This window comes from Agrobacterium sp. LMR679 (genome assembly GCF_027157905.1).
Lineage (GTDB): Bacteria > Pseudomonadota > Alphaproteobacteria > Rhizobiales > Rhizobiaceae > Agrobacterium > Agrobacterium leguminum.
The window spans coordinates 220,422-276,037 of the sequence record NZ_JAPVOJ010000002.1; the positions used below are offsets into that span (position 1 = coordinate 220,422).

Annotated in this window: 54 protein-coding genes, 1 other RNA gene and 1 pseudogene (2 of these 56 cut by a window edge); 25 read left to right on the top strand and 31 right to left on the bottom strand. The window is 60.6% G+C overall.

The annotated features are described in order from the left end of the window. Together O3W47_RS11930 and O3W47_RS11935 are read right to left on the bottom strand one after the other, a co-directional pair. Positions 1–412: the beginning of an ABC transporter substrate-binding protein gene (locus tag O3W47_RS11930; RefSeq protein WP_269313825.1), read on the bottom strand. Its footprint begins 572 nt before the window's first position; the window shows 412 of its 984 coding nt (coding positions 1–412); it begins with the start codon at positions 410–412; its stop codon lies beyond the left edge, outside the window. Positions 413–738: 326 nt separating this feature from the next. Next, positions 739–1,983, bottom strand: coding sequence for an aminotransferase-like domain-containing protein (locus tag O3W47_RS11935; protein WP_080816583.1), 1,245 nt, complete (start codon positions 1,981–1,983; stop codon positions 739–741). A gap of 273 nt (positions 1,984–2,256) precedes the next feature. Here O3W47_RS11935 and O3W47_RS11940 point away from each other — a divergent pair, with 273 nt between their 5' ends. Together O3W47_RS11940 and O3W47_RS11945 are read left to right on the top strand one after the other, a co-directional pair. Then, the gene (locus O3W47_RS11940; protein ID WP_137453007.1) at positions 2,257–2,709 is read left to right on the top strand and encodes an RbsD/FucU family protein; all 453 of its coding nucleotides are present in this window, start codon (positions 2,257–2,259) and stop codon (positions 2,707–2,709) included. Positions 2,710–2,817: 108 nt separating this feature from the next. Further along, positions 2,818–3,849, top strand: a complete 1,032-nt coding sequence (locus O3W47_RS11945) for an endonuclease/exonuclease/phosphatase family protein (protein ID WP_127757226.1) — start codon at positions 2,818–2,820, stop codon at positions 3,847–3,849. A gap of 69 nt (positions 3,850–3,918) precedes the next feature. On the opposite strand, the gene ilvC is transcribed toward O3W47_RS11945, so the two are convergent. The 3 genes from ilvC to O3W47_RS11960 all read right to left on the bottom strand — a co-directional run bounded on the left by ilvC (position 3,919) and on the right by O3W47_RS11960 (position 6,203). Continuing rightward, positions 3,919–4,938, bottom strand: coding sequence for a ketol-acid reductoisomerase (gene ilvC, locus O3W47_RS11950; protein ID WP_137453006.1), 1,020 nt, complete (start codon positions 4,936–4,938; stop codon positions 3,919–3,921). A gap of 49 nt (positions 4,939–4,987) precedes the next feature. Continuing rightward, positions 4,988–5,641, bottom strand: coding sequence for a TetR/AcrR family transcriptional regulator (locus tag O3W47_RS11955; protein WP_003507581.1), 654 nt, complete (start codon positions 5,639–5,641; stop codon positions 4,988–4,990). Positions 5,642–5,789: 148 nt separating this feature from the next. Beyond that, entirely contained in the window at positions 5,790–6,203 is a 414-nt protein-coding gene (locus O3W47_RS11960) for a winged helix-turn-helix transcriptional regulator (RefSeq protein WP_080816571.1), read from the bottom strand. A gap of 111 nt (positions 6,204–6,314) precedes the next feature. Here O3W47_RS11960 and O3W47_RS11965 point away from each other — a divergent pair, with 111 nt between their 5' ends. Further along, entirely contained in the window at positions 6,315–7,199 is an 885-nt protein-coding gene (locus tag O3W47_RS11965) for an SDR family oxidoreductase (protein WP_269314829.1), read from the top strand. 59 nt (positions 7,200–7,258) lie between these two features. Here the strand turns inward: O3W47_RS11965 and O3W47_RS11970 are convergent, their stop codons facing one another. Continuing rightward, positions 7,259–8,197 carry an AraC family transcriptional regulator gene (locus O3W47_RS11970; protein WP_137453004.1) on the bottom strand — a complete coding sequence of 313 codons (939 nt, stop codon included), beginning with the start codon at positions 8,195–8,197 and terminating at the stop codon, positions 7,259–7,261. A 189-nt stretch (positions 8,198–8,386) separates the two neighbouring features. On the opposite strand from O3W47_RS11970, the gene O3W47_RS11975 reads away from it, so the two are divergent. Continuing rightward, positions 8,387–9,433 (top strand): NAD(P)-dependent alcohol dehydrogenase, encoded by a 1,047-nt coding sequence (locus O3W47_RS11975; RefSeq protein WP_269313826.1) that lies wholly within the window; start codon positions 8,387–8,389, stop codon positions 9,431–9,433. A gap of 226 nt (positions 9,434–9,659) precedes the next feature. Here the strand turns inward: O3W47_RS11975 and O3W47_RS11980 are convergent, their stop codons facing one another. Beyond that, positions 9,660–10,925, bottom strand: a complete 1,266-nt coding sequence (locus O3W47_RS11980; protein WP_269313827.1) for an NAD(P)/FAD-dependent oxidoreductase — start codon at positions 10,923–10,925, stop codon at positions 9,660–9,662. Between the two features lie 72 nt (positions 10,926–10,997). Continuing rightward, positions 10,998–11,753 carry a pyridoxine 5'-phosphate synthase gene (locus tag O3W47_RS11985; protein ID WP_269313828.1) on the bottom strand — a complete coding sequence of 252 codons (756 nt, stop codon included), beginning with the start codon at positions 11,751–11,753 and terminating at the stop codon, positions 10,998–11,000. A 236-nt stretch (positions 11,754–11,989) separates the two neighbouring features. On the opposite strand from O3W47_RS11985, the gene O3W47_RS11990 reads away from it, so the two are divergent. Then, positions 11,990–12,688, top strand: coding sequence for a MerR family transcriptional regulator (locus O3W47_RS11990; protein ID WP_137453001.1), 699 nt, complete (start codon positions 11,990–11,992; stop codon positions 12,686–12,688). A gap of 6 nt (positions 12,689–12,694) precedes the next feature. Here the strand turns inward: O3W47_RS11990 and O3W47_RS11995 are convergent, their stop codons facing one another. From O3W47_RS11995 to O3W47_RS12005, 3 genes are all read right to left on the bottom strand, one after another. Beyond that, positions 12,695–13,822, bottom strand: coding sequence for an ATP-dependent DNA helicase (locus O3W47_RS11995; protein WP_127757230.1), 1,128 nt, complete (start codon positions 13,820–13,822; stop codon positions 12,695–12,697). A 78-nt stretch (positions 13,823–13,900) separates the two neighbouring features. Then, complete coding sequence (locus O3W47_RS12000) at positions 13,901–14,383, bottom strand: SRPBCC family protein (RefSeq protein ID WP_080856544.1); 483 nt, start codon at positions 14,381–14,383, stop codon at positions 13,901–13,903. Next, positions 14,380–14,739: an ArsR/SmtB family transcription factor gene (locus O3W47_RS12005; RefSeq protein ID WP_162936619.1), complete on the bottom strand. Its 360-nt coding sequence runs from the start codon at positions 14,737–14,739 to the stop codon at positions 14,380–14,382. Before O3W47_RS12005 ends, O3W47_RS12000 begins: the two co-directional genes overlap by 4 nt. 141 nt (positions 14,740–14,880) lie before the next feature. On the opposite strand from O3W47_RS12005, the gene O3W47_RS12010 reads away from it, so the two are divergent. The 3 genes from O3W47_RS12010 to O3W47_RS12020 are packed head-to-tail and all read left to right on the top strand — an operon-like array spanning position 14,881 to position 16,587. After that, positions 14,881–15,261: a COG4315 family predicted lipoprotein gene (locus tag O3W47_RS12010; RefSeq protein ID WP_080818673.1), complete on the top strand. Its 381-nt coding sequence runs from the start codon at positions 14,881–14,883 to the stop codon at positions 15,259–15,261. Continuing rightward, the gene (locus tag O3W47_RS12015) at positions 15,245–15,802 is read left to right on the top strand and encodes an RNA polymerase sigma factor (protein WP_269313830.1); all 558 of its coding nucleotides are present in this window, start codon (positions 15,245–15,247) and stop codon (positions 15,800–15,802) included. The genes O3W47_RS12010 and O3W47_RS12015 overlap by 17 nt, the downstream gene beginning before the upstream one ends. Beyond that, a complete protein-coding gene (locus O3W47_RS12020) occupies positions 15,799–16,587 on the top strand; it encodes an anti-sigma factor family protein (RefSeq protein ID WP_269313831.1) in 789 nt (262 codons plus the stop codon). Before O3W47_RS12015 ends, O3W47_RS12020 begins: the two co-directional genes overlap by 4 nt. Before the next feature lie 6 nt (positions 16,588–16,593). Here the strand turns inward: O3W47_RS12020 and O3W47_RS12025 are convergent, their stop codons facing one another. After that, positions 16,594–17,187 (bottom strand): LysE family translocator, encoded by a 594-nt coding sequence (locus O3W47_RS12025; RefSeq protein WP_080856548.1) that lies wholly within the window; start codon positions 17,185–17,187, stop codon positions 16,594–16,596. A 164-nt stretch (positions 17,188–17,351) separates the two neighbouring features. On the opposite strand from O3W47_RS12025, the gene O3W47_RS12030 reads away from it, so the two are divergent. Next, on the top strand, positions 17,352–18,197 hold the full coding sequence (locus tag O3W47_RS12030) for an aldo/keto reductase (protein WP_269313832.1): 846 nt from the start codon (positions 17,352–17,354) through the stop codon (positions 18,195–18,197). A gap of 173 nt (positions 18,198–18,370) precedes the next feature. Here O3W47_RS12030 and O3W47_RS12035 read toward each other — a convergent pair whose 3' ends face one another. The 4 genes from O3W47_RS12035 to O3W47_RS12050 all read right to left on the bottom strand — a co-directional run bounded on the left by O3W47_RS12035 (position 18,371) and on the right by O3W47_RS12050 (position 21,779). Continuing rightward, complete coding sequence (locus O3W47_RS12035) at positions 18,371–18,901, bottom strand: SRPBCC family protein (RefSeq protein WP_080851498.1); 531 nt, start codon at positions 18,899–18,901, stop codon at positions 18,371–18,373. Further along, the gene (locus tag O3W47_RS12040; RefSeq protein WP_137004357.1) at positions 18,894–19,262 is read right to left on the bottom strand and encodes an ArsR/SmtB family transcription factor; all 369 of its coding nucleotides are present in this window, start codon (positions 19,260–19,262) and stop codon (positions 18,894–18,896) included. The genes O3W47_RS12035 and O3W47_RS12040 overlap by 8 nt, the downstream gene beginning before the upstream one ends. A gap of 131 nt (positions 19,263–19,393) precedes the next feature. Beyond that, positions 19,394–19,966 carry an acetolactate synthase small subunit gene (gene ilvN, locus O3W47_RS12045; protein WP_003522378.1) on the bottom strand — a complete coding sequence of 191 codons (573 nt, stop codon included), beginning with the start codon at positions 19,964–19,966 and terminating at the stop codon, positions 19,394–19,396. A 19-nt stretch (positions 19,967–19,985) separates the two neighbouring features. Next, entirely contained in the window at positions 19,986–21,779 is a 1,794-nt protein-coding gene (locus tag O3W47_RS12050) for an acetolactate synthase 3 large subunit (RefSeq protein WP_035239227.1), read from the bottom strand. Between the two features lie 382 nt (positions 21,780–22,161). On the opposite strand from O3W47_RS12050, the gene O3W47_RS12055 reads away from it, so the two are divergent. Then, entirely contained in the window at positions 22,162–24,171 is a 2,010-nt protein-coding gene (locus O3W47_RS12055) for an ATP-binding protein (protein WP_269313833.1), read from the top strand. A gap of 9 nt (positions 24,172–24,180) precedes the next feature. Here the strand turns inward: O3W47_RS12055 and miaA are convergent, their stop codons facing one another. Beyond that, positions 24,181–25,077, bottom strand: a complete 897-nt coding sequence (miaA, locus tag O3W47_RS12060; protein WP_262533185.1) for a tRNA (adenosine(37)-N6)-dimethylallyltransferase MiaA — start codon at positions 25,075–25,077, stop codon at positions 24,181–24,183. On the opposite strand from miaA, the gene serB reads away from it, so the two are divergent. Together serB and O3W47_RS12070 are read left to right on the top strand one after the other, a co-directional pair. After that, positions 25,076–25,966, top strand: a complete 891-nt coding sequence (gene serB, locus O3W47_RS12065) for a phosphoserine phosphatase SerB (protein ID WP_174023723.1) — start codon at positions 25,076–25,078, stop codon at positions 25,964–25,966. The two genes, miaA and serB, sit on opposite strands and share 2 nt — an antisense overlap. After that, positions 25,963–26,527 (top strand): annotated as a pseudogene (locus O3W47_RS12070) (GNAT family N-acetyltransferase). Before serB ends, O3W47_RS12070 begins: the two are co-directional and overlap by 4 nt. Before the next feature lie 25 nt (positions 26,528–26,552). Here the strand turns inward: O3W47_RS12070 and O3W47_RS12075 are convergent. The 7 genes from O3W47_RS12075 to O3W47_RS12105 form a co-directional block, all read right to left on the bottom strand. Further along, positions 26,553–27,302 carry an SDR family oxidoreductase gene (locus O3W47_RS12075; RefSeq protein WP_174023725.1) on the bottom strand — a complete coding sequence of 250 codons (750 nt, stop codon included), beginning with the start codon at positions 27,300–27,302 and terminating at the stop codon, positions 26,553–26,555. Between the two features lie 90 nt (positions 27,303–27,392). Further along, positions 27,393–28,937, bottom strand: a complete 1,545-nt coding sequence (locus O3W47_RS12080; protein WP_269313834.1) for a Do family serine endopeptidase — start codon at positions 28,935–28,937, stop codon at positions 27,393–27,395. A 191-nt stretch (positions 28,938–29,128) separates the two neighbouring features. Beyond that, positions 29,129–30,052: a protease modulator HflC gene (hflC, locus tag O3W47_RS12085; RefSeq protein WP_020812048.1), complete on the bottom strand. Its 924-nt coding sequence runs from the start codon at positions 30,050–30,052 to the stop codon at positions 29,129–29,131. Between the two features lies 1 nt (position 30,053). Beyond that, a complete protein-coding gene (gene hflK / locus O3W47_RS12090; RefSeq protein ID WP_269313835.1) occupies positions 30,054–31,172 on the bottom strand; it encodes an FtsH protease activity modulator HflK in 1,119 nt (372 codons plus the stop codon). Between the two features lie 143 nt (positions 31,173–31,315). Further along, on the bottom strand, positions 31,316–31,843 hold the full coding sequence (locus O3W47_RS12095; RefSeq protein WP_127757240.1) for a dihydrofolate reductase: 528 nt from the start codon (positions 31,841–31,843) through the stop codon (positions 31,316–31,318). Then, positions 31,840–32,634: a thymidylate synthase gene (locus tag O3W47_RS12100; protein WP_059756713.1), complete on the bottom strand. Its 795-nt coding sequence runs from the start codon at positions 32,632–32,634 to the stop codon at positions 31,840–31,842. Before O3W47_RS12100 ends, O3W47_RS12095 begins: the two co-directional genes overlap by 4 nt. A gap of 99 nt (positions 32,635–32,733) precedes the next feature. Continuing rightward, entirely contained in the window at positions 32,734–33,042 is a 309-nt protein-coding gene (locus O3W47_RS12105) for a DUF2853 family protein (RefSeq protein WP_003522365.1), read from the bottom strand. A gap of 142 nt (positions 33,043–33,184) precedes the next feature. Here O3W47_RS12105 and ssrA point away from each other — a divergent pair. The 5 genes from ssrA (at position 33,185) to O3W47_RS12130 (ending at position 35,433) form a co-directional block, all read left to right on the top strand. After that, positions 33,185–33,559, top strand: a transfer-messenger RNA (tmRNA) gene (gene ssrA / locus O3W47_RS12110). A 229-nt stretch (positions 33,560–33,788) separates the two neighbouring features. Continuing rightward, on the top strand, positions 33,789–34,301 hold the full coding sequence (locus O3W47_RS12115) for an SspB family protein (protein ID WP_127757242.1): 513 nt from the start codon (positions 33,789–33,791) through the stop codon (positions 34,299–34,301). Between the two features lie 44 nt (positions 34,302–34,345). Continuing rightward, positions 34,346–34,549: a DUF4169 family protein gene (locus O3W47_RS12120; RefSeq protein WP_127757243.1), complete on the top strand. Its 204-nt coding sequence runs from the start codon at positions 34,346–34,348 to the stop codon at positions 34,547–34,549. 113 nt (positions 34,550–34,662) lie between these two features. Beyond that, entirely contained in the window at positions 34,663–34,872 is a 210-nt protein-coding gene (locus O3W47_RS12125) for a ribbon-helix-helix domain-containing protein (RefSeq protein ID WP_003522362.1), read from the top strand. A gap of 234 nt (positions 34,873–35,106) precedes the next feature. After that, positions 35,107–35,433 carry a hypothetical protein gene (locus O3W47_RS12130; protein WP_269313836.1) on the top strand — a complete coding sequence of 109 codons (327 nt, stop codon included), beginning with the start codon at positions 35,107–35,109 and terminating at the stop codon, positions 35,431–35,433. A gap of 284 nt (positions 35,434–35,717) precedes the next feature. Here O3W47_RS12130 and O3W47_RS12135 read toward each other — a convergent pair whose 3' ends face one another. The 4 genes from O3W47_RS12135 to O3W47_RS12150 all read right to left on the bottom strand — a co-directional run bounded on the left by O3W47_RS12135 (position 35,718) and on the right by O3W47_RS12150 (position 45,396). Then, complete coding sequence (locus O3W47_RS12135; RefSeq protein WP_269313837.1) at positions 35,718–39,446, bottom strand: AsmA family protein; 3,729 nt, start codon at positions 39,444–39,446, stop codon at positions 35,718–35,720. 91 nt (positions 39,447–39,537) lie between these two features. Then, the gene (locus O3W47_RS12140) at positions 39,538–40,950 is read right to left on the bottom strand and encodes an FAD-binding oxidoreductase (protein ID WP_269313838.1); all 1,413 of its coding nucleotides are present in this window, start codon (positions 40,948–40,950) and stop codon (positions 39,538–39,540) included. A gap of 133 nt (positions 40,951–41,083) precedes the next feature. Then, the gene (locus O3W47_RS12145) at positions 41,084–44,233 is read right to left on the bottom strand and encodes an efflux RND transporter permease subunit (protein WP_269313839.1); all 3,150 of its coding nucleotides are present in this window, start codon (positions 44,231–44,233) and stop codon (positions 41,084–41,086) included. Then, the gene (locus tag O3W47_RS12150; protein ID WP_269313840.1) at positions 44,230–45,396 is read right to left on the bottom strand and encodes an efflux RND transporter periplasmic adaptor subunit; all 1,167 of its coding nucleotides are present in this window, start codon (positions 45,394–45,396) and stop codon (positions 44,230–44,232) included. Before O3W47_RS12150 ends, O3W47_RS12145 begins: the two co-directional genes overlap by 4 nt. 239 nt (positions 45,397–45,635) lie before the next feature. Here O3W47_RS12150 and O3W47_RS12155 point away from each other — a divergent pair, with 239 nt between their 5' ends. The 5 genes from O3W47_RS12155 to O3W47_RS12175 all read left to right on the top strand — a co-directional run bounded on the left by O3W47_RS12155 (position 45,636) and on the right by O3W47_RS12175 (position 50,713). Continuing rightward, positions 45,636–46,046: a carboxymuconolactone decarboxylase family protein gene (locus tag O3W47_RS12155; protein ID WP_065655832.1), complete on the top strand. Its 411-nt coding sequence runs from the start codon at positions 45,636–45,638 to the stop codon at positions 46,044–46,046. Between the two features lie 101 nt (positions 46,047–46,147). Continuing rightward, a complete protein-coding gene (locus O3W47_RS12160; RefSeq protein WP_269313841.1) occupies positions 46,148–48,622 on the top strand; it encodes an ATP-dependent helicase in 2,475 nt (824 codons plus the stop codon). A 102-nt stretch (positions 48,623–48,724) separates the two neighbouring features. Continuing rightward, positions 48,725–49,537 carry a glycosyltransferase family 25 protein gene (locus tag O3W47_RS12165; protein ID WP_269313842.1) on the top strand — a complete coding sequence of 271 codons (813 nt, stop codon included), beginning with the start codon at positions 48,725–48,727 and terminating at the stop codon, positions 49,535–49,537. A 271-nt stretch (positions 49,538–49,808) separates the two neighbouring features. Continuing rightward, positions 49,809–50,291, top strand: coding sequence for a DMT family transporter (locus O3W47_RS12170; RefSeq protein WP_269313843.1), 483 nt, complete (start codon positions 49,809–49,811; stop codon positions 50,289–50,291). After that, positions 50,288–50,713 (top strand): DMT family transporter, encoded by a 426-nt coding sequence (locus tag O3W47_RS12175; RefSeq protein ID WP_020812062.1) that lies wholly within the window; start codon positions 50,288–50,290, stop codon positions 50,711–50,713. The genes O3W47_RS12170 and O3W47_RS12175 overlap by 4 nt, the downstream gene beginning before the upstream one ends. A gap of 30 nt (positions 50,714–50,743) precedes the next feature. Here O3W47_RS12175 and O3W47_RS12180 read toward each other — a convergent pair whose 3' ends face one another. After that, positions 50,744–52,030 (bottom strand): DUF2778 domain-containing protein, encoded by a 1,287-nt coding sequence (locus O3W47_RS12180; RefSeq protein WP_269313844.1) that lies wholly within the window; start codon positions 52,028–52,030, stop codon positions 50,744–50,746. Between the two features lie 457 nt (positions 52,031–52,487). Between O3W47_RS12180 and pncA the strand changes: the two genes are divergently transcribed. Next, positions 52,488–53,114 (top strand): bifunctional nicotinamidase/pyrazinamidase, encoded by a 627-nt coding sequence (gene pncA / locus O3W47_RS12185; protein WP_137452980.1) that lies wholly within the window; start codon positions 52,488–52,490, stop codon positions 53,112–53,114. A gap of 1 nt (position 53,115) precedes the next feature. Here pncA and O3W47_RS12190 read toward each other — a convergent pair whose 3' ends face one another. After that, positions 53,116–53,352, bottom strand: coding sequence for a DUF2164 domain-containing protein (locus tag O3W47_RS12190; protein WP_127757252.1), 237 nt, complete (start codon positions 53,350–53,352; stop codon positions 53,116–53,118). Positions 53,353–53,535: 183 nt separating this feature from the next. Between O3W47_RS12190 and O3W47_RS12195 the strand changes: the two genes are divergently transcribed. Then, the gene (locus tag O3W47_RS12195) at positions 53,536–54,243 is read left to right on the top strand and encodes an AzlC family ABC transporter permease (protein ID WP_269313845.1); all 708 of its coding nucleotides are present in this window, start codon (positions 53,536–53,538) and stop codon (positions 54,241–54,243) included. Beyond that, positions 54,240–54,554, top strand: coding sequence for an AzlD family protein (locus O3W47_RS12200; RefSeq protein WP_080816506.1), 315 nt, complete (start codon positions 54,240–54,242; stop codon positions 54,552–54,554). Before O3W47_RS12195 ends, O3W47_RS12200 begins: the two co-directional genes overlap by 4 nt. Here the strand turns inward: O3W47_RS12200 and O3W47_RS12205 are convergent. Further along, positions 54,551–55,616, bottom strand: the 3' portion of a protein-coding gene (locus O3W47_RS12205) for an aminopeptidase P family protein (protein WP_269313846.1). It continues 776 nt past the right edge of the window; 1,066 of the gene's 1,842 nt are visible here — the last part of the coding sequence; the start codon falls outside the window, past its right edge; the stop codon is at positions 54,551–54,553. The genes O3W47_RS12200 and O3W47_RS12205 overlap by 4 nt on opposite strands.

Below are 55,616 nucleotides of genomic sequence, written 5' to 3' on the forward strand. Positions count from 1 at the left end.
TCGCGGCAGCCGTGTTGTACATGATGCCGGTGGTGATGAGCTTGGTGGAATAATAGAAGCCGTCCGCATCGTAGAGCGAGGCGTCGATATTCTTGGCTTCCGCAGACTTGTGGGCGAGGAGCTGACCGGCCTGCTTCATGCGTTCCAGCGTCACGGTATCGGCGATCAAAAGCACGTCGGCAACCGGATTGCCGGCATTGATCTCAGCCATCAGCTTGGCCATGATCTTCGGCGTTCCGTCACGTACCCATTCAACCTCGAGACCGGGATTGGCGGCCTTGAAACCGTCAACGGTCGCCTGTGCGTCCTCGTTGGGCTGGCTGGTGTAAAGCACCAGATCGGCGGCATTGGCGGCGGTGGCGATGAAGCCGAGCGACACGATGGCGGTGAAAGCGGAGAGCAGCGTTTTCATGGGTCCAGTCCCTGTTGTTTGGTGGGACCGCTAAAACATGATTGCATAACATGTATGTGACAGGCAGGATTTTTGGGGTGGATCTGTTGGGGCAAGCGGGATTGAGGGGAACAGTACCCCTTGGCGCTTGCGGCTCACCCCCTCTGCCCTGCCGGGCATCTCCCCCTCAAGGGGGAGATTGGCAAGAGGCGCTACCGCCACTTCATTCGCAAACGTTGAGATGGGGGAGACCTTTCCACAGGTCGATCTCCCCCTTGAGGGGGAGATGTCCGGCAGGACAGAGGGGGTGAAGCCACAAACTCCGTCGCTGCCGAGAACCGCCGCCCTCAAATCGCCGCGATCGCCTCGCCCGTTTCCGCCTGCGCCGTCGCAATCAATCGGCCAAGCCGCTTCATGCCTTCCTCGATCATCGCCTCGTTGGCGCAGGAGAAGCTGATGCGCAGCGTATTCGTGCCGGAGCCATCCGCGAAGAAAGCGCGGCCGGGAACGAAGGCAACCTTTTCCGTGGCGATGGATTTCGCCAGCAGTGCCGCGCCATCCATACCCTCAGGCAACGTCACCCAGATGAACATGCCACCTTCCGGCTTGGTCCAGCGCGTGCCCTTCGGCATGTATCTGTCGAGCGCGGCCAGCATCGCATCGCGCCGCGCGCTATAGGCTGCCTTGATCTTGGCGACCTGTTTGTCGAAGCCGCGCGAGGCGACACGTTCGATGGCGATCTGGTTGATGGTCGAGGAATGCAGGTCGGCTGCCTGCTTCATCAGCACCAGCTTGCGGATAACCGGCGCGGAGGCAACGATGTAACCGACACGAAGGCCAGGTGCGAGCGTCTTCGAAAAGCTGCCGCAATAGATGGTGCGGGTGTTCTCGATGCCGCCCGAGCGGGCGATGTCGAGCGCCATGATCGGCGGAACAGCCTCGCCATCGTAACGCAGCGACTGGTAAGCGGCGTCTTCGATGACGGCTATATCCAGCTCGTCGGCCAGTGCCAGAACCTTTTCGCGGCCGGCCAGATCGACGGTTTCGCCGGTCGGGTTGGAGAAATCGGCGGAGAGATAAGCGAACTTCACCGCGCCACCGAGCTTGGCGGCATTCTCACGATAGGTCTCGGGCGTGCGGTTACCGCCGGGGTTCAGCTGGTCGTAATTCGGCTCATAGGCGTTGAAGGCGGAAAGCGCGCCGAGATAGGTCGGCCAGGTCACCAGCGCCGTATCCTTCGGCGACAGGAACAGCTTGCCGAGATAATCGAGGCCCTGCTGCGAACCGGAAACGATGAAGACGTTGTCGGCGGTGCAGTCGATGCCGATCTCGGCCATTTCGCCGGCCAGCCATTCGCGCAGCGGCTTGTAACCCTCACTGACAGAATATTGCAGCGCCGAGTTTACCTGCGAACCCGAAAAAATTTCCGCATAAGCCTGCTGGAACTCCTCTGCGGGGAAAAGAGCCGGGTCCGGAATACCGCCGGCAAAGGAGATGATATCGGGCTGTTCGAGCAGCTTCAGCAACTCACGGATTTCGGACGCTTTCATGCGCGAAGAGCGCGTGGCGAAAATTTGTTCCCAATTAAGCATGGGTACGTTTCCTCTTGTGTCGTTTTTATGCGTGCATCTTTACAGAAATGTCGATACGTCAGCAATACTGACTTATCAGTTTTTCGAATTATTTCTGCCTCCCTGCACATTGCCCGCAACCGACCTGCCTTGAGGCCCGATTTTGCGGACAAAGCCAAATACACCCTTGCGCAAAGCTTCACAATCACACCTTTGCGATTGACGCGGCATGGTTTTCCGGCTGGATTGCGCGCGCGCCGCAACACGGCGAAAGCATCATGGGAGTTTGACGACATGCTGAAAAACATCGACCCGGCGCTGAATGCCGATGTTCTGCACGCGCTGCGCGCCATGGGGCATGGCGATACGCTGGTGATCTCCGACACCAACTTCCCTTCCGATTCGGTTGCCCGCCACACGACCGTCGGCAAGGTACTGCATATCGACAACGTCTCCGCAGCCCGCGCCATGAAGGCGATCCTCTCCGTCCTGCCGCTCGATACACCGCTGCAGCCTTCCGTCGGCCGCATGGAAGTGATGGGCGCACCGGATCAGCTGGAGCCGGTACAGGTGGAAGTGCAGAAGGAAATCGACGCGGCGGAAGGAAAATCCGCTCCCATGTATGGCATCGAGCGCTTCGCCTTCTACGAACAGGCGAAAAAAGCCTATTGCGTCATCACCACGGGCGAGACACGATTTTATGGCTGCTTCCTTCTGACGAAGGGCGTCATCCCGCCGGCCACATAAGGCCAAAAACGGGAAAATTGCGCTGGCCGCCGGCCTTCATGACAATTTCAAGTTGTTATGACAAAAACTTCCACTAGGCTTGAAAATCCAACCGGAGGTGTGCGGATCATGACCCAATATGTCCTGGCGTTCTGGAATGTCGAAAACCTGTTTGCGCCGGAGGGTTATCCGGCGCGCGAGCCGTGGATTGCCGAGCGGCTGAAGAACGATCTGAAAGGCTGGACCGAGGACCTGTTCAAAACCAAGGTCAAACAGCTCGGTCTGATCATAAGCCAGATCGGCGGCGCGGGGCCGGATCTGCTCGGTGTGTGCGAAGTCGAGAACCGTTTCGTTCTGGAGACGCTGGCGGAACATCTGAACGACCTCATGCCCGCGCGCGCCTATCGGGTCGTGCATGCCGATTCCAGCAAGGACCAGCGCGGCATCGATACCGCCTTCATCTATGACAGCAAAAAGCTGCTGATCAACGAAAACGAGATTTTCAGCCATTTCGTGATGCGCCGCACCGGCACGCGCGACATTACCCAATGCACCTTCATCACCAAAGGCGGTCGCCAGCTTATCGCGCTCTCCAATCACTGGCCGTCGCGCTCTGGCGGCGCGGTGGAAAGCGCCGGTTTTCGCATGACGGCCGGTGAAACGCTGGGCTATTGGCATCAGCGAATTCGCGAAGAGAAAGGCAACGACATCGCCGTCATCGCCTTCGGCGACTTCAACGACGATCCTTCCGATGCATCGCTGCGCTACCACGCCAACTCCACCCGCGAGCGCGACGATGTCGAAAATTCGCAATCGGCGATGTTCTACAATCTCACCTGGAATTACCTGCGCCAGCCGGTGGTCGATTCCGTCGGCACGGCAAGAACGATCTACGGCACGCTCTATTTCAACGGAGACGCCAATATCTTCGATCAGATCCTCGTTTCCCGATCGCTTCTGACCGGTAGCAGCGGTTTCAAGGCGCGTGAGGAGACGGCAAAAATCGAAGCGATTGCCGCCATGGTCAGCCACAGCAAGAATGAGGGACCGATCCGCTTCGGCCTGTCGAAAGGTGATGCGGTCAAAAACGTAAATCTCGGTGGTTTTTCCGATCACTTCCCCGTTTCCGTTGTCATCGAGGAAGACGACGCCATCGTGTGACGGCACATCGAAAACAAAAAGGCCGGAGCTTTCGCTCCGGCCTTCCTGTTCTCTACCAGTCAATGAAGCTTAGTTGACAGCCTTGTCGACCAGCTTGTTCTTGCCGATCCAGGGCATCATGCCGCGCAGCTTGGCGCCGACTTCTTCGATCTGGTGGGCGTCGTTGTTGCGACGGATACCCTTGAAGCGGGCAGCGCCGGCCTTCCATTCCTGCATCCACTCGGAGGTGAACTTGCCGGTCTGGATGTCGTGCAGGACGCGCTTCATTTCAGCCTTGGTGTCGGCGGTGATGATGCGCGGACCGGTGACGTATTCGCCCCACTCGGCCGTGTTGGAGATCGAGTAGTTCATGTTGGCGATGCCGCCTTCATAGATCAGGTCGACGATCAGCTTCACTTCGTGCAGGCACTCGAAATAGGCCATTTCCGGTGCGTAACCGGCTTCAACCAGGGTTTCGAAACCGGCGCGGATGAGCTCGACGAGACCACCGCAGAGAACGACCTGTTCGCCGAAGAGGTCGGTTTCGCACTCTTCCTTGAAGTTGGTTTCGATGATGCCCGAACGGCCGCCGCCAACGCCGCAGGCGTAGGAGAGAGCGAGTTCAAGCGCGTTGCCCGAAGCGTTCTGGTGAACGGCAACGAGGCAGGGAACGCCGCCGCCCTTCTGGTATTCGCCACGAACCGTGTGGCCGGGGCCCTTCGGTGCGATCATGACGACGTCGAGCGATGCCTTCGGCTCGATGAGGCCGAAGTGAACGTTGAGGCCGTGTGCGAAAGCGATAGCAGCGCCATCACGGATGTTGCCGGCGATGTCGGCCTTGTAGATGTCGGCCTGAAGTTCGTCCGGCGTCGCCATCATCAGGAGGTCGCCCCACTTGGCGGCTTCGGCAACCGTCATAACCTTGAAGCCGTCGGCTTCTGCCTTCTTGACGGTCGGCGAACCGGCCTTCAGGGCGATGACGACGTTCTTGGCGCCGGAATCCTTAAGGTTCAACGCATGGGCGCGGCCCTGGGAGCCGTAACCAACGATGACGACATTCTTCGCCTTGATGAGATTGAGATCGGCATCACGATCATAATAAACGCGCATTTTATGGTCCTTCCCTAATGCTTGTCTCTCAGTTGTCTGAACCGGAATCTCAGGCGGGTTTGCCGCTGAGTTCCGAATGTACCTTTTCCGTGCCGTAGAGCGTCAGAAAGGCGACGACCGCCTTCTTTGCCCGGGCGGAAAAATCCTTGTCCGGCGCCTCGCCCAGCAGCATGCGCACATGCAGATCCGAAACGATGAGACCGTAAAAACTGCGATACGCCTCTTCAGCGTCATCGAAACGCAGGTAGCCGGAACGGCGACCCGCCTCGATCAGTCCACGGGCGCGGCGGTCGATCTGGCGACGGCCGCGTTCTAGTAAAAGATCGCCGAGCTTCGAGCCGTCACGGCTCGCCTGCCCTATCGCCAGACGGTTAAGCGCCAGTGACACGTCACCCGCCAGCACATCCAGCAGATCATGCGCGAAAACCTCGAGATGATCGGCAAGCTGCGGCGCGGAAACGCGGTCGCCCGCCTTTTCGAAGGTGCGGACCTTGCTCTGCTGAAAGGTGATCATTGCCGCCAGCAGGCCGTCCCGGTCACCGAACCACTTATAGAGGCTTTCCTTGGAACAGTTTGCAGCGCGCGCCAGCCCGGATGTAGTGAGCGCTTTCTCGCCGCCCTCGACCAATAGACGCAATGCCTGATCCAGAACGGCGTTCTGGCGCGGCGAAAATTCCTGCGCTGTGATCGGGTCGGAAGCCAAGTCTTTTCCACTCCAGGGGCTCGATTAATGTACCGTACGGTACGGTTCGAGCGCCATTTAAGCGGAGGCAGCTTCCCGGTCAAGCGGATTCTTCAGAGGAGGACGAGAATTGACGCGCTGCACCATGAAGCGCGGCAGACGCCAGCATTCAGTTCTCGATATCGTACCGGCTTCTCGCCTCGCGTATCGCATCGTGATTGTCGAGCGCCCACTGAATGACGACTTTAAGCGGCGCGTAGAGCGACGCCCCGAGCGGAGTAATGCTGTATTCCACGCTCGGCGGCTTCGTCGGAAAGACCTGCCGGTGAATATAACCTTCGCGCTGCAAATCACGCAGCGTCTGGGTCAGCATGCGCTGGGAAATATCCGGCACCATGCGCCGCAGTTCGCCGAAACGGTAGGGCTTCGATGCTATCGCCCCTAACAGCAAAGTGGACCATTTGCCGCCGATCTGGTTCATGACATCCCGCACGGGGCAATCGGCAAGACTGGTGGCGGAAAACACCAGCCCAAAGGCCTCGTCCAGCCTGTTTTCCTGCCTTGTGGGCCCGGCAACGTTCATAAGCATGGTTCCCTTTTGGTAACGATCCGCACAGAACCTGCCTTCTTTACAGCGTTTCGGCAATTCCTATTTTAGTGCTGCTCTCTTTTTGAGACCACCGAAAGGATAGAAATCATGAGCAGAATTCTGGTGACCGGCGCCGCCGGACAGCTTGGACAGGCCGTCATTCGCCACCTCCTGGAAACCCACCATGTCCCCGCCGCCAGTATCGTCGCCGCCACCCGCGACATATCCCGGCTCTCCGCCCTTGCTGCAAAGGGCATCGAAGTAAGACGGGCGGATTTCGACGACCCGGCTTCGCTTGACGCGGCCTTTTCCGGCATCGACACGCTGCTGGTCATCTCCACCGACGCGCTCATGGTCCCCGGCCTTCGCCTCAGACAACATCAAACGGCGGTGGAGGCCGCCGCAAAAGCCGGCATCCGGCATATCGCCTATACGTCGATGCCAAGCCCCGACAAATCTCTCGTCAGCTTCGCACCCGATCATCTGGGAACGGAAACAACGATCAAGGCAAGCGGCCTGCCCTACACCATTCTTCGCAATGCCTGGTATTTCGACAACCACCTGCACGGCATGCCGCAAAATCTGAAAAACGGCCAATGGTTCACCGCGCGGGGCAACGGCAGGGTCGCAGATATTTCCCGTGAAGACTGCGCCCATGCCGCTGCCGCCGCCCTGCTGAAACCGGCGGAAAACCGGACCTATACGCTAACCGGAACTGAAACATCGACAGCCGACGGGCTGGCTTCCCTGATAAGCGAGGCGACGGGCAAGCCGCTTGCCGTGGTGCAGGTCACGCCCGAACAGCTCAAGCAGGCAATAGCGGCAACGGGATTGCCGGAAATCATTGCCGGCATGATTGCCTCCGCCGACGCCAATATCGCCGCCGGAAACTTCGACATCGTGACCCGAGACTTCGAAACGCTGACGGGCGCGACGCCGCAATCCGCAGCGGATTTCTTCAGCGCGCATAGATCCGCGCTGCTCGGCTGAAATGCCGGCCCGTTCCGTCCCCTCCGGGAAGGAACGGGCCTTAAAACAACGACCTATGCTCAAGCCCGAAGGGTCGAGGGCGAAACAGCCTGTTCCGCCGCGATAATCTCACGCGAAGCATCGATATCCCGCGACGGCGACAACCCGTAGAAACGGCTATATTCGCGGCTGAACTGCGACGGGCTCTGATAACCGACGCGGTGGCCGGCAGTGCCCGCATCCAGCCGCTCCAGCAGCATCAGCCGCCGCGCCTCATGCAGGCGCAGCTGCTTCTGGTACTGAACCGGCGTCATGGCCGTGATCGTCTTGAAGTGGTGGTGGAAGGACGAGACGCTCATGCCGATATGATCGGCGAGATCCTCGATGCGCAACTGGCGTGCGAAATTCTCGCGCAGCCAGGCGATGGCGCGGGCGATGCGGTTGCCATGGCTGCCGGCCGCGATGATGTTCATAAGCTGCCCGCCCGCCGGTCCGGTCAGAATGCGGTAGAGGATTTCCTGTTCGATCAGCGGCGCCATGGCCGCGATGTCCGCCGGACGGTCGAGCAGGCGCAACAGGCGGATAGCCGCATCGAGAAGTTCCGGCGTGGCGGTATTGACGACGATGCCGCGCTGCGCATTCGCCGGCTCGGCAGGCGGATCGATAGGTACACGCCGCATGAGATCGAGCAGCTTCTCGCTGTCGATAGCAAGCGCAATGCAGAAATGCGGCACCTCCCTGCTCGCCTCCACCACGCGCCATGCAACCGGCAGATCGAGCGAGGTCAGGAGATAATCCCCCGCGCCATAATTGATGGTGTCCGTTCCCAATTGAACGCTTTTCGAGCCCTGGATCACCAGGGCGAGACAGGGGCGATAGCTGCCGTGGCAAGGCGCACTCGGCGTCGTACGCCTGCTGATGCCGAGGGAGTCGATTGCCGTCTGCACCTCGCCGTCCTGGGTAGCATGCCGCGCGGCAATGGAGGCAATCTCCTGATAGACATTGAACGGCAAGGACATAGGGGAAATCCCTTAACTGAAGGAAGAGGTGCGTCTGCTGCCTTTTATCTAGAAAGCCGCGCGGCCCGCGCAAAGAGTGCGCCACCATATTTTTGCAGGATCGTGCAAAAAGCTCGGAGGATCGCTCTAACGCTGCCTCGCGCTTCCATCGCATATTCCGTCGTCCCCAACCCCCGAAAGGATATTCAGATGGCTATTGCTAGAGGTTACGCTGCGACCGACGCGTCCAAGCCGCTTACCCCGTTCACCTTCGAACGCCGCGAGCCGAACGATGACGACGTCGTCATCGACATCAAATATGCCGGCATCTGCCACTCGGACATCCACACCGTCCGTAACGAATGGAAGAACGCCGTCTACCCGATCGTTCCCGGCCATGAAATCGCCGGCGTCGTGAAAGCCGTCGGTTCCAAGGTCACGAAGTTCAAGGTCGGCGACCATGTCGGCGTCGGCTGCTTCGTCGATTCCTGCGTCGGCTGCGCCGCCCGCGATCTCGACAACGAGCATTACATGCCCGGCCTCGTCCAGACCTATAACGACGTCGATCCCTTCACGAAGACCGCGACCCATGGCGGTTATTCCGACTCGATCGTCGTCAAGGAAGGTTACGTCCTGTCGATCCCGGACAACCTGCCGCTCGACGCTTCCGCACCGCTTCTCTGCGCCGGCATTACACTTTATTCGCCGCTGCGCCGCTGGAATGCCGGTCCCGGCCAGAAGGTCGCGATCGTCGGTATGGGCGGCCTTGGCCATATGGGCGTCAAGCTCGGTGCGGCCATGGGTGCGGATATCACCGTGCTTTCCCAGACGCTGTCGAAGAAGGAAGACGGCCTGAAGCTCGGCGCGAAGGAATATTACGCCACCAGCGACGCCTCGACCTTCGAGAAGCTGGCCGGCACCTTCGACCTGATCATCTGCACGGCCGGCGTCGCCATCGACTGGAATGCCTATCTCGGCCTCCTGAAGCCCAAGGGCAGCATGGTCGTCGTCGGTGCGCCGGAACATCCGATCCCGGTCCACGCCTTCGCGCTGATCTTCGGTGCGAAGAACCTGTCCGGCTCGATGATCGGTTCGATCAAGGAAACCCAGGAAATGCTGGATTTCTGCGGCGAGCACAACATCGTCTCGGAGATCGAGACGATCAATATCCAGGACGTCAACGAAGCCTATGAGCGCGTGCTGAAGAGCGATGTGCGGTATCGCTTCGTCATCGACATGGCATCGCTCGACGCGTGAGCCTTGGATTGGGCAAACCCGCCCCATCCACACTCCGTCACCCCGGACTAGATCCGGGGTCCAGCCAGCCCAAGTCCTTGGGCTGAAAACTCTTCTCGCCGCGCAGACGCGCGGCGGCTGGATGCCGGATCAAGTCCGGCATGACGGAGGAGTAGTCTGGCGCAGCTGTCATAACACAAGGGCGGGAAGCCATGCTTCCCGCCCCTATCATTTGCCCGCCTGACCCTCAGGCCTCATCCTTCAGCGTCTCTTTCTGAGTAATCAGCCGCGCACTGTGCTGGCCGCTCAGGTAAATCCACAGCCAGCTCCAAGCCACGGCAAGCCGTGACCGGGTTCCGATCAGGAAGTAGATGTGGGCAAGCCCCCATATCCACCACGCCAGCACACCCTTGAGCTTGAACCGGCCGAAATCGATCACCGCCGCGCGTTTGCCGATGGTCGCCAGATTGCCCTGATGGCTGTAGCGGAACGGCGGCGGTGACGGCTGGCCGGCCAGCCGCGCCTTGATGACCTTCGCAACATAGGCGCCCTGCTGCTTTGCCGCAGGCGCAATGCCCGGCACCGGCTTGCCGTTTTCCTGATTGACGGCGGCCGTATCGCCGATAACGAAGATATTCGGGTCGTCTTCCAGATGAAGATGCGGCCCGACAACAGCGCGTCCCGCCCGGTCGGCGGCGGCGTTGAGCCATTTTGCGGCGGGCGACGCCTGCACGCCGGCGGCCCAGACCACGGTGCGGCAGGGGTAATAGGTCTCGCCCACCGTCACGCCCTCATCGCTGCAGGCTGTCACCGGCGTGCCGAGCAGAACCTCGACGCCAAGTTTTTCGAGCGCTTCCTTCGCATAGGCAGAAAGGTCTTCCGTGAAGACCGGGAGAACGCGAGGGCCAGCCTCGACGAGCAGCACCCGGGTCTTTCTGGTATCCACATTGCGGAATTCCGCCGGCAGCGCCTTGTGCGCCAGCTCCGCGATCATGCCTGCCATTTCCACGCCCGTCGGGCCTGCGCCGATGATGACGAAAGTCAGCAGCGCCTGCCGTTCCTCTTCGCTGGTGGCGAGTTCGGCCCGCTCGAAAGCCAGAAGCAGGCGGCGGCGGATTGTCGTCGCATCTTCAAGCGTCTTGAGACCGGGGGCGGAGCGCTCCCACTCGTCGCGGCCGAAATAGGCGTGGCGGGCGCCGGTGGCCAGCACCAGCGTATCGAAACCGATGACCTGACCCGAATTCAGATGCACGGTCCGCGCCGCACGGTCCACGCCGGTCACTTCTGCAAGCAGGGTCGTGACTTCCTTGCGGTCGCGATAGAGATGGCGGATCGGCCAGGCGATTTCGGATGTCGCCAGAGCCGTCGTCGCAACCTGATAAAGCAATGGCTGGAACAGGTGGTGATTGCGACGATCAATCAGTGTGATGCGGACAGGGGCCCCCTCCAGCCCGTGTACCAGTTGCAAACCGCCGAAGCCTCCACCCACGACGACAACGTGATGTTCTTGCATATGTCTTCTGCCTTCAAAAGCTCGCGCACGGAGCATGCGCGGCCAAAGCATAGGCGAAAAAATTGACTTTGGTTATGAAATAGGCTGACCGCAGGCGTGACAAAAACGCCGGACTGTTTCAGCCATGCCATATTCAAGCGCATCCGCCGTCAGCGCGTGACCGATGGAAACCTCAGCCAGATAAGGGATACGTTTCATCAGCCTGGGCAGGTTTGCGACAGTGAGATCATGGCCGGCATTGACGGCAAGTCCGAGCGCTCTTGCATGATCCGCCGTCTGCCCGAGCTTTTCGAGAAGCGCCTCACCCTTTTGCGGATCGTCAAAACAGCCGCCATAGGGGCCGGTGTAAAGTTCGATGCGCGCCGCACCCGTCTCGGCGGCCAGTTCCATCGGCTCGCGTTCGCCATCGCCATCGGCAAAAAGCGAGACGCGCATGCCGCCGGCCTTCAGGCGTCCCACCACGTCTTTCAGGAAAACGGCGTGCTTGCGGACATCCCAGCCATGGTCGGACGTCGCCTGCGACGGGTCGTCAGGCACCAGCGTTACCTGCTCCGGCTGGGTCTTCTCGCAAAGCACGAGGAAATCCTCGCTCGGATAACCTTCGATATTGAATTCCGCGCCGGGAAAACTGTCGTCGATCAGGGCGCGCAGCGCCGGCAGATCGGAAAAGCGGATATGGCGCTGATCTGGCCGCGGGTGTACAGTCAGCCCGCTTGCCCCCGCCGCCAGTGCAATATGCCCGAAATGCGCGACATCCGGCCATGGAAGATCGCGGCGGTTGCGTAACATGGCAATTGCGTTCAGATTGACAGAAAGTTTTGCGGGCATGGCATCGTGGCTCCGGTTCGGAATTGACATCCTGTTTCACGCAGGTTGAGGCCAATCGCAAGGAGGCCGGCAAATTTTTTATTATTGCGGGAACGAAAACAGGCAATACACGTTACGGTTCTGATGTAGCGTTTGGCATGAGGTCTTGATCGGAAAACATGTCCGTCTTGGGGGAACAAGCAACGGACACCTTTAAAAAGGCAGGCACACTGTCAAAGAGCGCGAAGGGGGAGACAATGCAGGATGGCCGGATGCCGTTCGAAAGTCACGGCGACGAGGACAAACCCAATCTAAGGATCAGCAGCTTTCTACCGGATATAAGCCTGCCCTCCTCCCTGCCCGCGGAACCCGTGCCCATCGCCGACATGGCCAATATCTTCGGGGTGACCCACCGGACGCTGCATTTTTACGAAGAAAAGGCGCTGCTGACCTCGAAGCGCATCGGCCAGATGCGGGTCTACACCCACCGCAACGTCCAGCGCATGGCCGTCATCAACGTCTGCCGCGAAGTGGGCATTTCCGTCGCCGCCATTACCGAGATCATGGAAAAATTCGTCCGTTCGCTCTCGCAAAGCGAGGCGGACGATATATTCCACGCCGCGCTGCGGCAGCGGAAGCGGGAATTGACGGCCGAGCTTTCCACCCTTCAGCGCCAGGCCCAGCAGATCGAGGAACTGCTGGTCACTGACACCGATGCGGACGGCATGGATGGCGCGGAACGGGGCCCGGCAAAGGACATCGCCCTCACCGACACCGAACGCAAATGCCTGGAACTGATGGCGGAGGGTTATGCGCCGGTGCGGCTCGCCCGCGCCCTTGGTCTTTCGGGCAGCGACCTTAATGTTCTCGAGGCGAAGATCATCGGCAAGTTCAATGCCAGCAACCGCTTTCAGGCGGTCGCCAAGGCGGTTCTGCTCGGCGTCATCCGCGCATAGTCACGATCAACGAACGATGGTCAGTGTCTCCGCCGCGCGGGTAATGGCGGTGTAAAGCCACCTCTCGCGCGAGTCCCGGAAAGCATAGCTCTCGTCGAAAAGAACCACGTTGTTCCACTGCGAACCCTGCGCCTTGTGCACGGTCAGCGCATAGCCGAAATCGAATTCGTCATAACGCTTGCGCGTGGACCACGGAATTTCCGTCTCCACATCCTCGAAGGCCGCCTTCAGCAATTTGATCTTGGCCGCGCCGCGATCCATATCGTCGTCTTCAGGCCGGATCATCAGGTTGATGCCGGGCTTCACCGTCTCGCGCGATGAACTCATCACCTGCCAGAGCGAACCGTTGAGCAGCCCCTTGGCCGGATCGTTCCGGAGGCAGACCAGCTTGTCACCGGATTGCGGGTAATCGGCGGTAAAACCCTTCAGCTCGCGAAGCCGCTGATTGTAGCGGCGGCGGGTGCGGTTGGTGCCGACGAGCACTTGATCGGCCTCGAGCACGAGCGACTGCGTCACTTCGGACTTGGAAATCACCTGCGCGGTCCCGTAATCGCCGCGCATGATCTCCCGGCCCTCCCGCACGTCCATGGCGAGATGGATGATGGGATTGTCCTTGGCCTGGCGATGGATTTCCGACAGCAGATAGTCCGGCTCCTGCTCGGTGAAGAAACCGCCGCCCGAAACCGGCGGCAGCTGGCCGGGATCGCCGAGCACGAGGATCGGCGTGCCGAAGCTCATCAGGTCCCTGCCGAGCTGCTCGTCCACCATCGAACATTCATCGATGATGATGAGCGCCGCCTTGGCGAGCGGGCTCTGGCGGTTGATGGAGAACATCGGCGCGATCGAAGTCTTGCCGGTTTCCTCGTCTTCCACCGTTTCTTCGCCGCGCGGGCGATAGATCAGCGAATGGATGGTGCGGGCATTGGTGGCCCCGCGTGAGCGCAGCACCTGCGCCGCCTTGCCGGTGAAGGCCGCAAACAGCACCTCGCCATCGACATTTTCCGCGAAATGCTTGGCAAGCGTCGTCTTGCCGGTTCCGGCATAACCGAACAGCCGGAAAACCGGCGTCCGGCCTTCCTTAAGCCAGCGGGAAACAGCCTTCAGCGCTTCGTCCTGTTGCGGTGAAAATAACATGCGCCCTCATCGCAGGATTCGAGCGTCATGCGCAACAGAAAAAGAACGAAAGATGAATCATCTCGCCAATATGAAGGCTCAATTGACCGCCTGTCGCTCGACAAGTTGCGCCAATTGCTCCGCAACCGTGTTCCAGCCGTCGAAGAAGCCCATCTCCGCGTGCCTGTCGCGATCCTCAAGATTGTTGTGCATGGCATAGGCCACATATTCCATGCCGTCGGGGTGATCGCGAAATGTCATCACGGCGGTGAGGAACGGCTGGGCGGAGGGGCGAAAACCCGCCGTCAGCGCGTCGGTAAAAACCAGACGCTGCTCATGATCCACCGCCAGAAAACATCCTTTGACATGCGGACCGAAGGCCGTGCCGTCCTCGCTATAGCGCGTTTCGAAGGCGCCGCCGGGATGGAGCTCCATGCGGTCGACCCGGCATTGGCCGGGATGCGGCACCCACCATTGTTCGAGGCTGGCCTTGTCCGTCCAGGCATTCCAGACGAGCCGGCGCGGCGCCCTGATGATGCGTGAAATCTTCAGATCGAGATCGGGATTGAAAGTCTCGGTCATTGGTCATTCTCCCCTTTGCTGGACATCCTGTCCTGTTGCGCCATGACGAATTGTTCGAGCCGGTCCGTGCGGCCTTCCCAGATGGCGCGTTGTTGCGACAACCAGCCATCGAGCATGGAGAACCTCTGCTTCTCCAGGGAACAGAACCGGACACGCCCCTGCTTGCGCGTCACGATCAGCCCCGCCTCTTCCAGCTGGCGGATATGTTTCATGAAGGATGGCAGGGCCATGTCGAAGGGCTCGGCCAGCGTTCCGATGCTCGCCTCCCCGCCGCCCAGCCTCAGGATCACCGCCCTGCGGGTCGGATCGGCAAGAGACTGGAAGATATCGTCGAGCGCGGCTGAATAGTTTTCCATAAGGCTAACTATCACGTCGAAATAGTTAGCTCAATGGATAAGTTTAAAAATCGCGAAAATTCTTTGCCGCAGGGAATAATCCGTCGGGTTGCGGTGTCTCTTGATGTGCTGGCGGCAGAGGCCGCCCGAACCAAGGAGGATATGTCCATGAAGATCCGCTTTATCGTTCCCGCCCTCGTTCTGGCTTTTGCCGGAACGGCCTACGCCGCCCCTATGGTCGAAACCGTCAAGACCGCCAAGGGCGATGTGCTGGCGGGCGAAAAAGGCATGACGCTCTACACTTTCAAGAACGACAAGAAGGGCGTATCCAATTGTTATGACAAATGCGCGGTGAACTGGCCGCCGTTTTTCGCAGCCGCCAGCGACAAGGCCGAGGGCGCCTATTCCCTCGTGAAGCGCAAGGATGGCAAGATGCAGTGGGCAAAGGATGGCATGCCGCTTTATTACTGGGTCAAGGATACCAAGAAGGGCGATGCCACCGGTGATGGTGTGAACGGTGTATGGGATGCCGCAAAACCCTGATGGCATGAAGGACGAAAAGCGGGGGAACCATTCCCCCGCAGCCGGCAGCTTCGAAACCGAAATGCTGGCGCTGATGCCCATGCTGCGCCGTTATTCCCGCAGCCTTTCCCGTTCAGATGCCGATGGCGAGGACCTCTTGCAGGACTGCGTGGAAAAGGCGCTGGCCAATAAAAGGCAATGGCGCGGAACGGGTTTGAAATCATGGGCTTACACGATAATGACGAATCTTTATCGTAACCGCCACCGCGCCGAGAAACGCCACCCGTCCGAGAGCCTGGACGGCCATGAGAGCATCGCCGGCGCGGAGACGCTCTCCGACACGCTGGAGAACGACCGGCTGCACGGCGCACTCGCCCTTCTTTCGCCGGACATGCGCGCCGTGCTGATGCTGGTGACGGTGGAAGGCTACAGCTATCAGGAGGCGGCCGAGACATTGTCCATCCCGCTCGGCACCGTCATGTCCAGACTGTCCCGCGCCCGCGAAACCCTTCGCCAGCATCTGGCGGCGGATAATATCATTCCCCTGCGGAGACCAAGATGAAACGGCTAGAGGCCATAACCGAAGACGATCTGCACGCCTATGTCGACGGACTTCTTTCCGACGATGACCGCGCGGCTGTCGAGGCCTGGCTGGCGGAAAGGCCGGAAGAGCAGGCCCGCGTGGAGGAATGGAGAAAACAGGCCGATATTCTGCGCAATGCCTTCGCCTCCTATGCCGCCGCACATCCGCATGATGCATCGATGCTCAGCCCGCAAAAGAAGGACCGCGCATGGCGGGCAAAACCGGTTCTCCTGCAAACAGCGGCGGCCCTTTTGATCTTCGTGGCGGGTGCTGCGGCGGGCAGGCTTCTGCCGCCGTCTTTTTCCACACCGCAGGACGTGACGCTGGCGTCGCTGACGACGGATATTCCGGCGCAGGCGAAATCCGCCTATCTCATCTATGCGAGCGAGGTGCGCCATCCCGTCGAAGTCGGCGCGGGAGAACAACAGCATCTCGCCACATGGCTCGGCAAGCGGCTCGGTTACCCCTTTACAATACCCGATCTCTCGAAGATCGGATATGACCTCGTCGGCGGGCGTCTTATCCCCGTCAGCGGCAAACCGGGCGCGATGCTGATGTATCAGGACAAGACCGGCCGTCGGGTGACGGTGCTGATCGGCCACAACGAGGAAAACCGCACCACCAGCTTCCGCATGGCCAGCGCCGACGGCATCGAGACCTTCTACTGGATCGACAATGAACTGGGTTACGCCGTGTCCGCCGAGCTGACGCGCGACGAGGTGCAGGCAATCGCCGAGGAATGTTACCGGCAGTTCCCGACGTGAAGATCGTTATTTCAACATCGGCCAGAGGCTGATGACGAGAAGCACGGCCATGGTGATATTGAACCATTTGAGCCGGACCGGCACCGCCAGCCATTCCCGCAATGCCGAGCCGAAACCGGCCCAGGTGGAAACGCTGGGAAGATTGACCGCGGCGAAGGCCACGCCGACGACAAGCACGGTGAGGAAATATTGCCGCTCATCCGTATAGGTCGCCATTGCCGTCACCGCCATCACCCACGCCTTGGGATTGACCCACTGAAAGGCGGCTGCGGCAAGGAAACTCATCGGCTCCGATGCGGCCGAACCCTCGCTCAGGCTGCGGGAGGTACCGATCTTCCACGCGATCCAGACGAGATAGAGCCCGCCTGCGAATTTCAGCCCGGTGTAAAGCACGGGCACCGAATGCAACAACGCGCCGAGACCGAAGCCGACCCCAATCAGCAGCGACAGGAACCCCGCCCCGATGCCCAGCATATGCGGGATGGTGCGGCGGAAACCGAAATTCACGCCGGAGGCAAAAAGCATCATATTGTTCGGGCCGGGCGTGATGGATGTGGTGAAGGCAAACAGCACCAGCGCGACAAGAGTTTCGACAGTCATGATTTCTCCTTGAGCCGAAATCCTATCCGCCGGGCCAACATCAGGCCACCCCGCCGGATCGATGGCCGAGGTCAATTTTTTTGATGGATCGATCCTCTCCATGCCGGCTTTGAGAAGTCGGAACAAAGTTCTATTGTCCGATTACCAACCGCTGGAGCGAACCCATGTATGACGATATTCCTTCCGTCACCCTGCCCTCCGGAAAAGAGGTTCCGGCCCTTGGCCTCGGCACCTGGAACATGGGGGAGACGAGATCATCCGCGCCGCAGGAGGTCGAAAGCATCTGCAAGGCGATCGATCTCGGCATGACGCTGATCGACACGGCGGAAATGTATGCGGACGGCAGATCGGAAGAGGTGGTCGGCGCGGCCATCGCCGGTCGTCGACAGGACGTGTTTCTGGTCAGCAAGGTCTATCCCTGGAACGCCAGCGAAAGAGGCACGGCGGAGGCCTGCGAGCGCAGCCTTGCAAGGCTCGGCACCGACCATATCGACCTCTATCTGCTGCACTGGCGCGGCGAGCATTCGCTTGCGGAAACCGTGGCGGCTTTCGAAAGGCTGAAGAGCGACGGCAAGATCGGCGACTGGGGCGTCTCCAATTTCGACACCGACGACATGGAGGAGCTTTTCGCGGTTCCCGGCGGCAAGAACTGCGCCGCCAATCAGGTGCTTTACAATCTGTCCCGGCGTGGGCCGGAGTTTTCGCTGCTGCCCTGGTGCCAGGAGCGCGGCGTGCCGCTGATGGCCTATTCCCCCATCGAGCAGGGCCGCATCTTGAAGAACCACGAACTCATCCGCATCGCCAAGGCCTATCAGGCGACACCGGCGCAACTGGCGCTCGCCTTTCTTCTGGAGAGGGACGGCGTCATCGCCATTCCTAAATCCGCCAGCGTTTCCCGTGTCGAGGAAAATCGCGGCGCGACCGATCTTGAAATAACTGAGGAAGACTGGGCCGCTCTCGACGCCGTCTTCCCGCCGCCAACGCGCAAGACCTCGCTGGAAATGCTGTGAGGTAACAGAGGGTTACGAAACACTTCGGAATCAATCGCTCAAGCGGTTGAATCGGAATGTGAACGCCAGGCCGAAAAGCAGGCCCGTTGTTCGGGGATGCGTCATCAGTCCCAGACCAGACCAAACGGCGCGACAAGCCGCGCCGTCAGACCATGAAAACGCACCGCGCTTCATCACGGTATACGGTGTTCATATTCCTCTTTCAGCCCCAGCCAGGTATCCCAGAAGGGTCCTGGCTCCTCTTCCTGAAGCCGGGCAGCGAGAATATCGAGGTGCACGTGCCAGCCGGCGCTGACATTGAGCTTGGTCGTGCGATCCGCAAGCCGGCGATGGACCAGCGTCAGAAGCACGTCCTTGCCCAGAGCCTGAAGCTCGATGGATACCTCCGCGCCCTCGCCCCAACTGAAGACAAGGCGGTGCGGCGGAACGACGGTGATGATGCGGGACGCCATCCTGTGCTCTTCGGAAAAGCCTTCCGGGCGACGGCCCGGCGGATCGGAAAGCTCATCGTTACGCCAGACGAGTTCGAACGGCGCATCGGGCGCAAGCCGCATTTCGCCGGAAGCCAGCCAGCGACGGCGAAGTTCGCTTTGTGTCAGATAGGCCCATACCCGCTCGATCGGCCCCGGCAGCAGCCGTTCGATCTTCAGGGTCGTCGGTTCGACAAGACGGCCATAGGCGTCAGGCATTGCAATATCAGCCATTGTCATTTCCTCCATCTGCAGGGATTTTTCCCTGATCATCCTCCCTGAGCATTTGCTCAAGAATATCGAGGCGGCTGCCCCAGAACTGTCGGTAGAAATCGAGCCATTCATGCGCCTGCGCCAACGGTTCCGGCGCAAGGCGGCAGACATGGATGCGCCCCCTCACCTCGCGGCGGATAAGCCCCGCATTTTCCAGCGCCTTGATATGTTTCGAGGCGGCAGCGAGCGATATGTCGAACGGCCGGGCCAACTGGCTCACCGTTCGCTCACCAAGGGAAAGATCGCGTAGCATCGTGCGCCGCGTGGCGTCGCCAAGGGCATGAAAGACGGTATCGAGATGTGAAGCGGATAATTCAACCATGTTGTTGAATATAGACTGCCGCCCCGGAAAGTCAACCATATGGTTGAATATATGCCGATCCGGGCGAAGCCATAAAAAAACCCGCGGCGAACCGCGGGCTTATATTCCAGCATATGCTCCGGATATGGAGGTTACATCCCCTGTGGGCCGCGATTCATCGCCGCGATACCGGTGCGGCAAATCTCGATCAGGCCGAGCGGCTTGATGATCGCCACAAACTGGTCGATCTTCGACGACTTGCCGGTGATCTCGAAGATGAAATGCTCCACCGTCGCATCCACTACCTTGGCCTGAAACGCATCGGCAAGGCGCAGCGTCTCGGCACGGTCCTCGCCGGAACCGGCGACCTTGATGAGCGCCACTTCGCGCTCGATCGGCCGTTCCTGCCCCAGTTCGCGGGCGCGAACGGTGAGATCGAGAACCCGGTGCACCGGCACGATGCGCTCAAGCTGCGCCTTGATCTGCTCCAGCACGATGGGCGTGCCGCGCGTAACGATGGTGATGCGCGACAGATGCGCCTCATGTTCCGTTTCCGAAACCGTCAGGCTTTCGATGTTGTAGCCGCGGCCGGAAAACAGGCCGATGACCCGGGCGAGAACGCCCGGCTCGTTGCTGACGAGAACCGACAGCGTGTGATTTTCGACGGCAGCCGTTTCCTTCTGGATGAAATAGGCCGAGCCGGTGGGTTGTAGGTGTGCGTTCATGTCCTTTTCCTCTCCCGGCTCAGACTAGCTGACGGCCCTTGGCGTCAATGGCGTTGGCAACCGCTTCATCCGTCGCCTCATCCGGCAACAGCATCTCGTTGTGGGCTTTACCAGACGGGATCATCGGGAAGCAATTGGCAAGATTGGCGACGCGGCAATCGAAAATGACCGGCTTCTTGACCGCGATCATTTCTGCAATCTTGTCGTCCAGTTCCTTCGGATCGTCGCAATACATGCCGACCGCGCCATAGGCTTCCGCCAGCTTGACGAAATCGGGCATGGCTTCCGTATAGGAGTTGGACAGGCGGTTGCCATGCAGCAGCTGCTGCCATTGGCGCACCATGCCCATATACTGGTTGTTGAGGATGAAGATCTTCACCGGCAGACCGTACTGGATGGCGCAGGACATTTCCTGAATGCACATCTGGATCGAGGCGTCACCGGCAATATCGATGACCAGCGCGTCCGGATGCGCGACCTGAACGCCGATGGCCGCCGGCAGGCCGTAACCCATGGTGCCGAGACCGCCCGAGGTCATCCAGTGGTTCGGCTCCTCGAAACCGAAGAACTGCGCCGCCCACATCTGATGCTGGCCGACTTCGGTGGTGATATAGGTGTCGCGGCCCTTCGACGCCTCATAAAGCCGCTGCAAGGCATATTGCGGCATGATGACATCGTTGGAGTTCTTGTAGGCGAAGGAATTGCGGGCGCGCCAACGCTCGATCTGCGCCCACCAGTCAGCCGTCTGCGCCTTCTCAACCTTCTTCGGCAGAGCGCGCCACAGGCGAACCATATCCTCCAGAACATGGCTGACATCGCCGATGATCGGCACGTCGACGCGAACCGTCTTGTTGATCGAGGACGGGTCGATATCGATATGGATCTTCTTCGAATTCGGCGAAAACGCATTGATGCGGCCGGTAATTCGGTCGTCGAAACGCGCGCCGACGCAGACCAGAACGTCGCAATCATGCATCGTCATATTGGCTTCGTAGGAACCGTGCATGCCCAGCATGCCGAGCCAGTTCTTGCCGGAAGCCGGATAGGCGCCGAGACCCATCAGCGTCGAGGTGATCGGGAAGCCGGTCAGCTCGACCAGTTCGCGCAGCAGCCGGGTTGCCTCCGGGCCGGAATTGATGACGCCGCCGCCGGTATAGAAAACCGGCTTCTTCGCCTTCGACATCAGGTCGATGGCGGCATGAATGGCGTTCAGATCGCCCTGAACCTTCGGCTTGTAGCTCTCATGCTGGGTGGCGGCGGAGGGCGGCGTGTAGGTACCGGTGGCGAACTGGATGTCCTTCGGAATATCGACGACGACAGGACCGGGACGACCCGTCTGCGCGATGCGGAAGGCTTCATGGATGATGCCCGCCAGCTCGTTGACGTCCTTGACCAGCCAGTTGTGCTTGGTGCAGGGGCGCGTGATACCGACGGTATCGCATTCCTGGAACGCATCGGAACCGATGAGCGTGGTGGGAACCTGGCCGGACAGGCAGACGAGCGGAATGGAATCCATCAGCGCATCCTGCAGCGGGGTGACCGCATTGGTCGCGCCGGGGCCGGAGGTGACGAGCATGACGCCGACCTTGCCGGTGGAACGGGCATAACCTTCGGCGGCGTGGCCAGCGCCCTGCTCGTGGCGCACGAGGATATGCTGGATGTCTTCCTGCTGGAAAATCTCGTCATAGATCGGAAGCACGGCACCGCCAGGATAACCGAAGATGTGCTCGACGCCATTGTCCTTCAGCGCCTGCAGAACGATCTCCGCACCTGTCATGCGATTGCTGTTTTCCGTATTGTCCTTATCCGTCATTGCCTGTTTCCATCCCGCTTTGGCTTTGGATATCGAGGAGCCCGAGGGCCTGTTTGAAGACATAAAAAAAGGCCCCTAGAGGAGCCTCGTTCAGCGCATGGGTGCTTTCGCCGGATGGTTACATCATCCTGCCCATGCGCCGTCCCACCACGATAAGTACGTTAAGATTTTTCATGGGCCGGAGTGTTAGCCACAAAAGCGCCAGCCGTCAACGCATATTGCGGGAAAAAATCGCCGCCGCCTTCTTTTATTACCAGAAAGGCTGCTTGCGCGAAATTTTCGAACGCAGCCGATACACATGTTGTTAAGCATAATCTTTTAATATCGAGAACGCAGATACTGCCCGAACCACCGCGATCATCCGCATGTACCGGGAAAAAATGTGAGTAACGACACGTTTCATAATGCGTCCCGCATGGACGAAAACGAACGGCGATCCGGCCAGCAGCCGGCGAACCGCATGCTGGGCCGCGTCATCGCCTGTAACGGTGCGCACGCCACCATCGCTGCCGAGACCGAACCCGGCACCACCGATGTCTCGCAGCTCTGGTCCGTCGGACGCCTGATCTCCATCGAAATGGGTACGAGCCGTGTCGCAGCGCTGGTCTTTTCCATGCGAACCGGCGAGGACTATTGGGCGGCGGACAGGCCGAACAGGCTGCTGATCGAGGTTGAACTGGTTGGCGAAGTCTATCGCACCGAGGACGGCAGCGAGCGCTTTTCCACCGGCATTTCCCGTTACCCCTATCTCGGTGCAGTGGCACATCGCATCCGCACCAGCGATCTTGCCAAGATTTACGACAGCGGCAAGCGCGACGCCTGCACGATCGGCCGGCTGACGCAGGACGATACGATCAACGCCACCATCAGCATTCCCCAGATGCTCGCCAAACATTTCGCCGTCGTCGGCTCGACGGGCGTGGGCAAGACCACCGCCGTCTCGCTGCTTCTGAACAAGGCGATCGAGACCGACCCGAAGCTGCGCGTCCTCATTCTCGATCCGCATAATGAATTCGCGGCCGCCTTTCCCGATCATTCGGTCGTCATCGACACCGATACGCTGGATCTTCCCTTCTGGCTGATGCGCCTTGAGGAATTTGCGGAAGTGATTTTCCGCGGCCGCAAGCCCGTACCTGAAGAAATGGACGTCCTTCGCGACCTTGTTCCGGAAGCAAAAAAGGCATTTCGCGGCACCGAGGGTTCCGCCGTGCGTCGCACCTCCGACAAGAGCGCGATCACGCCGGATACGCCGGTGCCCTATCGCATGGCCGATCTTCTCGCCCTCATCGACGAGCGTATCGGCCGGCTGGAAGGGCGTGGCGAAAAACCCGCGCTGCGCTCGCTGAAAGGCCGCATCCTCTCGGCCATCAACGACACGCGCTACAATTTCATGTTCTCCAGCAATACGATCAGCGACACCATTCTGGAGACGGTCGCGCATATTTTCCGCATTCCCGGGGAAGGCAAGCCGATTTCGGTGTTCCAGCTTTCCGGCATCCCCTCCGAAGTGGTGAATTCGGTGGTCTCCGTCCTCTGCCGCATGTCTTTCGAACTGGCGGTGCTGGCGCGCGGCTCGCTGCATATGCTTGTCGTCTGCGAGGAAGCGCACCGTTATGTGCCCGCCGACCCCGAGCGCGGCTTTTTCCCCACCCGGCAATCCATTGCCCAGATCGCCAAGGAAGGCCGTAAATACGGCATTTCGCTCGGCGTCATCAGCCAGCGGCCAAGCGAGCTGGACCAGACCATCCTGTCGCAATGCTCGACCGTTTTTGCCATGCGGCTGTCGAACGAGATCGACCAGAAGATCATTCTCTCCGCCGTACCGAACGCATCGACCTCGACCACCAGCTTTCTGTCTTCCATCGGCAATGGCGAGGCCATCGCCTTTGGCGAGGCCGTCAATGTACCGATGCGCATGCGTTTCGACCGCGTGGCCACGGCCAAATTGCCGAAAGCAAGCGGCACCATCAGCCATGCGAACCATGAAACCCCTGACACCGTCGATCTGAACAACATCGTCACCCGCATGCGCGCCACGGCCAAGCCTGTTATCACCGGCTTCCAGCAAAGCGTCGAGGCAGCCTTTTCCGATCTGCCGGAGCCGGCAGCCGCACCACGGGAAACGGACGACATCGACCGCTGGAAGCGGGAACTGGGAACGGCCGCACCAGAGGGATACGAGCCCTACCGCCCGGACATGCTGCCCGGCCGCACGCTCTCCGCATCGCCAAATCCGGCGGCAACCGATGCCGCCTCCGGCGCGGTCAACGAATTGCGCAAGGCGAGTTTCCAGATGCAGGCGCAGAATGGCCCGCCGCCCGGCGATGCACGTCCCTCGCTCCGCGAAAGCCTGCTGAAGAAGCCGCTCGGCAGTCTCTACCGGAAAGACTGACGGGCGCTCTCACGGCTGGATACGTCTCCAGTCGTCTCCCATCTGGTTGCGGAACCAGGTCATCTGCCGTTTGGCATATTGACGGGTCGCGGCCGCCGATTTTTCGATGACCTCCGCCTCGCCGATGCGCCCGGCCAGCATATCGGCGATCTGGGCAACGCCGATCGCCTTCATTGCGGTGGCATCGGATGCGAGGTTGAGCGCGAGAAGCGCCTCCACCTCCTCCACCGCCCCGCTATCCATCATCATCTCGAAACGCCGGTTGATGCAGTCATGCAGCACCGGCCTTTCCGGCAGGACGACGAATTTTTGCGCCCGGTCGGGATCGACGATCATCGGGCCGCTGGCGCGCTGAAAATCCCGGATCGACTTTCCGGTCGCCTTGAGCACCTCCAGCGCCCGGACGATACGCTGGCCGTCTCCCGGCTGCAGCATATCCGCCATGGCCGGATCGTGCCGTGCGAGTTCGGCATGGAGCGCAGCCGCCCCCTCCCCGATCAGCCGGGCACGCAGCCCATCGCGGATGTCATCCGGAATGGCGGGCATATCGGAAAGCCCGCCCGTCAGCGCCTTGAAATAAAGCCCCGTACCGCCGACGATGACGGGCAAACGCCCCTGCCCGCGCAAATCCGCAAGCAGGGCGGAAATGTCCCGCAGCCATTCGCCGGTTGAATAGAGGCTGCTCGCCGGCACATGACCGTAGAGAAGATGCGGCACGCCTTCCATCTCGTCTTCGGACGGCCGCGCGGTCAGCACCCGCAGCGTGTCGTAAACCTGCATGCTGTCGGCATTGATGACGACGCCGTCCCGCTCCCGCGCCAGACGAAGCGCAAGCGCGGACTTGCCGCTTGCCGTCGGGCCGGTTATCAGGATCGCATCAAAATTCTCATCAAGGTTTTTCATCATGGCTCTCGTTGCCACGCTTATCGCCAATCCGTCAAATCCTGTTCTGACACCGGCCCTCGGCGAGGCGGCCGCAAAGGCCGTCAACGCATCGGGCCTTTATTGGCTGGCCGATGGCATCGCCTGCGATATCGCCCTGCCTTCCGGCACCGCAGCCGAACAGGCTCGCAGTGCTATTGCAGCCACGCTTGTCGGAAAACCGATCGATATCGTCATCCAGGAACAGGATCAGCGCCGCAAGAAACTGCTGATCGCCGATATGGATTCGACCATGATCGGCCAGGAATGCATTGATGAGCTGGCCGCCGAAGTCGGGCTGAAGGAAAAAGTTTCCGCCATTACCGCCCGCGCCATGAATGGCGAGATCGCCTTCGAACCCGCACTGCGGGAACGTGTGGCGCTGCTGAAGGGCCTGCCTGTCTCGGTGATCGACGATGTCATCGAAAAGCGCATCACGCTTACCCCCGGCGGCAAGGAGCTGATCGCCACCATGAAGGGCAAGGGCTATTACACCGCCCTCGTTTCCGGCGGCTTCACCGTCTTCACCGGCCGCGTCGCCGCCATGCTGGGTTTTGACGAGAACCGCGCCAATCTGCTCGGCGAAGCCAATGGCGAGCTTGATGGCACCGTTGCCGAACCGATCCTCGGCAAACAGGCCAAGGTGGATGCGCTGAACGATATCGCCGCAAGGCTCGGCATCTCGCCGGAAGAGGCAATGGCGGTCGGCGATGGCGCCAACGATCTCGGCATGCTGCATCTGGCCGGCGCAGGCGTTGCCCTGCACGCCAAGCCGGCCGTGGCCGCCGAGGCGCAGATGCGCATCGACCATGGCGACCTGACCGCGCTTCTTTACATCCAGGGCTATCGCAAGACGGATTTTGTCACTCCATGATTATCCGAGAGACGCCACGACTCATTCTGCGCGAGTGGAAGGAGAGCGACCGTGACCTGTTCCGCGAAATCAACGCCGACGAAAAGGTCATGGAGTTTTTCCCCTTCCGCCGCAGCCATGCGGAAGCGGACGCCGTGCTGGAAACCATCAACGGCATGATCCGCGGCAGCGGCTATGGTTTTTATGCGATGGAACTGCGCGAAACCGGCGAGGTCATGGGCTTCTGCGGCATCTCCCCCGGTCATGAACCTCGATCCGCCCTTCCCGGTCGGCACCATGGAGATCGGCTGGCGGCTCGCCACCCGCTTCTGGGGCCACGGCTATGTCACGGAAGCGGCGCAGTCGCTGCTCGTCATGGCCTTCGATGAAAAGGAAACGCCGGAAATCGTCTCCTTCGCCGTCCACGACAACCACCGTTCGACGGCGGTGATGGAGCGCATCGGCCTGAAGCGCGATCCTTCCCGCGACTTCGACCATCCGCGCGTACCGGAAGAGACACATCCGCATCTGCGGCCGCACGTCACCTATGCGCTGACGCTGGAGGAATGGCGGGCGCGATAAGAAACCTGCCCGCCAGTTCCCAAGGTCATTTCACCGCGGCATTGCCGCCATCGGCGAACAGAGCGGCACCGGCGACGAAGCTCGCCATGGGGCTCGCGAGGAAAAGCGCTGCCCGCGCAATTTCCGGCGGCTCAGCGATACGTTTCATCGCGTGCAGGCCGGCGGCCCATTCCTTCTGCGCGTCGTCTCCTGCGGCAGGTGTATCGACCCCGCCGGGCAGCAGCGCATTGGCGCGAATGCCCTTCACGGCATAATCGGCGGTGATGCCTTTCACCAGCCCCATCAACCCCGCCTTGGCCGCGCCATAAGCCGCCATGCCCGGTATGCCGGCACTGGTGCCGACAAAGCTCGAGGTAAAGACGATGGAGCCGCCACCCCGCATCAACATCGGCGTTATTTGGTAACGCGCCCCCAGAAAGGCGGAGGTGAGATTGACGTTGAGCGCATGATCCCATTCCGCTGGCGAAATCTCCGCCAGCGGCTTCATGGCTCCCACCGCACCGGCATTGTTGACGGCGATATCGAGGCCACCGAAGACGCTTATGGCCTCATCCGCTAACCGGGAATGGGTTTCGGCAACACCGGCATCGCCAGCAACCGTGTGGACACGGCCGCCAGCCTCACGAATGTCTGCGGCAACCTCATGCAGGGCCTTTTCGCCGCGCGCATTGATGACAACGGCCGCACCTTCGGCGGCAAACAGCATCGCCGTCGCCCGGCCGATGCCGGATGACGCGCCGGTGATGATGGCAACCTTGTTTTCGAGTAATTTCATGTCCTTGGCCTCCGTTCGATGGAGACCAAGAATTAGAGAGCAGCCGGGATCACAACCACCCGATTCCTGCCCGGCCGGGCGGAAAGCGCCTTATTCCAGCGGCAGCGCCACGACGCGCAGATTGCCCTGCGCATCGGCCACCATCATATGCGCATTCTTGCGGCCTTCGGATTTCAGGCCGTTGACGCGCACCAGCACGTCGCCCGGAACTTCCATGAAGTCCTGCCCGACCTCGACGATGATATCGCCGGCCTTCATGCCCTTCTGCTCGGCGGGCGAACCCGGATCGACGCTCGCGACCAGCACGCCTTCGACGCTTTCGGCAATGCCCTTTTCGGTGCGCAACTCGTTGCTCAGCCACACGAGATTCATGCCGAGCACGCTCTGCGGCGCCTCGCGCACTTCCGGCGTCTGGTCCTGCGCCTGATCGTCGGCGCCGCCATCATCTTCCGGTGCAACCACACCGCCATCGCCATCTTCGTTCTGCTGATCTTCGGCCGAGGCCTTTTCGTCGGTCGTATCCTGCAATTGCCCAAGCTTGACCTTGACGGTTTCCTCCTTGCCGTCACGCAGGATCACCACATCGACCTCCTTGCCGACCGGGCTTTCCGCCACGATCCGCAAGAGGTCGCGCATTTCATGAATATCCTTGCCGTCGAATTTCAGCACGACATCGCCGGCCTGGATCGGGCCGTTCTCCACCGGTCCGCCCTTGGCGACGCCGGAGATGAGCGCACCTTTTGCGCTGTCCATGCCGAGGCTTGCCGCCACATCGTCGGTGACGGGCTGAACACGAACGCCGAGCCAGCCGCGGCGCGTCTCGCCGAACTCGATGAGCTGCTGGACGATATTCTGGGCCAGTTCCGTCGGCACGGCGAAACCGATGCCAATCGAACCGCCGCTCGGGGAAATGATCGCCGTATTGATGCCGATCACCTCACCCTTCATGTTGAAGAGCGGACCGCCGGAATTGCCCTTGTTGATGGCCGCATCCGTCTGGATGAAATTGTCATAGGGACCGGCATTGATGTTACGCCCGCGCGCGGAAATGACGCCGACTGTCAGCGAGCCGCCAAGCCCGAAGGGGTTGCCGATGGCCATCACCCAGTCGCCGATGCGCATGCTGCGCGAATCGCCGAACTTGACGGCCTTCAGCGGCGTTTTCGGCTCCACCTTCAACACCGAAAGGTCGGTCTTGGTATCCGTGCCGACCAGCGTCGCCTTGAGCTTCGAGCCATTCGGGAAAATCACCTCGATGGCGTCGGCGCCCTCGATGACGTGGTTGTTGGTGACAACGTAGCCGGCCGGATCGATGACGAAACCCGAGCCCAGCGAACTCACCTTTTCGCCGCCCTCGGGCTTCTGGCTGTCGAAATAATCCTTGAAGAATTCCTGAAAGGGCGAGCCCTCCGGCAGACGCGGCGGAACCGGGCCCTTGCCCTCGGTCTTGACGTTCTGCGACGTGGAAATATTCACCACCGCATCGAGAAGCGGCTCGGCAAGATCGGCCACCGATTCCGGCCCATGGCTCTGCGCTCTCGCAGCAACCGGCGCCGTCAGGCTACCTGCCACAAGCGCGATGCCCGCGACTGCGGCGATGCTGCTGCGAAAAGGCGAAAGAAGGGTCACGGCCATAAGCGTCCTCGCGTTTCAAATAGTCTTGCCCTGCATATATCGGCAAAGCATAAGGCGGAATGATGAAGTGTAAAAATACCTTTTCGTGAACAGGCGGGGGACGCCTTGCCCTTAGCCACAGCATTGGCACGAAAACGGACCAAAAGAAAGGGCCGGTAAAACCGGCCCCTCCAAAATCATTTTATCCGCTATCAATTCGCCGGCGCTGGCGCAGGGGCAGCCGGAGCGGCAGGAGCCGCACCGTCGATATTGTTGAAATAACGGAAGAAGGTCGAGTCCGGAGACAGAACCAGCGTCGTGCCGTTGCCGTTCAGCGCATTGGCATAGGCCGACATGGAGCGATAGAACTCGAAGAAGTTCGGATCGCGCTGGAAAGCCTCGCCGAACACCTTGTTGCGCTCCGCATCGCCTTCACCGCGCAGCACTTCGGACTGACGGCGGGCGTCGGATTCCAGTTCGACGACCTGACGGTCGGCGATGGCGCGGCGGCGCTGCGCCTCTTCGTTACCGCGGGCGCGGATCAGTTCGGCCTCGGCCAGACGTTCCGACTTCATGCGCTCGAAGGTCTGCTGCGAGACTTCCTGCGTCAGGTCAGTACGGCGGATGCGGACATCGACGATGCTGATGCCGAGCGATTCCGCATCGGGACGCAGATCGTCACGCACTTCCTGCATCATCGATGCACGGGCATCCGAGAGCGCCGATTCGAAGCCGCGCAGACCGTAGACCCGGCGCAGCGATGCGTCGAGACGGGTACGCAGGCGCGACTCCGCCGACATCTGGTCACCCGAGACCGTCTGCCGGAAGCGGCGCGCATCCGTGATGCGATAGACCACGAAGGCATCGACCTCGTAGAACTTGCCGCCGGAAACCTGAACACGAATATTGTCGTGATCGAAGCGCAGCGCCCGGTTCTCGATATATTGCACCCGGTCGGCATCCATGAAGGCGAAGGGCAGCTTGAAATAGAGGCCCGGCGCGGTTTTCACATCCTGGATTTCACCGAAGCGGACGACGATGGCCTGCTGGCGCTCGTTGACGACGAAGATCGACGAGTAACCGAGGAAAAGCACGACGGCGAGACCGACGAGAATGGCAGAAAGACGGTTACCCATATCAGTTGCCTCCCTGCTGTGCTGCGCCCGGATTGTTGCGCATGATCTCGTTCAGAGGCAGATAAGGCACCACGCCCTGTTTCTCGTCGATGATGATCTTGTTGGAACCCTTCAGGACCTGCTCCATCGTTTCCAGGAACATGCGCTGGCGGGTCACTTCCGGCGCGGTGCGATACTGGTCATAGATGGAGATGAAGCGCTGCGCCTCACCCTGCGCCTCGTTTACGACGCGCGACTTGTAGGCGTTCGCTTCTTCGAGGATCTGCGCGGCCTGACCGCGAGCGGCGCCGAGCTTCTGGTTGGCGTACTGGTTGGCTTCCTGAACGAAGCGGTCTTCGTCCTGTTCGGCACGCTGCACTTCGTCGAAGGCATCGGCCACTTCGCGCGGCGGCGCCGCATCTTCGATGGCCACGGCATTGATGGAAATGCCGGCGCCATAACCGTCCATGGTGGACTGGATGATGGTGCGCACATCCGCCGCAATCGCCTGACGGTTATCGCGGAAAATGTCCTGTGCCGGACGACGGCCGACGACTTCGCGCATGGCGCTTTCGGAAACCTGCTGCAGGGTTTCGGCCGGGCTGTCGACGTTGAAGAGATAGGATTTCGGATCCGAAACCGTATAGAGCACCGAGAACTGCACGTTGACGATGTTCTGGTCGCCGGTCAGCATCACGCCGCTCGACGAAGACGACGAGGCGCGCGAACCGATATTCTGCTGCTGCTCGGTGACCTTGACGATTTCAACCGTCTCGATTGGCCACAGATGGAAATGCAGGCCGGGCATCGAGATTTCGTCCTTCGGGCGGCCGAAACGCAGCTCCACGCCGCGCTCGTCCGGCTGGACGGTATAGATGGACTGGATGCCGAGGAAAACCAGCACGACGAGAACCACGATGGCAACCGCGCCGCCGTTGAAGCCGCCGGGCAGCACATTCTTAAAACGGTCCTGGCTGCGCCGGATGATCTCTTCCAGATCGGGCGGGCCGCCATTGCCGCCGCCACCGCCGCGAGGCCGGTTAGGCCCCTGCCCCCATGGGCCGCCACCGCCGCCCTGGTTGTTTCCTCCACCGCCGCCGCCCCAAGGGCCGCCGCCGCCATTCTGATTGCTCCAGGGCATCAATACCTCTTTATAAAAGCCTCTCCCGGTTCCGTTCGAAAGCGATTGCTCGCGTGCGGCGGGAATATCGACCCGTTATAGGAAGGAGAAGCGTCCGTTTCAACGCAGAGGTGGTAACTAAATACCCAATCAGGGTAAATAGTTCACTTTGACGCGGCTCTTCGCACATAAGTGGTAAACAGAACCGGATAATTGTCCTTTTCCCCTGCGGGAGCGGGGATTTCCTCGATTTTCTCAAAAACGGCAGGATCGATTTCCGGAAAAAAAGTGTCGCCATCGAGCTTTACCGCGACATGGGTGACGGAAAGTTGATCGGCGAAGGGCATGGCCTGACGGTAAATCTCACCGCCACCCGCCACGAAGACCTCATCCACACCCAGCTCCGCAGCCTTGCTTCTGGCGAGCTTCAAAGCCTCCTCCAGCGAGGAGACGACATCCACGCCTTGCGGCCGGTAATCGGCATTGCGGCTGACGATGATATGCGGGCGGCCCGGCAATGGACGCTCGCCGACGGATAAAAATGTCTTGCGGCCCATGATGAGCGGCTTGCCCATCGTCATCGCCTTGAAGCGCTTGAGGTCGGTGGAGAGTTTCCACGGCATGTCGAGGTCGCGGCCGATGACGCCGTTTTCGGACACCGCGACGATGATGGTGACCCGCGGCTCGCTCATACCGCGATCGGCGCCTTGATGCTTGAATCGGCCTCGTAGTTTTCCAGCGTAAAGTCTTCGAACTTAAAGGCGAAAAGGTCCTTCACATCCGGATTGAGGCGCATCGTCGGCAGGGCCTTGGGCGTGCGCGTCATCTGCAGCTTCGCCTGTTCGAAATGGTTGGCATAGATATGCGCATCGCCGAGCGTATGGACAAAGTCGCCCGGCTTCAGGCCGGTGACCTGCGCCACCATCAGCGTCAGAAGCGCATAGGACGCGATGTTGAACGGCACGCCGAGGAAAATGTCGGCCGAGCGCTGATAGAGCTGGCAGGACAGCTTTCCATCGGAAACATAGAACTGGAACAGGCAATGGCAGGGCGGCAGCGCCATTTCATCCACCAGCGCCGGGTTCCAGGCCGAAACGATGTGACGGCGGGAGTTCGGATTGGTTTTCAGGCCCTCGATCAAAAGCGCGATCTGATCGACATGGCGACCGTCCGGTGCGGGCCACGAGCGCCACTGCGCACCATAGACCGGACCGAGATCGCCGTTCTCGTCGGCCCACTCGTCCCAGATGGAAACGCCGTTTTCCTTGAGATAGGCGATATTGGTATCGCCCTTCAGGAACCATAGCAGTTCGTGGATGATGGAGCGCAGATGCAGCTTCTTGGTGGTGAGAACCGGAAAGCCTTCGGAGAGATCGAAACGCATCTGGTAACCGAATACCGAGCGCGTACCCGTGCCGGTGCGGTCTCCACGGTCGGAGCCGGTTTCCATCACATGCCGGAGAAGATCGAGATATTGTTTCATGCGTTCTGCCGCCGATTCCCTGATATCGAGGGAATATAATAGCACAGGGCGGCAGAACCAATCACCGGGGAAACGCTTATCCCCGCCTTTCAGGAAAAATCAGAGAGATTGCAGTTTCCCGAGTTCCTTGGCGACCAGATAATAAAAGGTCACGCGCGATTTGGAGCGGTCCGCCGCCATGGCCTTGGCAACGGCATCGATTGCCTGATCGGCCGTACCGTCGGTCACGCCGAGCTTCTTGCCGCACCAGCTCGCCTTCACACGTGCAAGCTCTTCCGGATCGGAAGCGGACACCAGCGAGGAATCCCGGTTGCGCAGGGCGATGCCGAGATGCTTGACGATCTTGCCGACCACGGCTTCGTCGGCTGCTGCGTCGTATTTCTTCACATCTGCGAGATAGTCAGTCATGTCCACTCCTTCGTGTGTCCCCGGCCCGGTGTTGCTTCTGGTGACCGGTTGCATGGACAATGGGACAGCAATCCCTCGTCGTCAAGAATTGTCTAAAGTGCGGGCCGCAATCACGAAACCTTTTCATGGAATTGTCATCACCCCCCTTTTCTCAGGCGGTCGAAACGCCTATATGAGCCTTGCCGGGGCAACCCGGCTATGGCGATAAACGGTCGGTGTAATAAACCTATTGGACCCGGGGGCGGTACCCGGCGCCTCCACCAAAAACCGGCGGACTTTCATGAAAAGAAGGCCGGCTTTTGATGGGGGCGAAATAGGATCGACAAGGGCGTAAAGATCGAACTTTTGCTCGGCATGATACCGCCGTTATCGGGTCACAAGTGTAGTTGCAAACGACAACAACGCTAAGGAATATGCTCTCGCTGCCTAATGGCGGTGCGGGAATTCCGCTCTAAAGTCCTCACGGTTAGCCCCGTGAGGCGGGGTTCGGAGGTACCTGGCAACAGAAACCTCCACCTTCTCCATTTTGCCTGAATTGGTTATATGATAGCTGACTCGCAATCGGCATCGGCTTTTCCGTTGCTGCCGTTCAGGACATTGCGTATACTTGGCCAACGCGTGAGCGTCAGGATCGAAAATGATCCCGGCTCAAGGATTACGCGAAGATTCAAAGTGTTACAGCGTCCTTGGCGCGCAAGCCGCGCCGTGCATGAAAAGACGTTCGAATAAGGGAAAGACAGGACCGCATGGGGCAGGATCATATCCGTTACGACATTCTCGCACAGGATGCCCTTCGCGGCGTTATTCGTAAGGTTTTGGGTGAAGTGGCAGCAACCGGCCGTCTGCCCGGCGACCATCACTTCTTCATCACCTTCCTGACCGGCGCGCCGGGCGTGCGGATTTCCCAGCACCTCAAGGCGAAATATGCCGAGCAGATGACCATCGTTATCCAGCATCAGTTCTGGGACCTGAAAGTAACCGAAACCGGCTTCGAAATCGGCCTGTCCTTCTCGGATACGCCGGAAAAGCTGGTTATTCCCTATAACGCCATTCGTGGTTTCTACGATCCTTCCGTCAATTTCGAACTCGAATTCGACGTGCCTCTGGCCGAAGAGGAAGAAATCGAAGACGCGGAGATCACCGCTTATCCCGTTTCCCATGAGGCAAAGCCCGCTGCCGCTGCCGAGACGCCCAAATCCGGCGAGGAAAAGAAGGAAGGCTCGGTTGTTTCGCTGGATGCCTTCCGCAAGAAGCAATAACGGCTTTTACGCCGAGCTTACGAAACCCGAGGAGCATAATCCCCATGGCGGCCGATATCGTCAATCTGCGCCAGTTTCGGAAACAGAAAGCCCGTAGCGAAAAAGAAAAGCAGGCGGAGCAGAACCGCCTGTCCTTCGGCCGCACCAAGACCGAAAAAAATCTCACCTCGGCCCTGAACGAAAAGGCCGGAAAGGCGCTCGACCAGGGGCGGCTCGAAAAAAACGATGACGGGACCGGCAAAGACTGACAGGCAGGCCGACCGCCGCGGATTTCGGGACTATCGGAAAAGAATCGCAAAACAGGGACTTGCCGGGGAGACATGATTCAGACCTCCAACCGGTTTCACCGGAGACCGATCTGATGATCCGCAAGCACTCCGCGACGCTGCACGGCCACCGCACCAGCATTTCACTAGAGGACGCCTTCTGGGACGAGCTGAAAACCATTGCGGAAAGACGCAAGATCAGTTTCGCGGCCCTGCTTGCCGAAATAGACGACAACCGCTCCGCCGACAGCAATCTGTCCTCGTCCCTGCGGGTTTATGTGCTGAACTGGCTGAAAACCCGCTGACCTTCCGCAACCTGTCCTGTCAAAGAGGCTGCTGCCACGAGCGGGCATCTCGCCCGCCGGATTTTACCCATCCAGCCACTACGAAAAATTCCGCCGAAAACTCGTAACGCCGTGAAAGTATTCATTAAACATTAGCGGCATAATCTGCGCTCCAAGGCATCCCCGTATTGCGTAGCCTTGCTTCCAGATTTTGTTTCATATCCTTCCATTCCACATATCCGCCACGAGGCGACCATGGTTTCTGCCGTTTCGGGAACGAGCGCCGTTTCCCTGCTTTCTTCTTCATCCACATCGTCTTCAAACGTCTCCGAACTGAAAGCACAGATTGCCGAAAAGCAGTCGGAGCTTGCCCAAACCACGGAAGCGAAAGCACAGGAAGAGCTGAAGAGCGCAATCGCGTCCCTCAAGGCTCAGCTCGAGGCGCTCGAAAACAGCGCCGAAAAATCGGCATCCTCGAGCGAGAATGCGGAAAAGCCCGGCCTTTCCGGTGAAAGCGCCAGGATCGGCACCAAAAATTTCGACGCCGACACACCATTCGGCGAACGCGAAACCTGGGTTTGACAGTTATCTTTCCGTCAAAGCGATTGATGGCCAGCGCAAAATGCTCGCCTCGGAAGACCGCAAATCTTTTGCGAGATTTGGCCTTATCGCTAGGTCAAGCCATTGCTGTCCGGCGCCCTTAAAGTCACCGGTGAAGAACCCATATTCGTTCGACGTCCTCGGAACTGCGCCAAAAATCTAAACGCATCAACAAACAGGCCAGAGCATGATGCGGCATACGGAGGGAAGCCCCGCGCCGTCCGTCAACTAGCTTAAAGGGAAATCGGCCTCCCTGCCACGCAAGCTTACGGCGTGGCGGGAGCGTTTTCCGGCGCCAGTTGCCGGATGGCGTTTTCCGTCGGAGGCACCACCAGAACAGGCGCGGATTGCCGCTCGGGCATCGGCTGTTGCCCCTGTTGCTGTTGCTGTTGCTGCTGTTGTTGCTGTTGCAACCGCTCCTGCTGTTCCTTTTCCTGACGCAGACGTTCTTCGGCTGCGGCCTTCAAACGCGCCTCTTCTTCCGCCTTGGCCTTGGCTTCCGCCTCCGCCCGTTCCTTCTCGGCCTGCCGCTCGGCCGCCTGAGAGCGATAAAGCGCCACTTCCCGGCGCAGTCGCTGCTTTTCGAGAACGCTGGCCTGCATGGCCTCCACCCGGCGGCGCTCCTTTTCGAAAGCACGAAGCGACAGGTAATTGCTGAGCGCCGAAACGTCGGTCGTCAAAGCCGGCGCGGCAAGCGGGCCGTTATAATTCAGGCGTACCGAAGGCTCAGCTCCCGCGACCGTTTCGGTGCCGGGATTGAACAGGAGATCGAGGTCGCCATTCACCGTCGAAGCCGCAAGATCGACCGTCGCATCGGCCGTCAGCGTTACCGGATCGATCCCCGCCCGCAGATTCTTGAAATGAAGCGCGCCGCCATTCAGCGAGAATGGCAAGGCCACATCGCCGAGGCCGATTTCACCCTGCCACAGGCTCTGGTCCACCAGCGGCCGCACCTTGGGCGCGTCGATCGGTTGCTGCAAGCCATCGGCCGCCTGCAGGATCGGCGGCAGGGCACCGGGATTTAGCCCCTTCAGCACCAGCCCACCGACCCGGATTTCACCCGAACCGCCTGCCGATTTCAGCATTTCACCGACGCTCTTGCCGGTCGATTCGGCCGTCAGGTCGATGGCGACCCGGCCTGCCGCGACCGGCCCGTTGGCATTCGCCCACAGGATCGGCTCCGGATTGGCATCGGTCACCGCGATCTTGGTGCGGAAAATGCCCGCCCCCTCGCCCGTCGACATTGCGAGCCGTCCCGTGAGTTTGCCGCCCATGAAGGTGCCGGCAACATCATCGAGCGAGAGACTGCCCGCATCATGCGTGACCTTGGCCGAAACACCCGTGACCGTGCCGAAGGGCCCGGCCTCGAAGCTTTCCGCTTTCAAGGCAAGCGAAGCCTTGAGCTGCGGGAACGCGGCCATGGCCAGCGGCTTGGCATTGAGCGCCCCGGTTTCCGGATCGATCACCGGCCCATAGATCGCGTCACCCAGCCAGGCGAGATCGGCCGTTCTGACAGTAAGATCGCCGGTGACGGGATAGGGCGCGGCGCGCTGGAAGGTCAGGTTTCCCGAGAACGGATTTCCGCCCGCCTGCCCGCCTATCGAGGAAAGCGCGATCTTTTGCCCATCCACTGCCACTTTCGCATTGGCCTTCAACGCCATGCCGCCGCCAAGCTGCGGCAGACCGACGGCGTTCATGATGAGATAGGGCTCGATGTCGGCGCTTTCGAGCGCCACGTCGGCGCTGCCCTCACCGAAATTGGCCGACGAAACGGCAAAGGAACCGTTCATCGAAAAATGCGTGCGCTCCGTCGAGAAACGCAGTTCGGTCTGGGCGGGCGAGCCGAGCGTGCCGTTGAGCTTGATGGACAAAAGCCCCTCGCCATCCGCATCGAAGGGCAGTGGATCGAGCCCCGCCTGCCCGAACAGGATGGCCGTCGACTGGTTTTTCAGAACCGCTTCCAGCGACATGGCGGTATCATCGGTGATCGACAGGAAATCCGGCATCTTGGCCACGGCCGACAGCCGGCTGCCATTGACGGTGCCGGAAACGGCGACATTGGCGCCGCCATTTTCGCTATTGACCGAAACATCCATTGAAAGATCGGAATTGGCGTACCACGGAGCGCTCGCCGCCAGACGGCTGAGGAATGGATGGTTCGGCAATTTCTGCTGCAGCATGGTGAAGAACGGCTGCATATCCGCCGCATGCAGGTTCACCGTGCCCTTGCCCGCATATTTCAGCAGCGAACCCTGCAGCTCACCCCTTGCCCTGACTTCCGCACCGGCGATGTCTCCGGCCGTCATGTTCTCCAGCGAGAGAACGCCGCCCGCCATGGTGAAGGCGGTCTCGACGTGATTGGCGGTCACACCGGCCATGTTGAACCGGTCGGCCTTGAATTTTGCGGTAATGCGGTGGTCGAGCACGGAACTGCCGACCTGATCGCCAAGCGCCAGACTGCCGAGCGCCTTCAGCGCATCGAGATCGATTTCGTTGCCGGCAAGATCGATGGAAAGATTGGAGGTCTTGCCGTCGGAACGTCGCTCCAGCTCACCCTTCAGCGACGCATCGCCAACTGCAAGCTCCAGATTGTCGAAACGCTGGTTGAGCGTCGTCAGCGAGACATCGGCAGAAAAACCGGCAGCATTGAGCTGGCGGATCGCCGGATCGACGGAACCGGAAAGCCAGTTCGCCAGACCCGAAGGCTGGTTTGAGGCGAGAAGCAGATTGCCGTTGAAAGCAGGGCCGCCGAGAAGCGTCAACGATCCCTTGGCTTCGAGCTGCGTCCTGCCCGGCAGGGTCGCCACGGCATTCACCACCTGCCAGCCGCTGCCTTCAGGGCGCACATCCAGCCTGATATCGCGAATGGTCGTGTCATCGGAAACGAGCGCCGGAAGGCTGATGCTGGCCTTGCCCGGCACCGGCGGCACCGGAATGCGGGCCACCATGGCCGCAAAAGCCTCGATACGCTGGCGAACCGAGGCGGTGGGCTGGCGCGAGGTCTTGCCCGCCTGCACGACGGGCGGCGCAAAGCGGGCGACATCGATCTGCTGGCCATCGGCCGTCAGCAGGAATTCCGGCTTGGCGCCGGTATCGAGCGTCGCTTCCCCGGTCACGACATAGGGATTTTCACTGCCGCCGAGCTCCATTCGGTAGCTCGGGATACGCACGCTCTCATTGGTGAGTTCAAAGCTGCCGCGGGTGCGCGGCGAGGAAAACAGCGATTGTCCGGCCTGCTGCTTCTGCTTTTCGTCTTCGCGGAAACTGAAAGCGAAAGAACCGCTATAGGCAGGCTTGCCCGCTGTTGCAGCAATCGCCCCATCGAGATCGACCTCGACCGGATGTTCATCCGGCACCACCCGCACCCTGAGCCCCATGCGGCCGGCGGCATAATCCGGCTCGCTGCTGGAGAGCGAGAAGGAGCCCGGATGGCCATCGACGGCGGCGCGTCCCTCCGCCTTCCACGGCCCGGCCAGCGAATTGGCGGACATGTCGGCATTGAGGCCGGTCACGACACGGTTGCGGCCGGATTGCTCGTCGATGAATTCGATTTGCCCGCCTTCGATCTGTACGCTTTCCAGAACCACGGTGCGGGCGGGAATTTCCGCCCGGCTGCCGCGCATCCAGTCCAGCGTGCCGTCCTTCAGCAGCCTTATCCTGGCCTTGGGTTCCTCGATGCGCATGTCGAAAATGCGCGCCTCGCCGGAGAGGAAAGGCGCAAGCTCGGCATCCATGGAGAAACGCGCAACCTGAATGAGCGGCGATCCATCCGCATCCGTTCCGGCCCGCACATCATGCAATGTCACCGACGGGAAAGGCAGGATACGGGCCTCGACACGGCCATGCACCACCACCTTCTTGCCGAGAATACGGCTCGCCTGATCCTCGAAATCGCGGCGGAAATCCGTCCAGTCGACGAAATAGGGAATAAGCAGCGCCGAAAACAGCACCACGGCCAGCAGTCCGCCCAGAAAAACCAGAATACGTCCGAGCACTGACCTGCATCTCCCTTCGCGAACGCTGCAAACCTATTCTTTTCTGCCTTAACGGCAAGCAGCCTTTTGTACCAATCAATTGTGAGAATGATCAGACAAGCCGGAACAACTTGCCCGGATTGAAGATGTTATCGGGATCGAGCGACGTTTTGATGGCGCGCATCAGATCCAGTGCATTGCCGGCCTCTTCGGCGAGGAAACTCATCTTGCCCTGTCCGATGCCGTGTTCGCCGGTGCAGGTGCCGTCCATGGCGATGGCGCGGCGGTTGAGACGGGCGACGAAGGCTTCGGTTTTCGCCACACTTTCCGCGTCCTTGCCATCGAACAGAATAAGGACGTGGAAGTTCCCGTCGCCCGCATGGCCGACGATCGGCGCGAGAAAGCCATTCTCCTCGATATCCCGCTGCGTTTCCACAACGCAGTCGGCAAGACGCGAAATCGGCACGCAGACATCGGTGGAAAGCCCGTCGAGATGGGGGGCAAGCGCCCGCGAGGCCCAATAGGCGTCGTGCCGCGCTTTCCATAGCCTGTTGCGCTCGGCCGCATCGCCTGTCCAGCGGAAGTCGACGCTGCCGCATTCGGCCGCGATTTCGGCGAACTGCTGCGATTGCAGCGCCGCCGTTTCCTCGGTGCCGTGGAATTCCACGAAAAGTGTCGGCTTCTCCGCATAGTTCAGGCCGGAATAGGCGTTGCAGGCCCGCACCTGCACTTCGTCCAGCAATTCGATGCGGGCGACCGGAACCCCCATCTGGATCGTCATGATGACGGCATCGCAGGCCGCCTTGATGCTGTCGAAAGTGCAGACCCCGCCGGCGATTTTTTCCGGAATACCCTGAAGCCGCAAGGTCACGGAAGTGATGACACCGAGCGTGCCTTCAGCACCGACGAAAAGCCGTGTCAGATCGTAACCCGCAGATGATTTGCGGGCGCGCCGCGCGGTGCGGATTTCCTCGCCATTGGCAACAACGGCGGTAACGGCCAGCACATTGTCCTTCATCGTGCCGTAACGCACGGCATTGGTGCCGGAGGCCCGCGTCGAGGCCATGCCGCCGATGGAGGCATTGGCGCCGGGATCGATGGGGAAAAACAGGCCGGTATCGCGCAGATAGACATTAAGGTCCTCGCGCGTCACCCCCGGCTCCACCGTCACGTCAAGATCTTCGGCATTCACCTCAATGATGCGATTCATCCGGCTGAAATCGATGCAGATTCCGCCGTTCGGCGCATTCACCTGCCCTTCCAGCGAAGACCCCGTTCCGAAGGGAATGACCGGCACCTTATATTGCGCGCAGACCTTTACCACCGCCTTCACATCATCGGCGCTCTCGGCAAAAACGACGCCGTCAGGCGCCTGCAGCGTCAGATAAGTGGTGGTGTGGCCATGCTGTTCGCGGAACGCCTGTCCGGTCTGGAGCCTGTCGCCGAGCTGCTGCTTCAGCACCGCGAGTGCCGACGCGATGCCCTCTTCGTTCCGCTTTCCCGCCACCACATCTTTCAGCGCCATCGTCCGTCTCCACCGCAACATCTGCCCGTAAAGGATCTGATCCGTTACGAAATTCCGTCAGGTGGTATGGGATAAGGTTAACGCTTTGTCCAGCATCGCGATTGCACCAAACACTGTTTCGCGGCAACCGTTTTTATTCCGCCGCCAGCAGCGGCTTGTCCTCTTCCAGCGCCTTGCGGCGGGCGGCAAGTTCAAGCTCGCGGTGAAGACGGATTTCCTCATCCGCCTGCGGTTTCGCGAAGCGGGCGATCAGCAGGTAGGAGACCGGCGTGATGTAAAGCGTCACCAGCGTCGCAAAACCGAGGCCGCCGACGATGACCCAGCCGAGCGCGATGCGCGCTTCCGCGCCAGCACCCTGCGCCAGCACCAGCGGAACACCGCCGAGAATGGTCGCAATCATCGTCATCATGACAGGGCGCAGACGAATGCTGGTGGCCTTTTCAATGGCTTCCCGCACGGTTGCGCCCTGATCGCGCAGATGATTGGCGAATTCCACGATGAGAATACCGTTTTTCGCCATCACCCCGACGAGGAGTACGAGCCCGATCTGGCTATAGACGTTGAGGCTGGACCCAGTGACCAACAGCGCGATGACCGCGCAGGCAAGGCCGAGCGGCACCGTCGTCATGATGATGACCGAACTCAAGACGCTTTCGAACTGCGCAGCCAGCACGAGGAAGATGATGGCGATGGCAAAACCGAAGGTCAGCAACATGCCGCTCGAATTTTCCTCCAGCGTCGCCGCTTCGCCGAGCGGCAGGAGACGGGCGCCTGGCGGCATGACGGATTGCGAGAGCTCATTCACCTTTTGCAGCGCCTCGCCCAGCGAAACGCCGTCCTTAAGGTTGGCGGTAAAGCCGACGGAGGGAAGCTGCTGCTCGCGGTTGAGCTGCGGCGCAACCGCATTTTCCTTCAGCGTAGCAATCACCGACATCGGCACGATCTTGCCGTCACCCGTTTTCAGGAAGACGTTTTCCAGATCGGTCGGATCATTGATCGGCCGGGTGGAGGACAGGAGCCGCACCGGGATCGCATCGCCATCCACGAAGACGTCGACAATCGAGCGCCCTTCCAGCAGCGACTGCATGGCGCGCGACAGGCCAGTGATATCGATGCCGAGATCCGACGCACGCTCGCGGTCGATGGAGACGGAGATTTGCGCCTGATTGGGTTCATTGTCGAAACGCGGCGTATCGAACAGGCCGCTTTCCTCCATGGAAAGCAGCAATTTCTGCGTCGCCTCGGTCAGCGCCGCATAATTGCTGCCGACCATCGCCATCTGCAATCCATTGCCGGCACCGCGAATTCTGAGGCTGTTCGGCTGCATTGCATTGCCGCGCAGCGCCGGCACCCTGTTGGCGGCGGAGGTGACATCGGCGGCGATCTGGTTCTGCGTCCTCTCACGATCGGCCCAGGGCGCAAGCGTCAGCACCATGAAACCGGTATTGGACGAGCCGTTCATGCCGGTGATGGAATAGATATTGCGGATTTCACCGCTGTCGCGCAGCGGCTGCAGGTTTTCTTCGATCCGCTGCAACTGGTCGCGGGTATATTCGAGGCTGACGCCCTGCGGCGCGGTGACCCGCATCATGATCGAGGCGCGGTCCTCACGCGGCGTCAACTCGTTCTGGATCATGCCGAAGGCGATCCACGACAGGCCGGAAAAGATCAGCGCCACGACGATGACGATCAGCGGATTGTTGAGGCAGACGGAAAGTGTCGTTTTGTAGGTGGAGGCAAAGACATTGCCGAACCATGCGAGCGGCCCCGTTGGCTCCTTCAGCCCCTCCTTCAGTATACGCGAGGCGAGCATCGGGCAGAGCGTCAGCGCCACGATGGAGGACAAGCCCACCGCGAAGGCCAGCACGAAACCGAATTCGCGGAACAGACCGCCAAGCTGGCCCGGCAGGAAGGAGAGCGGAATGAACACGGCGGCAAGCGTCGCCGTCGTCGCGATGACTGCGAAGAAGACTTCCTGCGTGCCGAGAACGGCAGCGGCCCGTGGCCCCATGCCTTCCGCCCGGCGGCGAACGATATTTTCCAGCACCACGATGGCGTCATCGACCACGAGGCCGGTCGCCAGAACGATGGCAAGCAGCGTCAGGATATTGACCGAGAAGCCGACCATATAGATGGCGACAATGGTGCCGATCAGCGCCACCGGCATGGTAATTGCCGGAATGAGGGTGGCGCGCCAGTCGCGCAGGAAGAGATAGAGCACGACGACGACGATGATCGCCGAGAGACCGAGCGCCAGTTCGACCTCGTGCAGCGCGCCTTCGATGAAGACGGCATCGTCACTGGTCACGACGATGCGCGTGCCCTCGGGCAGATTGGCCGACATGGCGTCGACGGCGGCCTTCACGCCGGTCGAGATGCTGAGCGTGTTGGACTGCGCCTGACGGATGACACCAAGACCGACGCCCTGCACGCCATTGGAGCGCAGCGAGGTGGATTCGTCGTCCGCCCCCAGCATGACGGTCGCGACGTCCCTGAGGCGGATATTGTTCTTGATGAGAAGGTTGGAAAAATCCTCGGGCTTCGTCAGGCTGGCCGTGGCGCGCACGACGATATCCTGCGTCGTGCTTTTCAGCGATCCCGCCGGCACATCAAGCGCAGCGCTGGCAAGCGCATTGGAAACGTCGGTCACGGTCAGACCGCGGCTCGCCAATGCGGCCTGATTGAGATCGACCCGGAAAACCTTTTCCTGATCGCCGTAAAGCTCCACATCGGCCACGCCATCGACGGCGGCCAGACGGTCGATGATCTCGTCATCCACCAGCTTGGTCAGGTCTTCCATGCTGAGCGTGGAGGAGGTGACGGCAAGGCGCATGATCGGCTGGCTGTCGGAATCCGCCTTGATGATCTGCGGCTCGTCGGCATCGTCAGGCAACTGGTTGGTGACGCGGCCGATGGCGTCGCGCACGTCATTGGCGGCGACGGCGAGATCGACATTGTCGCCGAATTCCAGCGTCACGCGGCTGGTGCCGAACTGCGAGTTGGACGAAATGGACTTGACGCCGCTGACACGCGCCACCGCACCTTCGATGGTCTGCGTCACTTCCTGATCGATGGTTTCGGGTGCGGCCCCCTCATAGGTGGTCCTGACGCTGATCGTCGGCCGGTCGACGTCAGGCAGTTCGCGCACTTCGACACCCACCAGCGCCGCAAGGCCGGCAACGACCAGCAGCGTATTGAGAACCGCCGCCAGAATCGGCCGGCGCACGAACAATGCCGTAAATGCGAGTTTGGAATCCTTAACCGAGGGCGGCTGCGTCGTCATTGGCTGGCAACCTCCTCGGGCTTCGGCTGGCTACCGACGCGGACCGCGCCGCCTTCGCGCACGCGCTGAAGCCCCTCGATCACGACAGGCTCGCCATCCGCCAGCTCCGCCTTGACGAGAACGGCATCGGGATTGCGCTGCACGATCTGCACACGCACCTTATTCGATTTATTGTCGGTCACACGCCAGACATAGGAGCCTTCCGCATCCCACTGCACGGCCAGCGGATCGACCGAGGCATAGGTTTCTCCGGCAAAGCGCATGGTGACACCGAAGGACATGCCGGCCCTCAGCTCGTCCTTCTCATTGCCGAACTTCGCCCGGATGCGGATCGTGCGGCTCGCCTCATCGACGCGGTTGTCGACGGCCTCGATCTCACCCTTGAAAGTCTCGCCCGGTCGGGAAATCGACGTCGCCTCCACCGGCATGCCGACCTTGATCGCGGTTGCGAACCGCTCGGGAGCCCAGAAATTGACGAGAATTTCCGAACGGTCGTCGATGCTGACGATGGTTGACTGCGTGGTGACGTTATCGCCGATATTGGCGGCGACGATACCCGCCACACCCTCTATCGGCGCAACGATGTCGCGGCGTTTCAGATTGAGTTCGGCAGTGCTCAGCGCCAGCTTGGCGGCTTCCTCGGCGATCTGCGCATCCAGCACATCGAGGCGGGAAACAGATTTCAGGTTCTTGTAGGAATTGGATTTTTCAACGGCGCTGCGCAGCGCCACCTGCGCCTTGTCGCGCTCGATCACCTGCTCTTCATCGTCGAGCCGCGCCAGCACCTGGCCTTTCACGACACGAGCGCCGGACGACGTGCGAATTTCGGAAAGCGTGCCGGAGGCCTGTGGCATGACGACAACCGACTGGATCGCCTCGCCATTGCCGATGGCGTTCAGCCGGTCATTGACCGTGCCTTTCTTCACCGGGGCCGTCACCACCAGTGTGGCGTTGCCGTTGCGGCGCGCACCGCCGGCATTCTGGCCTGTGGACGCACCGGTTGCCGGGCCGCCGGATGCGGCGACTTCAATCGCCCCGGCAGGCGTTTTGCCAAGCCCTATCGCGGCGAACACATTGCGGGCTTCCGGCGAATAGAAGCCCCAGAGACAGAGCCCCGCTCCCACCACGGCTACACTGACACCCACCTGTTTCCAGACCCGCATATATTTCTCCGGTTGATCCGCGCAGCACAAAGCATTCCCGAAAACGCACGTTCCGGGACAGATGCAGTATTCCTGCTTGGCCAAGGCAAGGCAACGCACAAATCCGTTCCTTACGTAATTGTAATTTGGGCGCAAATGCCGCCCGGCGCAGCCAAACGGCAATCCGGGCCGCGCATTCCTGTCGCAAGTATCCGCCATTGGGCTAATCTGCCCCTAAGACGTCATAACCGGAGGAAGCGATGAGCACCGTGACGAAGACCGAAAACCCGGAAACCGACCCGCGCGTCAAGGCGGTGTTCGATGACATCCGCGCCACCCGCAAATCGGATTTCATCAACAATATGTGGCTCTACCTCGCTTTCGATGCCGATCTGCTTGAAAAGACCTGGGGCGAGGTCAAGGCGGTGATGGCGACGCCTTCCGCGCTCGATCCCGTGGTGAAGGAAATGCTCTATATCGCCGTTTCCGTCACCAATGGCTGCTCCTATTGCGCCCATTCCCACACGGCAGCCGCCAAAGCCAAAGGCATGACCACCGAACAACATGCCGATTTGCTGCGCGTCATCGCGCTTGCCGCCAAGACCAACCAGCTTGCGGTGGCGCTGCAAGTGCCCGTTGACGCCGCTTTCGACGCCGACAGGCAGACATGAAACGAAAAAATGCCTTGGAATGGGCGTTTTGACGGTTGATACCGGAATAAAAGCAGAACACGGTTCTGGCCTTTATACCCCGAATCACTACATTGGGCCGCATGAGCAACAGTTTTGACGATATGCCGTTCTTCGATGAGGAACCCGCCGCACCGCGCAGGGCAACGAACAATGCCGGTGCGGAAAGCGGCGGCGGGCTTGGCATTGCCGCCCGCGCCATGGCGGCGCGCGATCAGACGCGTGCTGCGCCCGACTATCTTTCCGGCCTCAACCCGGAACAGCGCGATGCCGTGGAAACGCTGGACGGCCCCGTTCTCGTCCTTGCCGGCGCCGGCACCGGCAAGACCCGCGTTCTGACGACCCGCATCGCCCATATTCTGGCCACCGGCCGCGCCTATCCGAGCCAGATTCTTGCCGTGACCTTTACCAACAAGGCTGCCCGCGAGATGAAGGAACGTATCGGCGTTCTCGTCGGCGGCGCTGTCGAGGGCATGCCCTGGCTCGGCACCTTCCACTCCATCGGCGTCAAGCTTTTGCGCCGCCATGCCGAACTCGTCGGCCTGAAATCGGACTTCACCATTCTCGATACGGATGACGTGGTGCGGCTGATCAAGCAGCTCATTCAGGCCGAAGGGCTGGACGACAAGCGCTGGCCGGCAAAGCAGTTCGCCGGCATGATCGACGGATGGAAGAACAAGGGCCTGACGCCGCCGGACATTCCCGAGGGCGACAGCCGCGCCTTCGCCAACGGCAAGGGCCGCGAACTTTACACCGCCTATCAGAACCGGCTAAAAACGCTGAACGCCTGCGATTTCGGCGACCTTCTGATGCACCCGATCAGCATCTTCCGCCGCCATACGGATATTCTGAAAGAGTATCACCAGAAGTTCCGTTACATTCTGGTGGACGAATATCAGGACACCAATACGGCGCAATATATGTGGCTGAGGCTTCTCGCCCAGCGCGCCAGGGGCGAACCGCAGAATGTCTGTTGCGTTGGCGACGATGATCAGTCGATCTATGGCTGGCGCGGCGCGGAAGTGGACAATATCCTCCGCTTCGACAAGGATTTTCCGGGCGCCAAGGTCATCAAGCTCGAACGTAACTACCGCTCCACCGAGCATATTCTCGGCGCGGCCGGGCATCTCATCGCCCATAATGAGGGCCGTCTCGGCAAGACGCTCTTCACCGAACGCAGCAGCCCGGATGATGAAAAGGTCGTGGTGCATGCCGCCTGGGATTCCGAGGAGGAAGCCCGCGCGGTCGGCGAGGAAATCGAACAGCTCCAGCGCAAGAACCATAATCTGAACGACATGGCCATTCTCGTCCGCGCCTCCTTCCAGATGCGCGAATTCGAAGACCGTTTCGTCACGCTTGGCCTCAATTACCGCGTCATCGGCGGTCCGCGTTTTTATGAGCGCCTCGAAATCCGCGATGCCATGGCCTATTTCCGGCTGGTCTGCCAGCCGGCCGACGATCTCGCCTTCGAGCGCATCGTCAATACACCCAAGCGCGGCCTTGGTGATACGACGATCCGCAACCTGCATGACTATGCCCGCGCCCGCGATATTCCGATGCTGGCGGCAGCGGCCGACATTATCGAAACCGACGAGCTGAAACCGAAAGCGCGCAAGGCGCTGTTCGACGTGGTGCAGGATTTCCGCCGCTGGCAGGGCCTCCTGGAAAACACCGAGCACACCACGCTTGCCGAACAGATTCTCGACGAAAGCGGCTATACCGCCATGTGGCAGGCCGACAAGACGGCCGAAGCGCCCGGACGACTGGAAAACCTGAAGGAACTCATCCGCTCGATGGAGGCCTTCGAGAGCATGCGCGGCTTCCTCGAGCACGTAGCTCTCGTCATGGATGCCGAGCAGAACGAAAATCTCGATGCCGTCTCCATCATGACGCTGCATTCCGCCAAGGGTCTGGAATTCGACACCGTCTTCCTGCCCGGCTGGGAAGAAGGCCTGTTCCCGCACCAGCGGGCGCTGGACGAAGGCGGGCGCTCCGGTCTGGAGGAAGAACGCCGTCTTGCCTATGTGGGCATCACCCGCGCCAAGAAGCTCTGCCATATCTGGTTCGTGTCGAACCGGCGCATTCACGGGCTGTGGCAATCCACCCTGCCCTCGCGTTTCCTCGATGAATTGCCGCCCGCCCATGTGGATGTCGCGGCATCCGACAGCAGTTACGGCGGTTATGGCGGCCGCGGCGGCTACGGCCAGTCGCGTTTCGACAAGGCCGATCCTTTCACAAACAACTATTCCACCCCCGGCTGGAAGCGTGCGCAGCAGAACCGCAGCGACGCCACCCGTGACAATTGGGGCACCCGCTCGGGCCATGCGGTGGAACGGATCGGTTATGGCGAAAGCGGCCCGCGCACCCGTACTATCGATGGTGAACTGGTGGCGAAATCCGTCGCCAACACGCCATCGAAATTTTTCGTCGGCGACCGCGTCTTCCACCTCAAATTCGGCAATGGCAACATTTCCGCCATCGAAGGAAACAAGCTGACGATCGACTTCGATCGCGCCGGCCAGAAGCGCGTGCTGGACGGATTTGTGGAAAAGGTCTGATTCGACAACCGTGAGTGCCTGAAGGCTGCTTTTTCCATAGCCTGCGTCATGCCGTTGCAATAAAGGAGTTGCAATGGGGAAGTGGAACCGGCGAGGACAGCTTTGTATATATTACCGAAAAGCCAGCGCAGGCTCGCCGTTTTCCTGATCAATATGGACAGCGCCACCAAACGCCTCGCGGATATGACCGCGCGCCTCGACGCCATGGGGCTCAAGGCGGAGCGTGTCCCCGGCGTCAATGGCAGGGAACTGAATTACCCCATCCCGGAATTTAGCGAGATTTCCTACATGCTCATGCATGGCCGCCGCACCTCGCCGCCGGAAATCGGTTGCTATCTCAGCCATGTCGCCTGCGCCAATAAATTCATGGCGGGCGATGCCGATATCGCGCTCATCCTCGAGGATGACGTGGTCTTCGACGATGATTTTCTCAACGCCATAGACGAGGCGGTGCTGAATGGCGGCGACTGGGATTTGCTGCGGCTCACGACCGTCAGCAATGGCCGGAAATTTCCGTTCCGCCCGCTTTCCAATGGCCGCTCGCTTGCCATCGCGCTCACGCGGGAAAAAGGCTCGGGAGCCTATCTCGTCAACCGCCGCGCCGGAAAATGGATATCGAAGCTCATCCCCATGCGGCTCGCTTATGACATCGCATTCGATCTGGAATATCTCGCGGGGCTGAAGGCGGCCTTCCTCTACCCGCTCTGCGCCACGCAGGATGCGGATGGGGAAAGCCAGATCCAGAACAATCTGCGCATCTACCGCCTGCCGCGCTGGCGCTATTTCACCGTTCTGCCCTATCGCGCCTATCTGGAAACCAGCCGGTTCCTGCTGCGCGGCATTCGCTTCGCCGTCGCCAAAATGTGCGTTGCGATGGAGCGCGGCAAAGGCAAGACCGCCCCGGCCGGTCATTGATCGATCCGTCTTATACTTCGCCAGGTGTGAAGCCGACGAGATAGACGGCCGCGATCACGGCTGCGAGAATGAAAATCGAAATGACGAAAATCGTCATCCGGTTCAATGGTTTGCGCGTCGTTTTCTTCATGGTGGAATAATGCGTGGCCGCATCGCTTGTTCCGCAACGCACAGGATAATGTCGTCTAAAACCGTGAGCCGGCGCAATTCGATTCCGCTTCAGGCACATATGGGCTAAAGCTCGTCTCCATCTTCAGCTTTCCGGCCCGCCATGACAGACACGACGCATCCACGCCTCAACCCGCTGCATCTTGCCGCCGCCTTCGCCAGCGGCTGCCTTTTGACATTGATGGTGCATTTCAACGGTCAGCTTGCCCATTATGGCAATGCGCTGTTTTCCTCCTGGACGGCGCATGGCACCGGCACGGTGGCGGCGCTGATCTATCTCGCCATCATGCGTCCGAAGAAAGACGTGGGCGCGGCAGAAAAACCGAAAGCGCCGCTCTGGGCCTATTGCGGCGGGGTCGTGGGTGCCGCCATCGTCATCCTCACCTCCACCGCCGTCATTTCGCCGCTGGCGCTTTCCGGCACCATTGCGCTCGGGCTTGGCGGACAGGTGATCTTCAGCCTCCTGGCGGATATTTTCGGCCTCTTCGGCCTGCCCAGAAGAAAGCCGGACCTGCGGGACATGGCGGCTGTGGCGCTGATCCTGTGCGGCAGCGCACTCATCATCCTTGTCGGGAGAACGGCATGATCGTCTGGATCGCCATGGCCTTTACCGGCGGCGTCTTCGTGGCGCTGAGCCGCCAGATCAACGGCCGCCTCAGCCTGTCCAACTCGCCGCTCATCGCATCGTTCTGGAACCACATTGTCGGTTTTGCCGTGTTGACGGTCATCGGCCTCATCGTCGGCGGCCTCATTCCGCCGGGCGCGGCCGATGCGCCCTGGCTTGCCTTTATCGGCGGGCCGATCGGCGTCGTCTTCATCGCTTCGGGAAGCTGGCTCATCCCGCGCATCGGTGCGGTCAATACCGCCCTTCTGGTCATCAGCGGCCAGATGGTCTCAGGCGTGGTTCTCGATCTTTTCGGCGATCATCCGCCGAAACTCTGGGCGAGCGCACTCGGCATCCTGCTCATCTTCGCCGGCATGGTGCTGACACAGCGGCGCGGTCGCTAGAGCATTTCCAGTCAGGAAAATGCGGAAAGCTCAGGAATCGCTGCCGCGCAAAAACATGCCGAGCAGGGTCTTGCCGCCGCTTTTACCGCCGCTGCTCGCAAGTGTCGGCCGGTTGCCGTTCAACTTCGGCACCACCACCATGCGCTTGACTTCGCCGCGCTTGAAGGCCGCAAGGAAGCGCGGGTAATCGCGGAACACCACGCAGCCATTCGATTCGCCGCGTTTCGCCAGCATGTAGGTATGCGCCAGAAGACCGTCTCGACCATGCGGGTTGACGCCGTTTTCCGGCGTCAGGCGAATGGCCTCGACGCCGTGGAACCGCGCCTCGCGCATCGTCAGACGATAGCTGGAAGGCGGCGTCGAACCGCGCATTCTCACATGCACGTAATCGGGATTGTCGCGCATCTTACCGATGCCGGAATGCGCTTCGAGCTTCTCGCCATTCGGCATGTGTACCACGCCGGAGGAAATATCGTAGATCGCCGTGCCATTGCCGCGATCCGGCCACGGAACCGCATCCATCTTGCTCGGCTCGCGCATCGGATTGTCAGGCTTTGCAAAGGCGAGCATGGCGCCGGTGCTCTGCTTCGGCGGCGCAGGGGCGCGAAGGGGAACCGGCGCATCGAAAGCCGGCGCCGAAGCGACGGCCGGAACATGGTCCTCGGTCTTGGACGATGTCGCGGGACGCGGTGACGGCTCGACCGTCTGAGCCGTTGCAACCTCGGGACGGAAGCTCGGAAGCGGCACATCATCGGGCAGCAGGCTGCTTGCCTCTTCCTCGATCTGCGGCCGCGCCAGCGCCACTTCAAATGCCGGATGCTGCGGAACGGCGCTCTGATAGGCAACCTCGGAGGTGCGACCCAGCGCCGAATCGACGATCGCCGACGGCTTGAGGGCGGCAAGCTGCTTCACTGTCGCCTGCCCCTTGGCATTGGCAGCCGCGCCGAAGCGCTCGCCGAATTCCTTCGCACCGATCTCGGGCATGATGCCGGCGAGCCGAACCGCCTTCTGCTGGCCATGGCTATGGTCGCTCAGGCGGGAAAACTTGCGCACGTGAATGTCCCGCGCGGCCGCGTGGGCAATTGCCGTCTCAGTGGAAGCGAATCGCGTCACCAGCGTCTTTTCAAACTGCCCGACACCATGCGAAGCGGCGGCCATGCTGTGCAGCGAGGCAAAGGCGGCGAAGGCGAAAAGGCCGGCAAAGGCGCCGCCGCCAAGGAGGGCGGACATTCGGCCGAACGCAAAGGATTTGCCTCTCTTGAGGCGAGACGAACCGGCAAGACCGGCGCCATTATAGGCCGCAGCAGAAAACGCCATGATACTCGTTACTCGAACCGTTCACGCACACCCGGCCGACGCCGGAGGGATTTTGGGACATCCGAAGGGCTGGCAAACACCACGCCGGTTTCGGAACTGACTGGTTCGAAGCATGACGAATTATGGTAACCAAAGTGTTTACGAGTCCCTGCAAAAATAATTCGTTAAGGTCTGCGCATTGTAAGGCGAAGGCAAAACAATGACTTGCGCCGAGACTGCGTGCATCCGCACTGCGTCGTCCGGGGAAATGCCCCTTAGAGGGTCGTCATCGGCCTAAAAATTTCCGTCGCCGCATTGTCAGGTAAATTCCGACTTGGCCGGAAATTTGCTGCAAATGCGGCAGGACTGCGACAGGGCAAGCCCCCTGCCCGAAACATCCGTGCCTGCCGGAGAGGTCGAAAGGGGCTTGATCCGTTAAAGCCGGCTTGGCATCCTGCCCTGAAAAGGGAGGCACATCATGAAGGCGCTGCTGCTCATCGATATCCAGAACGGTTTTTGCCCGGGCGGCAATCTGGCCGTTGCCGATGGCGACAGGGTCGTGCCCGTCGCCAATGCCCTGATCGACAATGGAGGCTACGATCTCATCGTCGCCTCGCAGGACTGGCACCCGGAAAATCACGGCAGCTTCGCCTCCCAGCATCCCGGCAAGAAGCCCTTCGACATGGGCGAACTCTCCGGCAAACCGCAGATGATGTGGCCGGATCATTGCGTGCAGGGCACGCCGGATGCGGAATTCCATCCCGACCTCAAGACGGACGCCTTCGATTATATTCAGCAGAAGGGCGAAAACCCCGCCGTCGACAGCTATTCCGCCTTTCGCGACAATGACCAGGGCGCGACGACGGGACTGGCCGACTATCTGAGCCGTCAGGGTGTCACGCAACTCGACGTCTGCGGCCTTGCCACCGATTATTGCGTCAGTTTTTCGGTGCTCGATGCCCTCGACATGCTGCCCGGTGTGAATGTCCGTTTCATCGAAGATGCCAGCCGCGGCATCGATCCGCAGGGCATCAAGGCCGCGATTTCGACGATGCGGGAAAAAGGCGCGGCCATTCTCAAAAGCCGCGACATATTGCGGGACTAGTTTAGCGCGGCTTCGGCTTCTCCAGCACGTCGATATCGCCTGCCGCATCCTCAAGGCGTCTCAGGATCGCGGCATGTGCATCCCTGAGCCCCTCATTATAAAAAACATGCCCCAGCTCCTCGGCCAGAAAATCCACGAAGATCTCCGCCTGCAGAAGGCCGATTTCGGTTTCGGTCTCCCGGGCAAGATAGTCCCGGATACGTGCGGCCAGGGCGGCCTTTTCCTGCTTTTCCAGCATCGATCTTCCATCGTCTGACTGTTGAGGGGTACGGGAGGAAGGCGGTGAAACCATCCGCCCGGCTCCGGCCATATGGGGCGTTACCGTAACGGAAGGTTCAAGGGAATCAATCGATCCATTCATGCAATTCGTTTGCCAGCCGGGCGGGACGGCGATAGAGCGGCGGGCAAGGAGTTTCCAGAAATGTTCAATGCAGATTTTCGCGAGGGATTGAAGAGCGGTTTCCCGATCGCCCTCTCCGCCGCCCCCTTCGGTGCGCTGTTCGGCGCGGTCGCGGTCGATAACGGGCTCAGCGTCACCGAAGCCACGATCATGAGCGGCACCGTCTATGCGGGCGCGAGCCAGCTCGTGGGTATCGAACTCTTCGGCCAGAAGGTTGCCCCCTGGCTGATCGTTCTATCCGTCTTCGCCGTCAATTTTCGCCATATCCTCTATTCGGCCGCCATTGCCCGGATGATCTCGAACTGGTCTTTCCTGCAGAAGGCCGCGGGCTTCTTCGTGCTGGTCGACCCGCAATTCGCCGAATCGGTCAGGAAATACGAAAATACCGGCACGGTCGGCTTTTCCTGGTACATGGGCTTTGCCGCGCCGGTCTATGTGTTGTGGCTGGCCATGACCATTCTCGGCGCATCGCTCGGCAATCTCGTCGGCGATCCGAAAGCCATCGGTCTCGATGTGCTGCTGCCGATCTATTTCATGGGCATGGTGTTGAGCTTCCGCCAGCGGGAGAATTTCTACCCTGTCATGCTGGCAAGCGCGGTGGGCGCAACGGTTGCCTATCACATGGTCGGCTCGCCGTGGCATGTCAGCCTCGGCGCCGTCGCCGGAATTCTCGTCGCGGTCATCTATCCGCCGAAGCCGAATTCTGAAAGCGGGGTGGAAACGCCATGAGCGACATGCTGCACACTGATACGCTGATCCTGATCGCGCTCGCCGCCATCGCCACCTATCTCACCCGCATCGGCGGTTATGTCCTGATGACGCGGATGAAATCCATCCCGCCGCGCATGGAGGCGGGGCTGAACGCCGTTCCCGTAGCGGTTTTGACCACGCTCGTCGCACCCGCCTTTTTCGAAGGCGGATACGAGGTGAAGATCGGCATGGTGGCCGCCCTTCTGGTCTGCCTGCGCTTTCCCGGCCTGACGATGCTCGCCATCGGCTGGGCCATCGTCATCGCCATCCGGCATTTTTCGCTGTTTTAAGCGATCCGCTCCAAAGGCCTGGTTGCGGCCACGAGCCACGCCTTTACCTCTTCCTCGGTGATGAGCGGGGAAAGCTTCTCCAGAACCGCGGCGTGGTAGGCGTTGAGCCATTCCAGCTCCTCGTCGGTCAAAAGCGCCGTGACGACAAGCCGGCGGTCGATGGGGCACCAGGTTAGCGTCTCGAAAGAGAACATCGGCTGGTCGCCACCGACCACCTCTTCCGCCTCGCGCACATAGATCAGGTTCTCGATGCGGATGCCGAAAGCGCCGGGCCGGTAATAACCCGGCTCGTTGGACAGGATCATGCCGGGCAGAAGCTCCTGCGTCGAAAGCCGCGAAATGCGCTGCGGCCCCTCATGCACCGAAAGATAGGAGCCGACGCCGTGGCCGGTGCCATGGGCGTAGTCCGCTCCCGCCTTCCACAGCGCGATGCGCGCCAGCGGATCGAGATCGCAACCGCGCGTTCCCTTCGGAAACCGTGCGGTGCTGATGCCGATCATGCCCTTCAGCACCAGCGTGAAGAAGCGCTTCTGCTCTTCCGGAACGGCACCGATTGCGACGGTACGGGTGATGTCAGTAGTGCCGTTGACATATTGCGCGCCGGAATCGACGAGGAACATCTCCCCGTCCGCAAGTGTGCGGTCGGTATCGGTGGTGACGCGGTAGTGGATGATGGCGGCATGTTCACCGGCACCTGAAATCGTATCGAAAGACACGTCCTTGAGCGGGTTTTGCAGCCCCTGCCCCACCTTGGCCCGAGCGGCCTCCAGCGCCTTGACGGCGGCGATTTCGGTAATGCTGCCCGGTTGCTGGCGGTCCAGCCAGCAGAGATATTCGACCATGGCCGCGCCGTCCTGCACATGGGCGGCTGCCGAACCGGCCAGTTCCGCCTTGTTCTTGCGTGCGCGCGGCAGGCGAACGGGATCCGCCTCCTCGATCAGCGAGCCGCCCGCCGCGGTGATCGCGCCGGTCAGCGCCACCGGGGTCAGATCGGCATCCACCATGACGCGGCCCTTGGCACTGGCAATGGCATGCAGACGGTCAGCGATCTTCGACGGCGGC

What these genes read in the sequence shown, in the direction of transcription:
- O3W47_RS11935 (WP_080816583.1), bottom strand. Translation starts at nt 1,983, where the DNA reads ATGCTTAATTGGGAACAAATTTTCGCCACGCGCTCTTCGCGCATGAAA.
- O3W47_RS11940 (WP_137453007.1), top strand. Translation starts at nt 2,257, where the DNA reads ATGCTGAAAAACATCGACCCGGCGCTGAATGCCGATGTTCTGCACGCG.
- O3W47_RS11945 (WP_127757226.1), top strand. Translation starts at nt 2,818, where the DNA reads ATGACCCAATATGTCCTGGCGTTCTGGAATGTCGAAAACCTGTTTGCG.
- ilvC (WP_137453006.1), bottom strand. Translation starts at nt 4,938, where the DNA reads ATGCGCGTTTATTATGATCGTGATGCCGATCTCAATCTCATCAAGGCG.
- O3W47_RS11960 (WP_080816571.1), bottom strand. Translation starts at nt 6,203, where the DNA reads ATGAACGTTGCCGGGCCCACAAGGCAGGAAAACAGGCTGGACGAGGCC.
- O3W47_RS11970 (WP_137453004.1), bottom strand. Translation starts at nt 8,197, where the DNA reads ATGTCCTTGCCGTTCAATGTCTATCAGGAGATTGCCTCCATTGCCGCG.
- O3W47_RS11975 (WP_269313826.1), top strand. Translation starts at nt 8,387, where the DNA reads ATGGCTATTGCTAGAGGTTACGCTGCGACCGACGCGTCCAAGCCGCTT.
- O3W47_RS11980 (WP_269313827.1), bottom strand. Translation starts at nt 10,925, where the DNA reads ATGCAAGAACATCACGTTGTCGTCGTGGGTGGAGGCTTCGGCGGTTTG.
- O3W47_RS11985 (WP_269313828.1), bottom strand. Translation starts at nt 11,753, where the DNA reads ATGCCCGCAAAACTTTCTGTCAATCTGAACGCAATTGCCATGTTACGC.
- O3W47_RS11990 (WP_137453001.1), top strand. Translation starts at nt 11,990, where the DNA reads ATGCAGGATGGCCGGATGCCGTTCGAAAGTCACGGCGACGAGGACAAA.
- O3W47_RS11995 (WP_127757230.1), bottom strand. Translation starts at nt 13,822, where the DNA reads ATGTTATTTTCACCGCAACAGGACGAAGCGCTGAAGGCTGTTTCCCGC.
- O3W47_RS12000 (WP_080856544.1), bottom strand. Translation starts at nt 14,383, where the DNA reads ATGACCGAGACTTTCAATCCCGATCTCGATCTGAAGATTTCACGCATC.
- O3W47_RS12005 (WP_162936619.1), bottom strand. Translation starts at nt 14,739, where the DNA reads ATGGAAAACTATTCAGCCGCGCTCGACGATATCTTCCAGTCTCTTGCC.
- O3W47_RS12010 (WP_080818673.1), top strand. Translation starts at nt 14,881, where the DNA reads ATGTCCATGAAGATCCGCTTTATCGTTCCCGCCCTCGTTCTGGCTTTT.
- O3W47_RS12015 (WP_269313830.1), top strand. Translation starts at nt 15,245, where the DNA reads ATGCCGCAAAACCCTGATGGCATGAAGGACGAAAAGCGGGGGAACCAT.
- O3W47_RS12020 (WP_269313831.1), top strand. Translation starts at nt 15,799, where the DNA reads ATGAAACGGCTAGAGGCCATAACCGAAGACGATCTGCACGCCTATGTC.
- O3W47_RS12025 (WP_080856548.1), bottom strand. Translation starts at nt 17,187, where the DNA reads ATGACTGTCGAAACTCTTGTCGCGCTGGTGCTGTTTGCCTTCACCACA.
- O3W47_RS12030 (WP_269313832.1), top strand. Translation starts at nt 17,352, where the DNA reads ATGTATGACGATATTCCTTCCGTCACCCTGCCCTCCGGAAAAGAGGTT.
- O3W47_RS12035 (WP_080851498.1), bottom strand. Translation starts at nt 18,901, where the DNA reads ATGGCTGATATTGCAATGCCTGACGCCTATGGCCGTCTTGTCGAACCG.
- O3W47_RS12040 (WP_137004357.1), bottom strand. Translation starts at nt 19,262, where the DNA reads ATGGTTGAATTATCCGCTTCACATCTCGATACCGTCTTTCATGCCCTT.
- ilvN (WP_003522378.1), bottom strand. Translation starts at nt 19,966, where the DNA reads ATGAACGCACACCTACAACCCACCGGCTCGGCCTATTTCATCCAGAAG.
- O3W47_RS12050 (WP_035239227.1), bottom strand. Translation starts at nt 21,779, where the DNA reads ATGACGGATAAGGACAATACGGAAAACAGCAATCGCATGACAGGTGCG.
- serB (WP_174023723.1), top strand. Translation starts at nt 25,076, where the DNA reads ATGGCTCTCGTTGCCACGCTTATCGCCAATCCGTCAAATCCTGTTCTG.
- miaA (WP_262533185.1), bottom strand. Translation starts at nt 25,077, where the DNA reads ATGATGAAAAACCTTGATGAGAATTTTGATGCGATCCTGATAACCGGC.
- O3W47_RS12075 (WP_174023725.1), bottom strand. Translation starts at nt 27,302, where the DNA reads ATGAAATTACTCGAAAACAAGGTTGCCATCATCACCGGCGCGTCATCC.
- O3W47_RS12080 (WP_269313834.1), bottom strand. Translation starts at nt 28,937, where the DNA reads ATGGCCGTGACCCTTCTTTCGCCTTTTCGCAGCAGCATCGCCGCAGTC.
- hflC (WP_020812048.1), bottom strand. Translation starts at nt 30,052, where the DNA reads ATGGGTAACCGTCTTTCTGCCATTCTCGTCGGTCTCGCCGTCGTGCTT.
- hflK (WP_269313835.1), bottom strand. Translation starts at nt 31,172, where the DNA reads ATGCCCTGGAGCAATCAGAATGGCGGCGGCGGCCCTTGGGGCGGCGGC.
- O3W47_RS12095 (WP_127757240.1), bottom strand. Translation starts at nt 31,843, where the DNA reads ATGAGCGAGCCGCGGGTCACCATCATCGTCGCGGTGTCCGAAAACGGC.
- O3W47_RS12100 (WP_059756713.1), bottom strand. Translation starts at nt 32,634, where the DNA reads ATGAAACAATATCTCGATCTTCTCCGGCATGTGATGGAAACCGGCTCC.
- O3W47_RS12105 (WP_003522365.1), bottom strand. Translation starts at nt 33,042, where the DNA reads ATGACTGACTATCTCGCAGATGTGAAGAAATACGACGCAGCAGCCGAC.
- O3W47_RS12115 (WP_127757242.1), top strand. Translation starts at nt 33,789, where the DNA reads ATGGGGCAGGATCATATCCGTTACGACATTCTCGCACAGGATGCCCTT.
- O3W47_RS12120 (WP_127757243.1), top strand. Translation starts at nt 34,346, where the DNA reads ATGGCGGCCGATATCGTCAATCTGCGCCAGTTTCGGAAACAGAAAGCC.
- O3W47_RS12125 (WP_003522362.1), top strand. Translation starts at nt 34,663, where the DNA reads ATGATCCGCAAGCACTCCGCGACGCTGCACGGCCACCGCACCAGCATT.
- O3W47_RS12130 (WP_269313836.1), top strand. Translation starts at nt 35,107, where the DNA reads ATGGTTTCTGCCGTTTCGGGAACGAGCGCCGTTTCCCTGCTTTCTTCT.
- O3W47_RS12140 (WP_269313838.1), bottom strand. Translation starts at nt 40,950, where the DNA reads ATGGCGCTGAAAGATGTGGTGGCGGGAAAGCGGAACGAAGAGGGCATC.
- O3W47_RS12145 (WP_269313839.1), bottom strand. Translation starts at nt 44,233, where the DNA reads ATGACGACGCAGCCGCCCTCGGTTAAGGATTCCAAACTCGCATTTACG.
- O3W47_RS12150 (WP_269313840.1), bottom strand. Translation starts at nt 45,396, where the DNA reads ATGCGGGTCTGGAAACAGGTGGGTGTCAGTGTAGCCGTGGTGGGAGCG.
- O3W47_RS12155 (WP_065655832.1), top strand. Translation starts at nt 45,636, where the DNA reads ATGAGCACCGTGACGAAGACCGAAAACCCGGAAACCGACCCGCGCGTC.
- O3W47_RS12160 (WP_269313841.1), top strand. Translation starts at nt 46,148, where the DNA reads ATGAGCAACAGTTTTGACGATATGCCGTTCTTCGATGAGGAACCCGCC.
- O3W47_RS12170 (WP_269313843.1), top strand. Translation starts at nt 49,809, where the DNA reads ATGACAGACACGACGCATCCACGCCTCAACCCGCTGCATCTTGCCGCC.
- O3W47_RS12175 (WP_020812062.1), top strand. Translation starts at nt 50,288, where the DNA reads ATGATCGTCTGGATCGCCATGGCCTTTACCGGCGGCGTCTTCGTGGCG.
- O3W47_RS12180 (WP_269313844.1), bottom strand. Translation starts at nt 52,030, where the DNA reads ATGGCGTTTTCTGCTGCGGCCTATAATGGCGCCGGTCTTGCCGGTTCG.
- pncA (WP_137452980.1), top strand. Translation starts at nt 52,488, where the DNA reads ATGAAGGCGCTGCTGCTCATCGATATCCAGAACGGTTTTTGCCCGGGC.
- O3W47_RS12190 (WP_127757252.1), bottom strand. Translation starts at nt 53,352, where the DNA reads ATGCTGGAAAAGCAGGAAAAGGCCGCCCTGGCCGCACGTATCCGGGAC.
- O3W47_RS12195 (WP_269313845.1), top strand. Translation starts at nt 53,536, where the DNA reads ATGTTCAATGCAGATTTTCGCGAGGGATTGAAGAGCGGTTTCCCGATC.
- O3W47_RS12200 (WP_080816506.1), top strand. Translation starts at nt 54,240, where the DNA reads ATGAGCGACATGCTGCACACTGATACGCTGATCCTGATCGCGCTCGCC.